This window comes from Polynucleobacter sp. MWH-Berg-3C6 (genome assembly GCF_018881855.1).
GTDB lineage: Bacteria > Pseudomonadota > Gammaproteobacteria > Burkholderiales > Burkholderiaceae > Polynucleobacter.
In genome coordinates, this window is record NZ_JACVPN010000004.1 from 1 (window position 1) to 57,671 (window position 57,671).

Annotated in this window: 53 protein-coding genes, 1 tRNA gene and 1 pseudogene (1 of these 55 running past the window's edge); 32 read left to right on the forward strand and 23 right to left on the reverse strand. The window is 44.7% G+C overall.

Features of this window, described 5'->3' with window-relative positions:
* Positions 1–552: 552 nt before the first annotated feature.
* Positions 553–1,917, forward strand: coding sequence for a carbohydrate porin (locus ICN13_RS07480; protein ID WP_251374763.1), 1,365 nt, complete (start codon positions 553–555; stop codon positions 1,915–1,917).
* 83 nt (positions 1,918–2,000) lie between these two features.
* Positions 2,001–2,696 carry a hypothetical protein gene (locus ICN13_RS07485; RefSeq protein WP_215331708.1) on the forward strand — a complete coding sequence of 232 codons (696 nt, stop codon included), beginning with the start codon at positions 2,001–2,003 and terminating at the stop codon, positions 2,694–2,696.
* 326 nt (positions 2,697–3,022) lie between these two features.
* Here ICN13_RS07485 and ICN13_RS07490 read toward each other — a convergent pair whose 3' ends face one another.
* Together ICN13_RS07490 and ICN13_RS07495 are read right to left on the reverse strand one after the other, a co-directional pair.
* Entirely contained in the window at positions 3,023–4,360 is a 1,338-nt protein-coding gene (locus tag ICN13_RS07490) for a hypothetical protein (RefSeq protein WP_216139785.1), read from the reverse strand.
* 2 nt (positions 4,361–4,362) lie between these two features.
* Entirely contained in the window at positions 4,363–6,021 is a 1,659-nt protein-coding gene (locus ICN13_RS07495; protein WP_216139786.1) for a hypothetical protein, read from the reverse strand.
* A gap of 124 nt (positions 6,022–6,145) precedes the next feature.
* Between ICN13_RS07495 and ICN13_RS07500 the strand changes: the two genes are divergently transcribed.
* Positions 6,146–7,258 carry a hypothetical protein gene (locus tag ICN13_RS07500; RefSeq protein ID WP_216139787.1) on the forward strand — a complete coding sequence of 371 codons (1,113 nt, stop codon included), beginning with the start codon at positions 6,146–6,148 and terminating at the stop codon, positions 7,256–7,258.
* On the opposite strand, the gene ICN13_RS07505 is transcribed toward ICN13_RS07500, so the two are convergent.
* From ICN13_RS07505 to ICN13_RS07515, 3 genes are all read right to left on the reverse strand, one after another.
* Positions 7,259–8,506, reverse strand: a complete 1,248-nt coding sequence (locus ICN13_RS07505) for a DNA cytosine methyltransferase (RefSeq protein WP_216139788.1) — start codon at positions 8,504–8,506, stop codon at positions 7,259–7,261.
* A 36-nt stretch (positions 8,507–8,542) separates the two neighbouring features.
* Positions 8,543–9,124, reverse strand: coding sequence for a site-specific integrase (locus ICN13_RS07510; protein WP_216139879.1), 582 nt, complete (start codon positions 9,122–9,124; stop codon positions 8,543–8,545).
* A gap of 541 nt (positions 9,125–9,665) precedes the next feature.
* Complete coding sequence (locus ICN13_RS07515; protein WP_216139789.1) at positions 9,666–10,157, reverse strand: hypothetical protein; 492 nt, start codon at positions 10,155–10,157, stop codon at positions 9,666–9,668.
* Positions 10,158–10,326: 169 nt separating this feature from the next.
* Here ICN13_RS07515 and ICN13_RS07520 point away from each other — a divergent pair, with 169 nt between their 5' ends.
* Entirely contained in the window at positions 10,327–10,773 is a 447-nt protein-coding gene (locus ICN13_RS07520) for a DUF6641 family protein (RefSeq protein WP_216139790.1), read from the forward strand.
* Between the two features lie 124 nt (positions 10,774–10,897).
* On the forward strand, positions 10,898–11,167 hold the full coding sequence (locus ICN13_RS07525; protein WP_255534089.1) for a hypothetical protein: 270 nt from the start codon (positions 10,898–10,900) through the stop codon (positions 11,165–11,167).
* Here the strand turns inward: ICN13_RS07525 and ICN13_RS07530 are convergent.
* The 11 genes from ICN13_RS07530 to def form a co-directional block, all read right to left on the reverse strand.
* A complete protein-coding gene (locus tag ICN13_RS07530) occupies positions 11,152–11,604 on the reverse strand; it encodes a hypothetical protein (protein ID WP_216139791.1) in 453 nt (150 codons plus the stop codon). The genes ICN13_RS07525 and ICN13_RS07530 overlap by 16 nt on opposite strands.
* A 21-nt stretch (positions 11,605–11,625) precedes the next feature.
* Positions 11,626–12,903: a tyrosine-type recombinase/integrase gene (locus ICN13_RS07535; RefSeq protein ID WP_216139792.1), complete on the reverse strand. Its 1,278-nt coding sequence runs from the start codon at positions 12,901–12,903 to the stop codon at positions 11,626–11,628.
* A 123-nt stretch (positions 12,904–13,026) separates the two neighbouring features.
* Positions 13,027–13,102 (reverse strand) — tRNA-Phe (locus tag ICN13_RS07540).
* Between the two features lie 57 nt (positions 13,103–13,159).
* On the reverse strand, positions 13,160–15,364 hold the full coding sequence (locus tag ICN13_RS07545) for an OsmC domain/YcaO domain-containing protein (RefSeq protein WP_216139793.1): 2,205 nt from the start codon (positions 15,362–15,364) through the stop codon (positions 13,160–13,162).
* A 93-nt stretch (positions 15,365–15,457) separates the two neighbouring features.
* Entirely contained in the window at positions 15,458–16,141 is a 684-nt protein-coding gene (locus ICN13_RS07550; RefSeq protein ID WP_216139794.1) for a response regulator, read from the reverse strand.
* A 2-nt stretch (positions 16,142–16,143) separates the two neighbouring features.
* The gene (locus ICN13_RS07555; protein WP_216139795.1) at positions 16,144–18,456 is read right to left on the reverse strand and encodes an ATP-binding protein; all 2,313 of its coding nucleotides are present in this window, start codon (positions 18,454–18,456) and stop codon (positions 16,144–16,146) included.
* On the reverse strand, positions 18,453–19,034 hold the full coding sequence (locus ICN13_RS07560; protein WP_216139796.1) for a DUF4390 domain-containing protein: 582 nt from the start codon (positions 19,032–19,034) through the stop codon (positions 18,453–18,455). Before ICN13_RS07560 ends, ICN13_RS07555 begins: the two co-directional genes overlap by 4 nt.
* Positions 19,031–20,347, reverse strand: a complete 1,317-nt coding sequence (gene rsmB / locus ICN13_RS07565) for a 16S rRNA (cytosine(967)-C(5))-methyltransferase RsmB (RefSeq protein ID WP_216139797.1) — start codon at positions 20,345–20,347, stop codon at positions 19,031–19,033. The genes ICN13_RS07560 and rsmB overlap by 4 nt, the downstream gene beginning before the upstream one ends.
* Positions 20,340–21,215, reverse strand: a complete 876-nt coding sequence (gene htpX / locus ICN13_RS07570) for a zinc metalloprotease HtpX (protein WP_216139798.1) — start codon at positions 21,213–21,215, stop codon at positions 20,340–20,342. The genes rsmB and htpX overlap by 8 nt, the downstream gene beginning before the upstream one ends.
* Positions 21,216–21,217: 2 nt before the next feature.
* Positions 21,218–22,216 carry a methionyl-tRNA formyltransferase gene (gene fmt / locus ICN13_RS07575; protein WP_216139799.1) on the reverse strand — a complete coding sequence of 333 codons (999 nt, stop codon included), beginning with the start codon at positions 22,214–22,216 and terminating at the stop codon, positions 21,218–21,220.
* A gap of 9 nt (positions 22,217–22,225) precedes the next feature.
* Positions 22,226–22,741 (reverse strand): peptide deformylase, encoded by a 516-nt coding sequence (gene def, locus ICN13_RS07580; RefSeq protein WP_216139800.1) that lies wholly within the window; start codon positions 22,739–22,741, stop codon positions 22,226–22,228.
* A gap of 71 nt (positions 22,742–22,812) precedes the next feature.
* Between def and dprA the strand changes: the two genes are divergently transcribed.
* Both dprA and ICN13_RS07590 read left to right on the forward strand, forming a co-directional pair.
* Complete coding sequence (gene dprA, locus ICN13_RS07585) at positions 22,813–23,487, forward strand: DNA-processing protein DprA (protein WP_216139801.1); 675 nt, start codon at positions 22,813–22,815, stop codon at positions 23,485–23,487.
* Between the two features lie 221 nt (positions 23,488–23,708).
* A complete protein-coding gene (locus ICN13_RS07590; RefSeq protein WP_370622972.1) occupies positions 23,709–26,372 on the forward strand; it encodes a DNA topoisomerase III in 2,664 nt (887 codons plus the stop codon).
* Between the two features lie 59 nt (positions 26,373–26,431).
* Here ICN13_RS07590 and mnmC read toward each other — a convergent pair.
* From mnmC to rpmH, 7 genes and pseudogenes are all read right to left on the reverse strand, one after another.
* A pseudogene (gene mnmC, locus ICN13_RS10155) lies at positions 26,432–27,430 on the reverse strand (FAD-dependent 5-carboxymethylaminomethyl-2-thiouridine(34) oxidoreductase MnmC); the annotation flags it as partial.
* A 38-nt stretch (positions 27,431–27,468) separates the two neighbouring features.
* A complete protein-coding gene (locus ICN13_RS07595) occupies positions 27,469–29,334 on the reverse strand; it encodes a phosphoenolpyruvate carboxykinase (GTP) (protein WP_216139802.1) in 1,866 nt (621 codons plus the stop codon).
* 89 nt (positions 29,335–29,423) lie between these two features.
* Entirely contained in the window at positions 29,424–30,779 is a 1,356-nt protein-coding gene (gene mnmE / locus ICN13_RS07600; protein ID WP_216139882.1) for a tRNA uridine-5-carboxymethylaminomethyl(34) synthesis GTPase MnmE, read from the reverse strand.
* A gap of 42 nt (positions 30,780–30,821) precedes the next feature.
* Positions 30,822–32,534 (reverse strand): membrane protein insertase YidC, encoded by a 1,713-nt coding sequence (gene yidC / locus ICN13_RS07605; protein ID WP_216139803.1) that lies wholly within the window; start codon positions 32,532–32,534, stop codon positions 30,822–30,824.
* 15 nt (positions 32,535–32,549) lie between these two features.
* Positions 32,550–32,783 carry a membrane protein insertion efficiency factor YidD gene (yidD, locus tag ICN13_RS07610; protein WP_216139804.1) on the reverse strand — a complete coding sequence of 78 codons (234 nt, stop codon included), beginning with the start codon at positions 32,781–32,783 and terminating at the stop codon, positions 32,550–32,552.
* Between the two features lies 1 nt (position 32,784).
* A complete protein-coding gene (gene rnpA, locus ICN13_RS07615) occupies positions 32,785–33,051 on the reverse strand; it encodes a ribonuclease P protein component (RefSeq protein WP_216139805.1) in 267 nt (88 codons plus the stop codon).
* A 59-nt stretch (positions 33,052–33,110) separates the two neighbouring features.
* Entirely contained in the window at positions 33,111–33,245 is a 135-nt protein-coding gene (rpmH, locus tag ICN13_RS07620; protein WP_011903922.1) for a 50S ribosomal protein L34, read from the reverse strand.
* Positions 33,246–33,467: 222 nt separating this feature from the next.
* Here rpmH and dnaA point away from each other — a divergent pair, with 222 nt between their 5' ends.
* The 25 genes from dnaA to hemE form a co-directional block, all read left to right on the forward strand.
* Positions 33,468–34,895, forward strand: a complete 1,428-nt coding sequence (gene dnaA, locus ICN13_RS07625; protein WP_255534091.1) for a chromosomal replication initiator protein DnaA — start codon at positions 33,468–33,470, stop codon at positions 34,893–34,895.
* 263 nt (positions 34,896–35,158) lie between these two features.
* On the forward strand, positions 35,159–36,274 hold the full coding sequence (gene dnaN / locus ICN13_RS07630; protein ID WP_216139806.1) for a DNA polymerase III subunit beta: 1,116 nt from the start codon (positions 35,159–35,161) through the stop codon (positions 36,272–36,274).
* Positions 36,275–36,285: 11 nt separating this feature from the next.
* Positions 36,286–38,784 (forward strand): DNA topoisomerase (ATP-hydrolyzing) subunit B, encoded by a 2,499-nt coding sequence (gene gyrB, locus ICN13_RS07635; protein ID WP_216139807.1) that lies wholly within the window; start codon positions 36,286–36,288, stop codon positions 38,782–38,784.
* Positions 38,785–38,786: 2 nt separating this feature from the next.
* Positions 38,787–39,281, forward strand: a complete 495-nt coding sequence (locus ICN13_RS07640; protein WP_216139808.1) for an SET domain-containing protein — start codon at positions 38,787–38,789, stop codon at positions 39,279–39,281.
* A gap of 14 nt (positions 39,282–39,295) precedes the next feature.
* Positions 39,296–39,520 (forward strand): DUF3717 domain-containing protein, encoded by a 225-nt coding sequence (locus ICN13_RS07645; protein ID WP_216139809.1) that lies wholly within the window; start codon positions 39,296–39,298, stop codon positions 39,518–39,520.
* A 95-nt stretch (positions 39,521–39,615) separates the two neighbouring features.
* The gene (locus ICN13_RS07650) at positions 39,616–40,383 is read left to right on the forward strand and encodes an ABC transporter ATP-binding protein (protein WP_216139810.1); all 768 of its coding nucleotides are present in this window, start codon (positions 39,616–39,618) and stop codon (positions 40,381–40,383) included.
* Positions 40,380–41,084, forward strand: coding sequence for an ABC transporter ATP-binding protein (locus ICN13_RS07655; protein ID WP_216139811.1), 705 nt, complete (start codon positions 40,380–40,382; stop codon positions 41,082–41,084). Before ICN13_RS07650 ends, ICN13_RS07655 begins: the two co-directional genes overlap by 4 nt.
* 22 nt (positions 41,085–41,106) lie before the next feature.
* The gene (locus ICN13_RS07660; protein WP_087908770.1) at positions 41,107–42,333 is read left to right on the forward strand and encodes an ABC transporter substrate-binding protein; all 1,227 of its coding nucleotides are present in this window, start codon (positions 41,107–41,109) and stop codon (positions 42,331–42,333) included.
* Positions 42,334–42,347: 14 nt separating this feature from the next.
* Positions 42,348–43,268, forward strand: a complete 921-nt coding sequence (locus ICN13_RS07665) for a branched-chain amino acid ABC transporter permease (RefSeq protein ID WP_216139812.1) — start codon at positions 42,348–42,350, stop codon at positions 43,266–43,268.
* Between the two features lie 2 nt (positions 43,269–43,270).
* Positions 43,271–44,200 carry a branched-chain amino acid ABC transporter permease gene (locus ICN13_RS07670; protein ID WP_216139813.1) on the forward strand — a complete coding sequence of 310 codons (930 nt, stop codon included), beginning with the start codon at positions 43,271–43,273 and terminating at the stop codon, positions 44,198–44,200.
* Positions 44,201–44,314: 114 nt separating this feature from the next.
* Entirely contained in the window at positions 44,315–45,052 is a 738-nt protein-coding gene (locus tag ICN13_RS07675) for a TSUP family transporter (RefSeq protein ID WP_216139814.1), read from the forward strand.
* A 106-nt stretch (positions 45,053–45,158) separates the two neighbouring features.
* A complete protein-coding gene (mnmG, locus tag ICN13_RS07680; protein WP_216139815.1) occupies positions 45,159–47,078 on the forward strand; it encodes a tRNA uridine-5-carboxymethylaminomethyl(34) synthesis enzyme MnmG in 1,920 nt (639 codons plus the stop codon).
* Positions 47,075–47,743 carry a 16S rRNA (guanine(527)-N(7))-methyltransferase RsmG gene (rsmG, locus tag ICN13_RS07685; protein ID WP_216139816.1) on the forward strand — a complete coding sequence of 223 codons (669 nt, stop codon included), beginning with the start codon at positions 47,075–47,077 and terminating at the stop codon, positions 47,741–47,743. Before mnmG ends, rsmG begins: the two co-directional genes overlap by 4 nt.
* A 19-nt stretch (positions 47,744–47,762) precedes the next feature.
* The gene (locus tag ICN13_RS07690) at positions 47,763–48,533 is read left to right on the forward strand and encodes a ParA family protein (RefSeq protein WP_216139817.1); all 771 of its coding nucleotides are present in this window, start codon (positions 47,763–47,765) and stop codon (positions 48,531–48,533) included.
* Positions 48,534–48,555: 22 nt separating this feature from the next.
* Positions 48,556–49,449, forward strand: coding sequence for a ParB/RepB/Spo0J family partition protein (locus tag ICN13_RS07695; RefSeq protein ID WP_216139818.1), 894 nt, complete (start codon positions 48,556–48,558; stop codon positions 49,447–49,449).
* A gap of 22 nt (positions 49,450–49,471) precedes the next feature.
* A complete protein-coding gene (locus tag ICN13_RS07700; RefSeq protein ID WP_370622973.1) occupies positions 49,472–49,960 on the forward strand; it encodes an ATP synthase subunit I in 489 nt (162 codons plus the stop codon).
* A 31-nt stretch (positions 49,961–49,991) separates the two neighbouring features.
* A complete protein-coding gene (gene atpB, locus ICN13_RS07705) occupies positions 49,992–50,882 on the forward strand; it encodes a F0F1 ATP synthase subunit A (RefSeq protein WP_216139819.1) in 891 nt (296 codons plus the stop codon).
* A gap of 42 nt (positions 50,883–50,924) precedes the next feature.
* Positions 50,925–51,191, forward strand: coding sequence for a F0F1 ATP synthase subunit C (atpE, locus tag ICN13_RS07710; RefSeq protein ID WP_028818346.1), 267 nt, complete (start codon positions 50,925–50,927; stop codon positions 51,189–51,191).
* Between the two features lie 63 nt (positions 51,192–51,254).
* A complete protein-coding gene (locus ICN13_RS07715) occupies positions 51,255–51,725 on the forward strand; it encodes a F0F1 ATP synthase subunit B (RefSeq protein ID WP_068947668.1) in 471 nt (156 codons plus the stop codon).
* A 1-nt stretch (position 51,726) separates the two neighbouring features.
* The gene (locus tag ICN13_RS07720; protein ID WP_216139820.1) at positions 51,727–52,263 is read left to right on the forward strand and encodes a F0F1 ATP synthase subunit delta; all 537 of its coding nucleotides are present in this window, start codon (positions 51,727–51,729) and stop codon (positions 52,261–52,263) included.
* Between the two features lie 45 nt (positions 52,264–52,308).
* Entirely contained in the window at positions 52,309–53,850 is a 1,542-nt protein-coding gene (atpA, locus tag ICN13_RS07725) for a F0F1 ATP synthase subunit alpha (protein ID WP_216139821.1), read from the forward strand.
* A 17-nt stretch (positions 53,851–53,867) separates the two neighbouring features.
* Positions 53,868–54,737, forward strand: a complete 870-nt coding sequence (gene atpG / locus ICN13_RS07730; protein WP_087908780.1) for a F0F1 ATP synthase subunit gamma — start codon at positions 53,868–53,870, stop codon at positions 54,735–54,737.
* A 55-nt stretch (positions 54,738–54,792) separates the two neighbouring features.
* The gene (gene atpD / locus ICN13_RS07735; protein WP_087908781.1) at positions 54,793–56,193 is read left to right on the forward strand and encodes a F0F1 ATP synthase subunit beta; all 1,401 of its coding nucleotides are present in this window, start codon (positions 54,793–54,795) and stop codon (positions 56,191–56,193) included.
* A 21-nt stretch (positions 56,194–56,214) separates the two neighbouring features.
* Positions 56,215–56,631, forward strand: coding sequence for a F0F1 ATP synthase subunit epsilon (locus ICN13_RS07740; protein WP_216139822.1), 417 nt, complete (start codon positions 56,215–56,217; stop codon positions 56,629–56,631).
* 15 nt (positions 56,632–56,646) lie between these two features.
* On the forward strand, positions 56,647–57,671 hold the 5' portion of the coding sequence (hemE, locus tag ICN13_RS07745; RefSeq protein WP_216139823.1) for a uroporphyrinogen decarboxylase. 85 nt of this gene lie beyond the right edge of the window; 1,025 of the gene's 1,110 nt are visible here — the first part of the coding sequence; it begins with the start codon at positions 56,647–56,649; its stop codon lies off the right edge, out of view.

The following is a 57,671-nucleotide window of genomic DNA, read 5'->3' on the forward strand; positions in this document are numbered from 1 at the left end:
GATATGGAGTCTTCAAGGGTACAAGCCCTAGAAAACCCATTTGGTCCCAAAGTATTGGGGATGTGATTGGTAAATGTGTAAACCATGTGGTCGGTACCGGACGTAAAGCATGTGTCCGGTACGTACCGGTGTTTCTTGGTGGCCCGGGGCGGAATCGAACCACCGACACAAGGATTTTCAAATATCCTCTGATAGACCGCTTTCGCTTTTATTTCAAGGGCTTGAGTCACCAGTCTGGACTTGTCTAAAAATTGTGCGTCCTTGTGCTGGTCAAATTTGGCAATGAAATCAGAATCTTGCGAAGGGCAATTTTTCTGTGTGTATAGTTTGTGTTGCCATCACTGCACCAGTCAATCACCATAGTGTCTACTAATGTCGTTTTAAACGACATAGAATCCCAATCTCTCCAATTGAGATTCATTCTCAATTATATGCTAAGATGAGAACGATTCTCATTAAGCATATTTGGCATTTAAGATGTTTTTCTCATTTAGCACCAACCACACAGCCTTTTTCAGCCTAGTTAGCTCCCTTTGCTTGGTTGGGCTATCTTTGCCTGTCTATGCCGAGTCCCCCGTAAGCGATACCCCAATCGTTTTAGCTGAGTCACCCGTCAGTAGCGCTCCCACCATCGACAGTCCAGTCGCTCTCGAAAGTGCATCAGAGCAATGGAGTGTTCATGGGCAAGCAACCTACATCAATCAATTTAAAAATAACTTTAATTCTCCCTATTACGGATCTAAGAGTCTTTTAAATAAATCTGATGGCGATATCTCTAAAAGCTATACCTTCTCGGCCACAGCATTTTTAGGAACGAGGCTATGGGAGGGTGCTGAAGCCTATATCAACCCTGAGATGTTTGAAGGCATCCCCTTTTCCGGTCTCAGCGGATTGGGTGGTTTTAGTAATGGTGAGCTACAAAAAGGAACGGCAATTCCACCAATCTATTACATGGCAAGAATGTTTTTACGCCAGACCTTTGGCTTTGGTGGCGGACAAGAGCATATCGAAGGTGTTGCTAATCAGTTAGCAGGTAATGTAGATAAACGTCGCCTTGTAGTGACATACGGAACATTCTCGGCATTAGATTTCTTTGATGCCAATGCCTATAGCCATGATCCTCGCACACAGTTTTTAAACTGGTCGCTCATGGCCAGCGGTGCTTATGACTATGCCGCCAACTCTCGTGGCTACACCTATGGCTTTGTAGGCGAGTATTACCATGATGAAGAATGGGTGATGCGCCTAGCTCGATTGGCTATGCCCAAGTCACCAAATTCATTAGCCCTAGACTATGACCTCACACAGCAGTACGGCAATACAGCCGAGATAACTCACCTTCATACGATTAATGGACAAGCTGGTAAGGCTCGAGTTCTAGTCTTTCAAAATCGCGGAATCATGTCTACCTATAACAATGCGATGAATTTTGGCCAACAGAGCAATACCACTCCAGACATCTTAAGCACACGATATGGGTATCAAACTAAATGGGGCTACGCATTAAATGGCGAGCAAGCAATTACAGAAAATATTGGCGCCTTTGGAAGGTGGAGTTGGAATAATGGCCAAACTGAAACGCAAGCATTTACAGATATCAGCAATTCATTATCTGGCGGCCTATCCATTAAAGGTGCTGGTTGGGGAAGACCACAAGACACTATTGGAATTGGTGCGGCACTCAATGGAATCTCATCACAACAAATTAGCTACCTACAAAAAGGTGGTGTAACGATGTTCATTGGCGATGGCAGACTCAACTATAAGAAAGAACAAATCTTTGAAACTTTCTACAGCTGGAATGTTTATAAGAGTCTGTCGCTATCTGCCGACTATCAGCGTATCGCAAATCCTGGATACAACACAGATCGTGGGCCAGTCAATTTCTATGGATTAAGAGCCCACATTGAAATGTAATCGCATTGATCCTTTATAGTGCCGACATGTCTCTTTTGCGATATTCACTTAAGCCCCTCAAGTCAGCGCCTTATTTGCTTTGCTTGAGTAGCATTGTATTTGCGGCACCTTTTGAGATTAAGGTTCACGACGAACTCATTGCAGAATATCAAGAATCTGCTTTTGAAGTAGAAACAAACTTATTTCAAGCTCCGGCGTCCCAAGGCCTAAAGTCAAATGTCTTTCAAACTAGGCTTGAGTATAGCTATGGTATTACTGAAAAAAGTGAGATTGGTGCCAACATCTACTTGAGCAACTACAACGGCGTGAGCTATGTTAACGGTGGCAAGATAAGTCATATGTATATTCCAACTCATGATGAGGAGGGCTTATGGCACTACGGGGTGAAGAATGAGATTAATTACATCAAAGATGTAGGCGGCACAGAAACTACCTTTTATGAATTAACTCCTATCTTGGCACTTCAACTTCAAGACTGGAGATTTACCATCAACCCAAGCGTTGATGTGACATTAAATAAAAATAGCTCAGCTACATTTTCGCCGTCAGCTAAAGTGGCTTATGAGCTAACGCATGCCGTTGATGTTGGTATGGAGTACTACGGAGATAACTTGCCTAATAAAAGTTTATACAACATCTCTCAACAGCCCCATACTGCCTATCTGGTCATGGATGCCAAACATGGCAAGTCATCGTTTAACTTTGGTATTGGTAAAGGTGTCACGGCTAATAGTGACAATTGGGTGATTAAACTCATAGCCTCACTGAGCTTTAATTAGTGATGTCGTTTAAACGACATCACCGATACAGGGATGAAAATTTGATTTGTCCTTTTAAAGGACGCTTCTTGATGGGGATATCCTAATCTATGGCACTCAACCCTGCCAAGCCAAAAGAAAATAGCCCAACAAATGGGCTATCGTGGTTCTTGGTGGCCCGGGGCGGAATCGAACCACCGACACAAGGATTTTCAAGACATTTGTTAGCGTAAGACGTATATTCTATATGCTTTAAATGTCTTTTTTGTGCTATGTGTTATAGACTGTGTTAAGCATACATCCTATATAATATAAGGATTTGCTGTCTGTTGGTTAAGTGTATCACGTCACTTAACAATAATCACCTCATCCTTACTCATCTTATCCACAGCATCAAATAATCTCTTATTACTGGTAATTCGTGCTTTCCAGTTCTTTGTACACATTAGCTCTTCTATTAAATGTAGGCAAGCTAATAGGTTTTTGGGCACAAATTGCTCTGCGTCTGCTTTGTCCAAAAATGCTAACTCATTAGCTTCTAACATTGCCCTTACATAAACCCACGTGTTGTGATGCGTTAAAAATGCTTGTGTCACATCATCAAAATTTACGCTACTGTATTTGTCGTATTTCACGTTTAAGTGTGACAGCTTTAACTTATCACCCAATGCTGATGGGAACGGGAAAGCAAACTCATCGCCACTATTTACATATATTTCGCCTTTTGGACAACGCACGGCACTTATTGCCCAGCTTTCCTCTTTGTTTGTAAATTTTGGGTAAACAGCAAGTTGCTCAAATTTGCCAGCAAGTATGTTTGGACTGGCACTATCAAAACTTACACGCAAGTTTGGATTAGTAGATTTACGCAACCCACGCTGTATAGCACTTAGGATTACAGCCCACTTTGTTTGTGAAACACCCAATACGTGTAGCCAATCCATTCCTTTATCAAAAGCACCTTCGTCACGCATCATTAACACTTGCGTCACTACAGCCATACTGCCACCACGCCATCCCGTATCGCCAGCTAATGCCCAACCACCAAATCTATAACCTTTTACAGCATCCCACCACTGCTTCATATCTTTGCTGTTAGTGCCTTGTATAACGTTTAGCCACTTAGTGTTGCCACGTTTGTTTCTTTTAATAAATTCTAAGTTTTCAACCGTTAAATCAATTAACTGTTGGGTGCTACATTTGTGAAAAGGTGTTTTTTTGTTTTGTGGCAACTGTGCCCATAAAGGCATATCCAGCGTCATTGCGTAGTCGCTGTGTGTCTCTAACCAATTCACAATCCATTTTTTTAGCTGTGTTGCGTTTCTCCACGCTTCGCACACTTCGTCTGCTGTCTTTAGCTTATTGAGTGCTGTAAATCCAGCCAACGTGCCTTTGCCAATTTGAAAACCACCACTATCTCCCAAAATGACTGTTTGCTTTTCATCACGTGTAGTCACCATATCACTTTGTGTTTCACCAATCTTAAATTGACCAGCACTATACAAGGCGTATTTGTAATGCCATAGCTTGTTTTTTGGGTTTATAAAATTAAGCGAACGCATAGTCACGTCTTTTGGCATTGTGCGTGTCTTATCGTCTGCCTTAATTGCTACCTTTGCGTAACTCTTTTGGATAGATGGCAAATAAACAGCAAAGTTATCCCAACGCTTATTAAAGTCGTCCATTCTTATGCTCCGTATGCTTGGAAGTGCTCTTCGTTACGTATACCCTTGCTGTTTGTTGTAGGCACAGCAACGATATAGTCTGCGGACTTTGTTTTGTATTTGAAGATAACAGCGTTGTCATCTGTTTCTACTGTCACTCCACCCACTAAGTCGCTATTCACAAATGAATTAAGCACTGGTATTACGTCTTTAGCCAACACTTCCACAGTAATTGCCTTTGTATTGCTTGCGTGTGTATATCTAATAAATTCTTCTCTCGTATACCTATTGGCACGTTGGCAAAACTTAAACGTAATGCCAGTTTTGCCAAATGCCAAAGCAATCACAGCATATTCTTTACGTTTAATGTTTTTACCCAAGCCATTTACCCACCTACTTAAAAACTCACCATTTAGTTCAGCCAACCACTTTGCGTCTAATTTGGCTGTATGAACAGCTTTGAATTTCATTCCACGTTTAAGTATTGCTTGCTGTCTACTTGCTTCTGTTTTAGGGACAGTGAGTGGGTAAAAGCGAATATAGCGATACTTTTTAGTGAGTGTGTTTTCTAACTCCAGCTTATATGTTGCTATCTCACCCTTAATTGCTTTTACTTTCGTAGGTGCGTCTGTCGTATAAAAGTTCACGTCACCACTATGTATTAAGTTGTCTTCTATGTATGTTCTATCGTTTATTGCCAAAAACACATCTTTATTACCATCAATAATTTGCTTTTTTGGTATTGCGATAGTGACTGGACTACACGTGCTACGGCTGGCACTTAAAACAAACACACGCTTCTCTGCCATATACAACAAACGCTTAAGCATCATCATTGCTGTGCCATCATCTGCTTTGAATTTGCTTTTATCTGCCAAAGAACGCGATAGGCTTTCTAATGGTTTGGGCACAGTTTGCGTACTAATAATTTCAGTTATTAAACGTACTGTGTAAGGTACGCTATCAGTGCTACGTGCGTATGAACTTATTAATGCTTGCTCAATTAGCTCTTTATCGTCAATTGCCTTTAATAGCTCATACCCATTCTTTGTCTTTCTAAACAACCCTAAACCAATTGAGCTATCTGCTGTAGGCAATGAATGTGTGCTTTGAAACTTAGAAATAGGTGTGGCACTTTTTGCGTAATAAGCGAACCCTTTAGCCAAATGCTCTTCGTGTCGCTTTTTCTCTACGTTTAAGTCTACTTTTGCTTTTTTCTGTTTTGGCTCTTTAGCTACGTCTACTTGGGTACTGTCATAAGCTGCCAATCCCCTTATGCCACCTTTAGTGTCTATATACGTAATGATTTTTTGAACTGTGTTTTGCTTGTAAAACGCTTTGTCTGCGTTTACGGCACCATTCACTTTGTTTAATGCTCTATTCCACAAGTCAATCGTGTTGCTATTAACTGTGCCATCCATACCCCACAAGTAACGCAATAAGGGAGAGTAATTTTCATCAGCTTTAATCTCTTTTTTGTACTGTATGCCATTGTCTTTGTAGAGCTTCTCCAGCAAACCCTTTTCCTTATTGGCTTCTTGCCACCACAAATAGACTTTAGCCAATCCCTCATAAAGCATATTGCGTGAACTTACGTACATATGCGACTGTTTGTCAGCAAGCTCTTTTAACTGTGCCAGTTCTTTTTGTAGCTTGCTCTTTAAGGTTTGTTTTGTAGCCATTAGCAATCCCTCATTGATAAATTAATTACTGCTTGAGAGAGATTATCATTTTTATAGGCACTTTTAGCACTTCGTTGTTGGTTTTGGAATAAGATGCTCTTAATCACAAGCCAAAAATAACAATATGTCCTTAATTGATTTAGCAAAAGCAAATCAAATTCTCACTTTAGCTGTTTCAAAAGGGAATGAGATATTACAAACAAACAACGCACCAACTTATGGTGACTCCACTGTTTGCGAAGATTTTTTAGTGTCACTACTAAAGGATGCGTGTATTTCGCTTGGGGTTGACGCAAACCTTATTACACATCATCGCGGACACTCATTTCCAGACGTAACTATTAGCAACACTCCTTTTGGTATTGAAATAAAAGGGGCTAAAGCACATAGGTCATTTAACGGCAATAGCGTAATAGCAAGCACAATGAAAACTGGATTAAAAAAGGTTTTCTTAATGTATTGGATTGGCGATGACAAGGAGGTTGGGTTTCGCGACTATTTTGAATGTGTTGCTACACCTGTAGTTACTCATTCGCCACGCTTTCAATTGGATATTGATTTAGATTCAAGTAAATCAATGTTTGGTACTGGCGAAGGCAAAGTAGGGCTGGTGGATGACATTATTTTTGGTGGCAAAAGCGTTAACTCAGAAAAAATAATTCAATGGATGGCAAACAAAGCAAAAGCAAAAGGTGAAACGCCGTGGTGGATATCAACAGATGAATCATTGCCTATTGGCTCAACGGGCTTAAGCAAGTTTACAAACCTCTCTATTGAAGACAGAAATAGTTTCTTAAAAGAGGCTCTTTTAGCTTTTCCCAAAATATTTGATAAGACATCCAATACAAAATACAACGGGATTTTTGAATGGGCAATTCAAAAGAAATCTATATACACAAAACGAGATGACTACTCTGCTGGTGGCAAAGTGGAAATTAAAATTCCCACTTTTTCGCAAGATGCTTTATTGGTTCCACAAGTAATACAAGTAGCAACAAATGTATTCAAAAGTAATAGCAAGGTTTTTATTAATGAATTGGAAAATTCAACCCCCAACCAATTCCAAACAGCACAAGCCTTTTTGGATGCTTATAAGCTGGCACTAAGCAAAAACCTTTTACATATATATAAGGATGTAAAAGACAAAGATGAGAACAATGTTGGCAAGGACGAGTTTGCTTCTATGCTTGCCACCTACCTAATCTCTAAAATTAACGTAACCACGTTAATTGTTTAACTATCTCTTCTTAAACAACTCATCCCAAATTTCATCCACTCTTTGTGCCAATCTATAGGCTAATAGAGGTGGGACAGCGTTGCCAATTAGCCTATAACCATCAGACGCAGAAAGTTTATTTGGGATTACAAACTCATAGTCGTTTGGAAATGTTTGTATCCTCGCACACTCCCTTACAGTCAATCTTCTTTGCTGTAATCCTTTTGCTAATTCCTCTAAATTCTTTCCACCATTTGCTTTGTTCAATCTTCTAAATTCAATGTTGCCGTGATGTTCAGCACGAATGGTTGGACCAGCACCCAATAAGTTTACTTCTGCTTGTCCTTGTAATTTTTTACCAATATATTTTGCTTTTGAATATGCTTGTTGCGACAAATCCTTGCTCAACTCTGGCTCTTTAAGCCCAGCGAATGCTGCCTTTGTAGTGCTTATAGGCAATATCTTTCTACCATCGCTTGTTTGATTTCCGTGCGTTTGTAAAGGATATGGATTAAGCGTATCTGGCAATGTGCCGTGTTTATCTACATATCGCAATACATCAGCCTTCAATTTTTGCTTATTGATTCCTATGAAAATAACTCGTTCGCGTGTTTGTGGAATTCCATAGTGCGTAGCATTCAAAACTTTAACTGGAACAACTATGTATGAGCTTCCATCAATTGACGCAAAGTCTTTTTCAATTACTGCTTTGGCATCACCAAGTGATACCAAGCCTTTAACATTTTCAGCATAAAATATTTTTGGTTTTACTTGTGCGACATACTCACGCATCCAGTAATAAAGCATTCCGCGATTTTCTGCTGTTGGGTCTTCATTGTCTTGTAACAACTTTCTATTGCCCAAATGGCTTTTATCAGAATTGAAGCCAAGTCTTTTTCCAGCAACACTAAAGTCATTACAAGGAAATCCACCCGTTACAACGTCTATATCTTTTAAGTTTTTGCGTTTGCCAGCTTTAATATCTTTAACAATATCAACAATGCTTTCCGCTTCGTAAACGCCAGTTACGTCTCTCTTTTTACTAAAGTAAGAGTTCCACGCTTCTTTTGCTTTGTGGTTTACATCGCAAGCAAACACAGTTTCAAACCCTAAACTGTCTAACTTTACAAACCCACTTTTATCAGCTTTCTTTACTAAATGTTGTTCTGTTGAATTTAGGCAAGACTTATGAACTTCGAAGTCACCTTCAAAGCCAATATCCATTCCACCACAACCAGAAAATAAAGAAGCTACCTTGCGTTTATTCATTGTTTTATATATTAATTTTTATTGATTATATGATGCTTAAGCTAACTCCACAGCCTTACGTTTCATATCATCATTAACGTCTATGTAAGATTGGGTTGTACTAATATTTTTGTGTCCAGCCAAACTTGCCAATACACGTACACCCACCCCTTGCGTAGCTAAGTTAGTAATAAACGTTCTACGTCCACTATGGCTACTTGCTCCATCTATTCCACTGCGTTTGTATAGATAGTGAAAAAACTGCGTTAATGTGTTCGCTGTAAAGCCACCACCAGCACTATGACGCTTTTGACTATAGAAAAACTTAGTCTCTCTATTTGCTGGTTTGTACACAACAATGTATTTCTCAAATTCTTTACGTAGTTTGTCATTTACAAATACAGTTCTTGCTTCATTAGTTTTGGTGTTTTCAGCAATTAAGCGTATTTCGTTCTTAACTGTGCCATCTTCATTTACTACGTCGCAATAACGTAGCGACGCTACCTCTCCAACTCTCATACCACTTAAAAAGGTGGTGTACAGCAAACAACGATTGCGTAAGCTGTGTTTGCGTGTAGCCGTGTAATCTAAAACTTTGCGTAATTCGTTTTGGTTTAGTGTTTTTGCTTGCTTTGCCATAGTTTTTTTTCCCAAATAAAGGTTTGCTATAGCTATATGTTGTTTTCTTTGTTTATTTTTTCCTACCTCTTTTTGCCAAAAAGTTGTCATTTGTAAAACCTCCATTTTTATATGCTTAAAGTGCGAAATTCGCTGTTTTTGAACCAAAACCAAAGCTCTTAACTAAAACCTTTGGTTTCTTATTTAGCTGTTTTTGTCGTCTAAATCCCACTTAAAAGCACAGACTTGTTAAAAGCGTCTACGTGCTTTTACCCCTACCCCCCGTATGTTTGCTATTACTTGGTGGCTTTTAAGTGCTTACAGCGTTGATTTGACGTGTTTACTATGCGTAGCGACGAGAGGAGAAGGTTTTGAAGCAATCAGCACCCCTCAATCCAAAATGAAATGATTTGTCCTTTATTTCATTTCCCACTTAATTTCTATTAATCAGAGATTCTTTATTTTTAGCTGTTTTTATCTTTCTGCTCTTTAGTTAAATTTAACCAAAGCAATATAACTACCCATTGCGTCCAATAGGTAGCCATAAAAACTAAACACAACTTCAGTCAATGTTTAGTGCGTTGTAGGGGATTTGAGTGTTCTCAAAATCCCAACAACTTAAGTTTCCAAATTGCGTTTCTTTAGTGCCGTACTGTAATAAGTGTGATTGAGTGTTAGCTAACGGTTCTGTAATGTATATGTCGTCTTTTTGATGTGCTTTTTCTACCCAACAGTAAGTCCATAGTATTTTTATGTCGTTCGTAGTTAGTACTGTTGGTATGTTGCCTAAATAGATGTTGTAGTGAAGTGTGTGTTTTGGACTTGTTGTCTGTTTGGTGCCTTCTAAAGTTGGTATTAGTAGTGGTTGATATGTAAGTGGTTTGCGTTTAGCTCCATTCCCAAAAAGCTCTTTATTAAAGCAATTACGTGCGTGCCGTAAATCCTTAATTAAGGTGGTTCTCATACGCTCAATTTCCCAATCCTCTTTTTGGTACGTATGAAAATGACTTTGGGCAACTACATAGTGGGTAATATGCTTTTGCTGTTTGTCCAAAAAGTCTCTTATTGTGTTTGCTGTAATTCGCATACTTTTATTTATGCGAACCAAAGGAAATCAATTAATTTTCTTGTCAAATCATTTGGTTTGACTGGCAAATATAGGTTGCCCAATCCGTTTTTCTGGTACTAAATTAAGTGTGCCCATTAACTTATAGGAGAACGATATGAGCACACTTAGCACTTTGAAATTGGTTACAAGCAAGAAACATCAAACTGTCGCACCCATTGTTTTACGTCGAAATAAGCTCTGTGCCAAATTGGATGAACAGCTTGCTTTATGCGAGGCACAAAAGGCTGGCAATACTTACGCACCCAAACGCTTAAAGACTTTTGTAAACAAGCAAACTGGTGAACGTATGACAGCTGAAGTAGCAAAGCGTATAAAAGAATGGTTTTGGGTAAGCCACACAACTGGAAAAATCAATTTAGCTGTTAAGTATGGCGCTAAAACACTACCCCTTAATAAAAAGGGTGCTAACGCAATTGAACTTAGCAATGGTGATGAACTAATCAGCACACTTAAGTCACTAAAGATGATGGTGGCTAATGGTGAATTAGATGATGCTATGAATGAAGTAAGCACAGCAACACGCGAAGCGTTTAATAAGTGATTTTATTTACGTGCCCCATCTAATATGTATTTGGGGCACGTAAATGTAATAAACAATAAATACTGTATGAAACGATACAAAGCTACAGTAAATGCGAGTGGAATGTGGATAGAAACTATCTTGTATGCCCAAAATCAAGCACAGGCATATAAATTATTTCAAACAATATTTGGAAGTGGCAATGTGCCTCATCAGCCCACACAACTTGGATGATATGAAGATACTTGAAATAACAACAATAAAGCCTTTAACTCCACAGCAAGCACGTATAGATGGACTTAAGCGACAAAAGGAAGCTAGTACGAAAGCACTACAAGCTGAGCGTGATAGGCAAAAGGTTGCTAAAGCACAGCAAACGATTGCCAATACCAAAAACAATCAATCAACTTTGTAGCCAATCCCAATCTCTTTTCTTTGTGCCGTTCGTAAAGCATTTAATTCTTTTGCCAAATTTAATGCTCTATCTGCCATTTCTTTGTCAAACTCATCTAACCTCCACATAGCACCGTGTAGCAAACTATTCCTTGCTTTAATTTCAGCCTCTATTTTCTTTGCCGTAGCTAACGGAATGGTTTTCTTTTTTTCCAAATAATTTATATATTTCATCATTACGTCACGTGGGTTCTTTGTAATTGCTATCTCACCCGTTTCCACTCTTTTAGCAACTACGTACATTGAAAATACTCTGTCTTCAATAATGCTAAAAGCCGTAACGTAAGCCGCTATATAAATTTCATCGTTTATTGACTTGTTAATAAGGCTAAATGCTTTACGCAAATTAATATGAACTTGTTTTCGTGCTTCTGCCGTATCGCCTATAGGACGTGCCATTGCTACCCCTATTTTAGATAATTACTGTTTATCAGAGATTATGGGTTTTACAGGTTTATGCTTGCCCATTCGTTTGCCTGCTAATTGGTTAGCTACGTGTGCGGGTGTTACGTGTCCATAATATTGTTCAATCATCTTAACGCTTGTGCCCATTTGTTTGGATAGCTTAAATATGTCTATTCCTTCTTCCAGTATTGCCAAATGTGCGTATGTATGTCGCAAGCTATACAGCGTCTTTTGCTTGCTGCCTTTCTTATTCAAACCACTATCACGCATTAAGTGTCTAAACGTAGCACCTAAGTTTTCTGTTGTTGTGCCATCACGCAACCTAAATACAAATTCATCCACACCCTTTTTAATTAAGTTATCAAAACTTAGCTTACTAATAGCTGGGTCACGCAACTGTATGCGTTCCAAATAATCTTGTGTGTTGTGCCTTGCTATTAACGTGCGTTCACCCCTTTTGCCATTAACTGTGAACTGTAAATAACGCTTTCCATCTGTTGTAATCCAACGTATGTCTTTCCATTTAAGCCCCAATGCCTCTGTGCCGTGTCGCATTCCCGTATTCGCAAGCACTAATACGTAATCACGCAACAATTCACGCATATCTTTAGTTCTTTGTGTATGCCCTTGCTTACTCCACTTCGTCATATAACTGGTAAGACTCTTATATTCACTTTTGCTAAATGCGGGACGTGGGACGCTTTTAGCTCCATCATTGCGTAGGTTGGGCAAATGAACTTTGCTCATATACCCCATATCTATTGCGTATTCCAATACACGATTTATTGTTGAGTTGTGATTGGTAATGGTTGAAGCACGTGGCTTTTTACCCATTTCTTTTTCACGCCATTCGTCAAATTTTGTAAGTGCTTCGTAATCTATGCCATTTACGTTATATTTTTCAAAAAATGGGATGAGATATTTGTTAATAACAGCAATGTAGGTTTGGTAAACAACTTTGCCACCACCACCATTCAATTCGTCTTGTAATTGCTTTGCCACTACTTTTGCTACAGCACCAAATTTCTTACTTGTAATAACAATGTCTTCGTCTGCCAAAAACCTTGCTCTATCAAATGCTTCGCAAGCTACTTTGCCAGCCCAATCTACGTTACGCTCTTTTGTGCTTACTCTATGCCACTTATTAAATAGCTTGTAACGTGCTTGCCATTTGTCGCTGTTCTCTCTTTTGTAGAGCACAACGTCACCATCACGCAAATGAACAAGCGTGTCGCTGATGGCAACAGATTTAACTTTTGATTGTTTGTGTGGGACAGCGTTTTTGGTTGGCATACGGACAGCAAAGCCTTGTAAACATTGAATGTAATGTTTTACAGCGTATACCCAAATTAAAACTGTGTAAAGAGTGTGTTATAGAATTTTGTAACACATTATCGGGCTGAGAGCCTTTATTCTTGGTGGCCCGGGGCGGAATCGAACCACCGACACAAGGATTTTCAATCCTCTGCTCTACCGACTGAGCTACCAGGCCAAGACTGAGAATTATAAATGAAACTGCCTCCCAGGCCGGAAATCGGTTTTGTGCTAGCTAACTACCTGTGGCTGTGGCTCTGGAGCGCGCCACGTGCAACTTTCTATAGCTATCGATCATACGGTGATGCCTATCAAGGCCCTCCAGCTTTATGCTGGTTGGGGTGAGGCCATAGAAGCGCACGCCGCCATCAACTGAGCTGATTACAGCATCCATTCTGCTCTCACCAAACATCCGGCGTAGGTTAGTTATGTAGTCGTCAATCACCAAGTCATCATCTAAGTAAATCTCCAGCACAGCATTTAGGGCCTGATAAAACAATTTGCGCTCAACTGTGTTGTCGTTATATTGAAGGAATGCGCCAACTAGTTCATAGGCCTCATCAAGTTGCTTTAGCGCCAGATGAATAAGAAGCTTCAACTCCAAAACTGTGAGCTGGCCCCAAGTTGTATTCTCGTCAAACTCCACCCCAATCAATGTAGCAATATCACCATACTCATCGAGTTCATTATTTTCAAGACGCTCAAGGAGTGCACCTAGACTTGCATCATCGAGTGAATGAAGATTCAAAATATCTTCGCGGAACAGCAACGCCTTATTGGTGTTATCCCAAACTAAATCTTCTATTGGATAAACCTCTGAATAAGCAGGAACGATAATTCGGCACGCGGTTGCTCCGAGCTCGTCATATACCGTCACATAAGATTCTTTACCGATATCTTTGAGAATGCCAAATAGAGTGGCTGCCTCTTCACTATTTGAGTTTTCACCTTGACTCGAAAAATCCCACTCAACAAAATCGTAATTTGATTTTGCACTGAAGAATCGCCACGACACAATCCCGCTTGAATCGATAAAGTGTTCAACAAAGTTATTGGGCTCAGTGACTGCTTCGCTTGCAAAAGTAGGGGGAGGAAGATCGTTCAAACCCTCCAAGCTTCGACCTTGCAGCAATTCTGTAAGGCTTCGCTCCAGCGCGACCTCCAGGCTTGGGTGTGCACCAAAAGATGCAAACACTCCGCCAGTCCTTGGATTCATTAAAGTAACGCACATCACTGGATAAATTCCGCCCAGCGATGCATCCTTTACCAAAACTGGAAAGCCCTGCTCCTCAAGCGCGCGAATGCCAGCAAGAATGCCAGGATATTTTGCAAGCACTTCCTGCGGCACATCAGGCAGAGCAATTTCACCTTCTAAAATTTCGCGCTTGATTGCTCGTTCAAAAATTTCAGATAAGCATTGCACCTGCGCCTCAGCTAGCGTATTGCCTGCACTCATGCCATTACTTACGTAAAGATTTTCAATCAGGTTAGAAGGAAAATAAACAGTCTGGCCATCTGACTGGCGTACATACGGCAACGAGCAGATGCCGCGCTGGGCATTGCCAGAGTTTGTATCAATCAAATGTGAGCCGCGTAATTCGCCATCGGGATTAAAAATATTCAGACAATACTCATCCAAAATTTCTGTTGGGAGAGAATCATCTTTGCCCGGCTTAAACCAACGCTCGCTTGGATAATGTACAAATGCTCTATTGGCAATATCCTCACCCCAGTAGGTGCCAGCATAAAAATGGTTATTGCTCAATCGCTCGATGTACTCACCTAAAGCTGAAGCGAGTGCGCTTTCTTTTGTAGACCCCTTTCCATTGGTAAAGCACATTGGGGAATGTGCATCGCGAATATGCAAAGACCAAACATTCGGAATAATGTTGCGCCACGAAGCAATCTCAATCTTGATTCCCAAGTTTGCCAATACGCCAGACATATTGGCAATCGTTTGCTCTAGAGGCAAATCTTTGCCTGCAATATAGGTGCTAGCGTCAGCGCCTGGCTTTAAGGTCAATAAAGTCTGCGCATCCTCATCCAAATTCTTGACTTCTTCAATCACAAACTCTGGACCAGCTTGTACTGCTTTTTTAACCGTACAGCGGTCAATTGAGCGCAAAATTCCCTGGCGGTCATTGGCAGAAATATCCTCTGGCAATTCAACCTGAATCTTGAAAACCTGTCGATATCGGTTCTCGGGGTCAACAATATTATTTTGTGAAAGACGAATATTTTCAGTAGAAATATTGCGAGTGTCACAGTACAGCTTTACAAAATAAGCCGCGCATAAAGCCGATGAAGCTAAAAAATAATCAAAAGGGCCTGGGGCTGAACCATCACCCTTATATCGTATAGGCTGGTCAGCAATTACAGTGAAGTCATCAAACTTGGCTTCAAGGCGCAGCTTGTCGAGAAAATTGACCTTAATTTCCATGCAAAAAATTCCGGGTATGGTGGGCAAACGATGTAGGCGCCATCGTCAACAATAAAACTGACGCGCCTAGCAAACGCCAATTTACAAAATAATTTATTGCTCGCCCTTGTTGCGAGAAGTATCAATGCCCAGAGCCTTAAGCTTGCGATATAAATGCGTTCTCTCTAGGCCAGTGTACTCAGAAATCTTGGTCATACTACCGCCCATAATTTGCATTTGATGCTCAAAGTAGGCTTTTTCAAAAAGATCTCTGGCCTCTCTTAATGGCAAATCAAAATAGGTTTTTGCAATACCGCTGATGAACTCGCCCTCAAGTGACGCTGGGGCTGGCTCACTCACAGCAGGCTTTGGAGCCACGGCCTGATTGGGGCTGGGCTGAACCGCCCTCTCTACCTCAGGCTCAACATATTTTGGTGAACTCTCGAGCGCCTTACTTACCGTCTTTAGAAGCTTTTGAAGTGCAATGGGCTTTTCTAGGAAATTTAATGCGCCAATGCGCGTAGCTTCAACTGCTGTATCAATGGTAGCGTGCCCTGACATCATCACTACAGGCATCGTGAGTTGACCTGTTTTGGACCACTCTTTCAGTAGAGTGATGCCGTCAGTATCTGGCATCCAAATATCTAGCAACACAAGATCCGGGCGCATTTGTTCGCGAATAGTTCGAGCCTGAATAGCGCTCTCTGCTGCATACACGGTATGGCCTTCATCCGTCAGAATCTCATTGAGAAGCTCACGAATTCCCATCTCGTCATCAACAACCAAAATACTAGCCATACTTAGGCCGCCTCTTTTGCTAGATTCATAAACAATATTGATACCTGCGCACCAACCACTTCTGTTCCTTGCATGCGATTTCGTATTTCAATTTTGGCAGAGTGATCATCAATAATTTTTTTAACGACCGCCAAGCCCAATCCCGTGCCTTTACTCTTAGTAGTGACATAAGGCTCAAATGCCCTTGCCAATATCTTAGCTGGAAATCCTACTCCCGAATCACTTATTGTTAAGCGTACTGCTTTTTGCTCAGTGTCATTGTGCTCTCCATAGGGCACTAACTCCGTTTTTACTTCAACTGCCTCGCCAGGGTGGGGCCCCTCTAGCGTAGCATCTTGAGCGTTTTGTAATAGATTATGAATAACCTGTCTGAGCTGGGTTGGGTCACCCATAATTTCTGGGCAGCGTGGATCAAGCTGTGTACGCAAAGGGCTGCCTTCATATAGTCCCAAAATTTCTGATGTAAGCGTATTGATAGAAACTGCCTTTAGCTGAGGCGTCGGTGTTTTAGCAAAATCTCTAAAGTCGTTGACCATTTCCTTCATCGCCTGCACCTGGCTAATAATAGTTTCGGTACTGCGATTAATCATTTCCTCTTGCTCAGGACTGAGCTTGCCAGAAAGCTTGTGCTGCAAGCGCTCCGCAGATAGCTGAATTGGAGTAAGTGGATTCTTGATTTCATGAGCTAAGCGCCTAGCAACTTCACTCCAGGCAATTGATCTTTGTGCACTAACCACATCGGTGATGTCATCAAAGACCACCATGCGTAAATCTGCCGTTAATTCTGTGCCTCGCACAAACAAAGTAATGCCTAATTCATTTTCAAACTCATTGGTCGTGTGAAGCTGAACTTGCTTTTGCCAAACGGGAGTATTTTGATGGCTGATTTGTGCCGCAGGGTTATCTTGTGCGCCAGTAACGGCAAGCTTCATTGTGGAGAAGCCCTCTTTAATGGCGCCCTCAAACTCTAATAACGCTGGGTTACTGCTCAAAGGCTTGCCGTCGAGATAGGTAAGGTCTTGACCAAAAATGCGATCAGCCCCCGCGTTGCTCGAGACTACGTTGAAACGCTTATCAAAAATACAAACGCCAGCCGTCAAGCTTCCTAAAACCCGCTCTAAAAAGGCCTTGGATTCTTGCAAGGAAGTCCGCGTATCAGCAAGCTGCCGAGTCATGACATTAAATTGGCGGGTAAGCATGCCCAGTTCATCACCAGTATCTAGCTCCGGTTTTGGTGATAAATCACCCTGCGCTACTGCTTGCGTACCCTTGAGCAACATTAATAATGGACGCGCCAATTGACGGCCCAACAACAAAGCTAATGTGATAGCAACAAATAAGGCAAAAAATAAGGTGAGCGTTAATGTGCCAACGAACATCTTGCGAAGGCCGGCGCGCCCTAGGGACTTCTCTTGATATTCAGTATAAGCAGATTCAACTGCAAAAATATTCTTAGTCAGCGGGGTCGGCATGAAGCGTACTAATTGCAAAAAATATTTATCGTCTGCGTCTTTATTGGAATCTGCTTTTCCTAGAATGGGCTTTTTCCGAATAATAGGAACAATCGCTCTAACTTGGTAGCCACGCTGTCCATCTTGCATTTCGATCTGATCTAAAAAAGTAATGCCCTTCTTTTTAAATGCTTCAGCCACCACCTCTGCGCTGGGGGCGGGTAAGTATTTTTTGGGCCTTAGCTCGCTGGTTAAGATCAAGCTGCGCTGCATATTAAAAAGGCTTACCTCTTGTATGCCAAATTGATTCCGGATCTTCATAATCATGGCGCCAACCTGATCAGAGGTCGAGCCCGCAGGAACTTGTACAACTTGATCGGCAATGAAATTACCTTCAGCCAAAATTTCTTCTTGCGCAATTCGCAAAGTAACGCGCCCTAACTCCAAACCAGAGTTAAGCGCAGATTCAACCTTCACATCAAACCAGGTTTCAATACTGCGAGATACGAACTGGAGTGAAACCCCATACAAAATTAGGCCTGGAACAATTCCCACTAACGCAAAAATCATCGCCAACTTGGCAATCAAGCGAGTGCCGAAGTGACCGCGATACCAGCGCACACCGATCACAATCACCAGAGTCAAAATCACCAGAGTTAAGCAAACTCCGATGACAACATTGGCTGCGTAAAGCCAAATAAAGTAGTTATCAAAAAACTCTGTATTAGATGAAGCAATCGATAGCAGGATCAGAAGCAGCAAAGCAAATACGCCGATTACGCCAATAGCGATTGGGATTATCTTTTTTCTCCAGACCTTTGATATAAAAAAGGCGCTCTTGAGTGGGGTTGAGGATGCGCTCATCGCTTAATCAGGTTGGTTCCGGCTGGGGAAAAGGGGAAACGCAGCCAATCGCTGGAAACATTCCAATCCCGATTATTCAGGGCATTCACCTGGAATGGCTTAGGCAGCTTGCTTAAATCTAAAGTCATTCGCAAAGAAGCTGTATAGGATTTGCTGCTATCTAATTGATTGCCATCAATCACACGCCAGCCACCGATACTGCCAACCGCTTGCAATGCCTCTGCAATTGTCCTCGCCGAAAATGTAAAGCCCTCAGAAGCAATTCGGTATTGCTGAGTAAGGGGCTGGTAGGACAGTCGGGTTTGTCTCTGAGCAATCGCCGGTCTCTCATCAAACCAATACCAACGCGAACGTGTTACATCGAATTCTGTTTGAAAGTACAAGACCACGCCTTTTTGAACTGCATCCTCAAGACCGTTAGAGAGCTCAATCTGAAAGGTGGCATTTAAAAGCCAGTCGTTATCAACCTTTTCCAATTCAAAGGATTTGATCTTGATTCCTTCTGCGCTTGCGCTTGTTGAAAATACACTCAACACCATCAAGCATAAGAAGATGAGTTGTTTAATTCTTTGGCTCATGGCCCATTTTTCTTAAACAAAGCATAGTAAAAGCCGTCGCTTACATCAGTAGGCAGAATCTGTCCTGGAGCGTCTAATCGTACCGCATTGCCATGCTCCCCAGCAAACCAACTTGCTTGCGCCTCGCCCTCTTCAGGAAATACCGAACAGGTAACGTAGAGCATGAGGCCCTCTGGCTTTAGCATTTTCCAGGCCTGCTCCAAAATACCGCGCTGCTTTTGCTGCAGGGACTTGATATCAGCCTCGCGTCTTAAAAAGGGGATATCTGGATGTCTAGCCACAATGCCCGAAGCCGAACATGGAGCATCGAGCAAGATTTTGTCGAAAAGGCGGCCATCCCACCAAGAAGCTTTTGAAGCATCGCCACGCAGGACCTGCACCTGATCAGAATGTAAACGTAGACGGTCCAAGTTGCCGCCAATCTTGCCAAGACGCTCACCATCAAGCTCTAAAGCCACCATCTCACAGTCTGCTAACTCCAGCATATGGGCCGTCTTGCCGCCGGGCGCGGCGCAGGCATCTAAAACTCTCTCGCCAGTACTGGGGTTCAAGAGAGTTGCAGCCAGCTGCGCCCCGGCATCTTGAACTGATGCCGCACCACTATAAAAACCTGGCAACTCTGAGACCGGAACAGGGTTAGACAAAAGCAAGGCGGATGCTAATTTCACTCCAGCAACTTCGTCAATTGGAGAAGAGGTAATTCCAGCCTCGCTTAATAAGCCTTGATATTGCTCTCGTGAATATTGTTTTTGATTAACGCGCAAAATTAATGGCGCACGTTTTGCCTGCGCAAACAAAATGGATTGCCAGGCCTTGGAGTAATTGCGTTTTAAGTTTGCACGCCACCAAGGTGGGACAAACATTGGAATAGGATCTGGAGGAAAGCGGGTTTCGCCCTCAGGCGGCTGAACAATCAGGCTTACCTTGCGCAATACTGCATTCACCAAGCCCTTGGCATACATGGTTTTATCGTAGTTAGTACAAGCGCTGACGGCTTGATCAACTATTGTGTGTGCTGCATAACCTTTGCCATCAGCGTTTTCATTTAAGAACAACGCAATGGCGACGCTTAATAAATGATCTACTTCGGGTGGCGGACTCTTTGGAACAAATTGCTTGATTAACTCATGCGATCGGACCCATTTACGCAAAGCATCAAAGCTTAAGCTCTGCACTATAGGGCGCTCATGAGGCTCCAACTGATCAAGCACCTCTGTCAGAGACCTGCCACTCATTACCTCGCTAATCGCTTGTGCAGCAATACTGATTGCTTCAGAAAGTGGAAGGCTATGTGGCGTTTTTTTATCAGTCAAATGAATTTACTCTGGGGTATGTCCCATTTTTTGCCATGTCCATGAGGCGCGCTACCCGCTCTTCGGTTGGCGGGTGGGTTGAAAACAATTGCGCAAGGCCACCGGCACTTAAAGGGTTCAGAATCATCATCTGTGCAGTTTCTGGATGTTGCTCTACCGCCTGAAATGGAATGCCCTGCGCATAGTTGTGAATTTTCTCTAGTGCATGTGCAAGGGCCTCTGGATCGGCGCTAATTTCTGCCCCGCCACGATCTGCTTCATATTCCCTGGCGCGTGAAATACTCATCTGAATCAAACTTGCAGCAATGGGCGCCAAAATGGCCACTAATAAACTGGCGATTGGATTGTTAGGCCTGCCTTCAGAATCGCGGCCACCAAAAAACATTGCAAAGTTGGCTAATGCAGAAATTGCCCCGGCCATCGTTGCCGCAACTGTAGAAATCAAAATATCGCGGTGCTGAACATGCGCCAACTCATGGGCCATGACCCCGCGGAGTTCGCGGTTAGACAAAATTTTCAGAATGCCAGTGGTGGCTGCTACAGAGGCATTCTCTGGATTGCGCCCGGTTGCAAATGCATTAGGCGCATCTTCATCAATTAAAAATACTTTGGGCATTGGTAAGCCAGCCTTATCTGCAAGCTCTTTTACCAAGGCGTAAAACTGTGGCGCAGATCGTTCGTCAACCTGTTGTGCATTGGTCATCTTCAACACCATCGTGTCGGAAAACCAATAGCTAAAAAAGTTCATGCCGATCGCCAACAGTAATGCCATCAGCATCCCCTGCTCGCCGCCCAACATACCCCCAACCACAATAAACAACGCAGTAATGGCCGCCATCAAAACAGCAGTTTTTGCGAAATTAAACATTCCTACTCCTTTGTATGAAAACGTAATGCTTGTTTATTGGAATCCAAAGACTGCAAACAAAGACTGGCTGACATTTTCTTGCCGCCTGGTTTTTGCATTTCTAAAACCTCGATAACGCCATCGCCACACTGAATATAAGCGCCATCCTCACTAAAACCTAATAATTCGCCGGGCAAGCCAGTTTTGTTGCAAGCGCCTACCTTTGGAATACGTGAGCTCCAAAATTTCATCGTCAGTTCTTGCGCATTACTGGTTGCACCAGGAAAGGGGTTAAAAGCTCGAATGCGACGATCGATTTCTGGGGCGCTCAAGCTCCAGTCAATTTCTGCTTCGCTCTTTAATATTTTTTCTGCGTAAGTAATGTCATTGATTTCTTGTGGAGCACGAAGCAAGTCTTTGCCTAGTTGTAAATGGTTCAGCACATTCACAATAGAGTGCGCGCCTAATTCTGCTAATCGATTATGTAAAGTCTCGCTTGTTTCTTCAGGAATAATTTCAAGCTCGCTGATGAGGACGGTATCGCCTGTGTCAAGACCGGCATCCATTTGCATGATGCAAATACCTGTTTTTAAATCTCCCGCCTCAATCGCGCGCTGTATTGGGGCTGCGCCCCGCCAACGCGGCAATAAAGAGGCATGAATATTAAAGCTACCGTGTCTTCCTGGCCGTTGAGAAATATCCAATACATCCTGCGGCAGGATAAGCCCATAAGCAACTACCACCATGGCATCAAAATCGATTTCGGACAATTGCCGATACGCCTCTTGAGCCTGAACTTGTTTTTCAGGATCGACACTATTGCGCTTCAGCGTTTCTGGTTGAATTACAGGAATATTTTTTTCTAATGCAAATTCTTTAACCGGGCTAGCCTGGAGATGCATGCCTCTACCGGCCCGGCGATCAGGCTGGGTTAGCGCCAGGACAATTTCATGGCCAGCGTCATATATTGCGCGCATTGCTTGCGCGGCAAACTCAGGAGTTCCAGCAAATACAATTTTCATCAGCGGCGCTTAGCGCTCACCCGCTAACTCTTTGGCGCGCTTTTTTAGTTTTTGTGAAATACGAGTTCGCTTCAGTATCGACAAATACTCAACAAACACTTTGCCCTGCAAATGATCGAGCTCGTGCTGCAAACAAACTGCTAATAAACCATCTGCATCAAGCTCGAACTCTTTGCCTTCAACATCTAAAGCCTTCACCCGAACTTGCGCAGACCTTTCAACTTCATCAAAGAAATCCGGAACCGAAAGACAGCCTTCACGCCAAGATTTTTTTTCTGGGCTTGACCAAACAATTTCTGGATTGATAAAAACCATCAACTCGTTTTGCTCTTCAGATACGTCGATGACAACAATCCGCTCGTGAATATCTACTTGTGTTGCAGCCAAACCAACGCCTGGAGCTTCGTACATGGTGTCGGCCATATCGGCAACGATTTTTTTAATGCGTGCATCTACCTGCTCAACGGGTTTAGCAACCTTATGCAAGCGCGGGTCTGGATAGCAAAGGACGTTTAATAAAGCCATATAGGAATTATCCAACAGAGCAATCGGTCTGTCCTGATTGCTGTAATTCCCCCAAAGATCAAAATCTTTTAATGCCTATATTCCCAAAATCAAATTGCACCGCTTGTATTGCTAGGGGTGATAAAAATTACCCAAACCGCTTAAACGATTTATATGATCCGCCAAGCAGTCTCTATATAGATGGAGATCTTGGTTTACTAAAAACACCCATGATCGCAATCGTAGGTTCGCGCAAGGCCAGCGCTGAGGGCCTTAAAAACGCATCTGCTTTTGCCCAAGAGCTCTCGCGGGCGGGTTTACTTATCGTCTCTGGGCTTGCAAGAGGCATTGATGGGGCCGCCCATCAAGCAACCCTTAACCTTGGGCCCAAGCACTTCACTATGGCGGTCTGTGGGGCCGGCTTGGATGTGATTTACCCCAAAGAACATCTGGATTTAGCCAGAAATATCCAGAATCAGGGGCTTTTAGTCTCTGAATACCCCCTGGGGACAGCACCAAAATCGAGCAACTTCCCCAGGCGCAACCGAATCATTGCTGCGTTTTCGATTGGCGTTCTAGTCATTGAGGCGGCCGAAAGATCCGGCTCTCTCATTACTGCCAGACTGGCTTTGGAGATGGGGAGGGAGGTTTTTGCGGTGCCAGGCTCTATTCGGCAGCCCCTTTCTAGGGGGTGTAACCTTTTGATTCAGCAGGGTGCAAAGCTAGCCCAAAACCCGGAGGATGTACTAGAAGAGTTGGTTTTTTGAGAAAAACCCTATTTAAAGTGGTTTAAATGCGGTTTTTTAGTCATTAATTGCCTGGGAAGTTAAGCGTTCATCGTCAAAAAACTACGCTTTTTGGACTTTTCTTAATTTATCGGTTAATAATAAAAAAGGGGTAAACAGCTGACCAAGTCCTGATTTGGTTTAAATTGTTCATCCTTTTTCCTATAAAAAACATCATTTCAGGCTCATATTTAGGCAAACGCGTGGCTAAAGCATCTACCAAAAGCAGCTCCAAGACCCCTTCCGTGGATCACCCCAGGGCCCTCATCATTGCCGAGAAGCCATCGGTTGCCAATGACATTGCCAAAGCCCTAGGCGGCTTTACTAAATATGAGGACTATTTTGAAAGCGACGACTTTGTTATCTCGTCTGCTGTTGGTCACCTCTTAGAAATAGCGGCCCCAGAAGAATATGACGTTAAGCGTGGCAAATGGTCTTTTGCCAACCTGCCTGTAGTACCTCCTTATTTTGACTTGCGGCCAATTGTCAAAACCGAATCGCGCCTGAAAGTTTTACAAAAACTTATTAAGCGCAAAGACATTACTTCCCTGATTAACGCATGTGACGCGGGGCGTGAGGGTGAGCTGATTTTTCGCTTAATTGCACAGCACGCAAAAGCATCGCAGGGCATTAAGCGTTTATGGTTGCAGTCCATGACTCCAGCAGCAATTCGCGATGGCTTTGCAAGCTTGCGCACCGACGAGGATATGCAACCACTGGCGGATGCGGCGCGTTGCCGCTCAGAAGCAGACTGGTTGGTGGGCATTAATGGTACGCGCGCCATGACCGCCTTTAATAGCAAGAGTGGCGGCTTCTTTTTAACTACTGTTGGTCGTGTTCAAACGCCCACCCTATCAATTGTGGTGGAGCGCGAAGAATTAATCCGCAAGTTTGTTTCTAAAGATTATTGGGAAGTAAAAGCCGAATTTATTGCTGCTGCCGGAGTCTATGAGGGCCGCTGGTTTGATCCGAAATTTAAGAAAGATGTTGCGGAACCAGATGCTCGCGAGAACCGCCTATGGAGCGAAGCTGCAGCACAAAGCATTGTTGCTGCTTGTCGTGGCAAAAAGGCGAGCGTTACTGAAGAAGCTAAGCCAGCAACTCAACTAGCACCACAACTGTTTGACTTAACCAGCTTGCAACGGGAAGCGAATGCCCGTTTTGGTTTTTCTGCAAAAAATACGCTGGGCCTTGCTCAAGCGCTATATGAGCGTCACAAGGTTTTAACCTATCCACGTACCGATGCTAAGGCGCTACCAGAAGACTATCTAGATACTGTCAAACAAACCATGGAAATTCTTGCTGAAAACTCGCAAGACTATCGTGCGTTTGCAAAACAAATTCTGAAGGGTGATCCGAAAGATCCAAAAGCAAAGGCTGGTTATGGTTGGATTAAGCCTAACAAGCGCATCTTTGATAACTCCAAAATTTCTGATCACTTTGCGATTATTCCGACTCTCGAAACTCCCAAGAATTTAAGTGAGCCCGAGGCAAAGTTATATGACTTAGTAGTTCGCCGTTTCTTAGCAGTCTTTTATCCTGCCGCTGAATTCAAGGTCACCACCAGAATTACTGAGGTTTCAGGGCACCATTTCAAAACCGAAGGTCGCGTCCTAGTGAACCCTGGCTTCCTCACAGTCTATGGCAAATCGAATCAAGCCGACGATGAGCTTGTAGCCGTCCAAGAAGGCGAAGCCGTTCAGAGCGAATCCATTGCTGCAGTTCCATTGAAAACAAAGCCGCCAGCACGCTACTCAGAAGCAACGCTGCTCTCGGCAATGGAAAGCGCCGGCAAGTGGGTTGATGACGATGACATGCGCGAAGCAATGGCAGAAAAGGGTTTGGGTACTCCTGCAACCCGCGCAGCAATTATCGAGGGACTGCTCGCCGAAAAATACATTGTGCGCGAAGCACGCGAACTCATTCCTACAGCAAAAGCTTTTCAATTGATGACTTTATTGCGTGGCCTGGATGTTGAGGAGCTCACGCGCCCTGACTTGACTGGTAGCTGGGAGAACAAGCTCTCTCTAATTGAGCAGGGCAAGATGAATCGCGATACCTTCATGCAAGAAATTGCGCAGATGACTCAGCGCATCGTCAAACGCGCCAAGGAATATGACAGCGATACAATTCCAGGCGACTACGCAACAATGACCACACCATGCCCGCACTGTAAGGGGCCGGTAAAGGAGAACTACCGACGGTTTGCCTGTGAAAAGTGTGGCTTTACGATCAGCAAAACTCCGGGCGGTCGCGCATTTGAATATCCCGAAGTGGAAGAGCTGCTGCGTGAGAAAACGATCGGGCCACTCCAGGGCTTTCGCAGCAAAATGGGCCGTCCATTTGCTGCCATCATTAAGTTAAGCGAAATTCCGGAAGATGACAGCGACTATCCAAACGCAGGCTTCAAACTTGAGTTTGACTTTGGCAATGCGCAGGATGAAGAAACTGAGGCTGTAGATTTCACGGGTCGCCAAGCATTGGGTGTTTGTCCAAAATGTTCTGGTGCAATTTATGAAGACGGCATGCGTTACGTTTGTGAACACAATACTGGGCCAAGTAAGACCTGTGATTTCAAAACCGGCAAAGTGGTTCTACAACAAGAAATTTCTGCTGAGCAAGTACAAAAACTACTCAAAGAAGGCAAGACCGATCTCTTGACGAACTTCAAGTCAAACCGTACTGGGCGTGGCTTTAAGGCCTACTTGGCCTTAGGGGCTGATGGCAAAATTGGTTTTGAGTTTGAGGCCAAAGCCGCTGGTGCAGCCAAAGCACCGGCAAAGAAACGTTCAGGTGCTAGTGCAGCAAGCAAGTCTGTTGCAAAGCCCAAGCGCGCCAGTAAAGCAAAGTCATCCTCTAGCACCTGAGCTGTAATCAGCTTGGCTGCTAGCGCTGACCACAAAATACCTCGTGAACCTAAAGCAGTGGCTAAAAAGATTCCAGGTCTTTGAGTGAGCGCACCAATGATTGGTAAACGATCGCCTGCAACACATCGCACACCAACAAAATCTCCAGCCTTAATTAACGCTCCCGGATCTCCCTCGGGGTATGCAAGCAAACCTTGCGCTTGCTCTCGATTGAATTCATCGCTGCTGTCTCTTGAACCAAGATCATCCTCACCCTCATCAAAACTTGAGCCCACCATCCAACGGTAGCTGCCATCTTCAAGCCGATCGGCTGGGAGACAATAACCATCGCCGGATATACCAACTCTAGGTAATTTTTTTATCCAAGCATCTTCTTGAATTGAAAAAATACTGAGCTGACCGCGCACCGGCTTAAGAGGGAGGCGAATTCCAATACTACTCATGAGCGCCTTGGAATCCATTGCGGTAGCCACTATCACCTTATCCGCAGAAATGATTACTTCATTATTCTGATTGAATAAAAGCCAACACTCATCATCTCTCTCAAGTTTTGCGACGCGCGCATTCCATAAGCAAGTTAAGTGGTTCTGATCTTGCAATAGTGCATTGCTTGTCTCAAATAGATTGAGAGATGCGCCACGCGGCAACCACACTCCACTCTGTTTGATGCCGCAAATTTTTTCTGCTTCTTGAGCATCTAAAGCCAATGCCATATCCTGATCAAGATCTAAAGACTGCAAATGTTTGCTTACTTCTGCTCGATCAAAATACTTATCTTTTTTGGTAGGCTGAAAAATACCGTGCTTGTTCCAAGCCTTGCCCCACCTAGCCTCAGCCAATAAAAAGGCAATGCGCGTTAAGCGCAATAAACGCGGCGATCCCTTCCCGATATGGGGATGAGCAATAGCGTAGGCGTGACTTGAGCAAGCGGTGGCAGGTGAAGATGCGGCGTCAATAATACAAACAGATTTGCCGCGCAGGAGCAACTCATTTGCAATGGTTGCGCCACAAATGCCTGCCCCAATCACCACTATTTCATGGTGTTGGGGTTTGGTCATTTAACTAATGTGAATAAAACGTCTTGTACTGCTGATGCTTAAACGCTGAGGCGCTGTTCAATCTTGGCGCGAGTCTCTTTCAACTCTTTTGGCAAGCGATCACCAAGGTGATCAAACAATTCCGTATGCAGCTTCAACTCATTCTGCCAGTCATCCACTGCAACATGAATGGCTTTAGCAAATTTCTCAGCAGAATAGTCGAGGCCATTCCAATGGATATCGCCGTGTTCTGGGCAAATACCAAATGGCGTTTCTTTGCCTTTTGCCTTACCTTCAGCGCGCTCCAAAATCCATGAAAGCACGCGCATGTTTTCGCCAAAGCCTGGCCAAACAAACTTGCCATTCTCATCCTTGCGGAACCAGTTAACGCAATAGATCTTGGGCAATACAGCGCCTTCGGCCTCTAACTTTTTACCGATATTGAGCCAATGCTGGAAATAGTCGCTCATGTTGTAACCGGCAAACGCAATCATCGCGAATGGATCGCGACGCACAACACCGATTTGGCCGGTGATCGCAGCAGTGGTTTCTGAACCAAGCGTTGCAGCCATGTAAACACCCTCAACCCAATCACGTGCCTCGCTAACCAAAGGCACAGTGTTTGAGCGGCGGCCGCCAAACAAGAATGCGTCAATTGGAACGCCCTCTGGATCATCCCACTTAGGATCAACCGCCGGGTTGTTAGTTGCAGCAACTGTAAAGCGTGAGTTTGGATGCGCAGCTTTGCGACCTGCTGCGCCATCTGCTGGAGTCCAGTCTTTGCCTTGCCAATCAATCAAATGCGCTGGTGGTGTTTCTGTCAAGCCTTCCCACCAAACATCACCATCATCAGTCAAGCCAACGTTTGTAAAGATCACATCTTGATTTAAAGAATCAATACAGTTTTGATTGGTTTGGCGGTTAGTGCCAGGCGCCACACCAAAGTAACCAGACTCTGGGTTAATCGCAAACAATCGAGTTTTGCCGGTAACTGGGTCTTTGCGCGGCTTGATCCATGCAATGTCGTCACCAATAGTAGTTACCTTCCAGCCATCAAATCCTTTTGGAGGAATCATCATAGAGAAGTTGGTTTTGCCACAGGCAGATGGGAATGCGGCAGCGATATGGTATTTCTTGCCCTCGGGTGAAGTTACGCCCAAGATCAACATATGTTCTGCCAACCAACCTTGCTCGCGGCCCATATTAGATGCAATACGCAGAGCGAAACATTTCTTACCCAACAATGCATTGCCGCCGTAGCCAGAACCAAATGACCAAATCTCACGGGTTTCTGGGTAATGAACAATGTACTTATTCTTGTTGTTTGGCCATGCAACATCTTTTTCGCCAGCAGCCAAAGGCTTGCCAACAGTGTGAATACAAGGAACAAACTCGCCGTCAGCACCTAATTGATCAATAACAGCCTTGCCCATGCGAGTCATGAGACGCATATTAATTGCAACGTATGGGCTGTCAGATAGCTCAACGCCAATGTGGGCAATGGGGGAGCCAATTGGGCCCATGGAGAATGGCACCACGTACATTGTTCTGCCACGCATACAACCATCAAACAGCGGATTTAGTGTTGCGCGCATTTCGCTTGGCTCTACCCAGTTATTGGTGGGGCCGGCATCTTCTTTTTTTGCTGAACAGATAAAAGTGCGGTCTTCAACGCGCGCCACATCCTCAGGGTCCGAGAGCGCTAAAAATGAATTTTTACGCTTGGCTGGGTTGAGGCGCTTGAAAACGCCTGCGCTAACCAATAGCTCGCAGAGCTCGTCATATTCGGCCTGAGAGCCATCACACCAACGAATTGCATCCGGCTTAGTCAGGGCTGCAATCTCTCCAACCCACTTAATTAATTGCTTGTTTTTTACGTAAGCTGGCGCATTTACATTAATTTGGTCCGCAGTTTCTGTGGTCATATGTTTTCCTATGAAGATTTAATTTTTAATCCAATGATTTTAACATTTTGGTCATATTTGAAGCCCTGACACGGCAGAGAGGAGGCTCTTTACTTGCCAATACAGAATTGGCTAAAAATTTTGCCCAAAAGGTCGTCTGGAAGCAACTTTCCAGTAATTTGCCCAAGGTGATTTTGGGCTAAAAATAGCTCTTCTGCGAATAATTCCAGCGAATTGTTGCCATTTGCTGCGAACTGCTCTGATCTTGCAATGTGCTCCGATGCCCGCTCTAAGCAGTCTAAATGGCGCCTTCTAGCCACAATCGCCCCTTCTTGGGGGCCGTTCCAGCCGACTGTTTCCAGTATTTTTTGCTTAAGGCCCTCAACTCCATCACCATTTTTAGCGGAAATCAAAATAGCCTGTTTTGGGGCCGGGGAAGGGGCCGAAGACAACAAATCTGACTTGTTAACAACCTCTAAAACCGGGCATTTTGGAGGCAGCTCTCTCAAAATTTGTTCTTTTAGGCCATCTTCTGTTGAATTGGGGTCGGTTAAAAAAATGACCAGATCTGCCAACCGAATGGCATCCCAAGACCTTTCAATTCCTTTTGCCTCAACTAGATCATTGGTTTCGCGCAGTCCGGCCGTATCAATGATGTGCATTGGTACGCCTTCAATGGTGATGCTTTCCTTCACGCGATCGCGAGTGGTGCCTGCAACAGGGGTAACAATGGCGATGTCTTCGCCAGCGAGTCTATTGAGCAAAGAGCTTTTGCCAACGTTTGGCGCGCCAGCAAGAACAAGCTGTATGCCATCGCGCAAAATCTTTCCTTGTTTAGCGCCAGCACGCAAAGACTCTAGTTTTTCTTTAACAGCAAATAGACGAGCACGGGCTTGCGCATTCTCCAAAAACTCAATTTCTTCCTCTGGAAAATCTAAAGTTGATTCCACCAAAATACGCAGCTGTGTAATCTCTTCGATCAAATCGTTAATGTTCTCTGAAAAAACGCCTTGTAAAGATCTTGCTGCGCCACGAACCGCAGCCTCACTTTGTGCATCTATTAAATCTGCAATCGCTTCAGCTTGGGCTAGGTCTATTTTGTTATTAAGATAAGCTCGCAAAGTAAATTCGCCAGGCTCTGCAATTACCAATCCATCGCTCTTGCCTAGCTCAAGGCAGCGCTTCATTACTAACTCCAGAAGCTGAGGGCCTCCATGGCACTGAAGCTCTAAAACATCCTCACCAGTAAATGAGGCGGGGGCGACAAAATAAATGGCGATGAGCTGATCAATAGTTTGCCCATCGGCAGCACGCAAAGTGATTAGGTTTGCCTGGCGAGGCGAGAGCTCTTTCTGAAAAAGTGCTTTTGTAATGGCCTTGAGGTTTTGGCCGCTAATGCGTACAACCCCAACGCCCGCCTTGCCCGGAGCAGTTGCTATAGCAATGATGGGCAGCTTTCTGGTCATCATTGCTATGTGTTTTCCATTAAAGACTAAGCCATTAAAAAATTACTTGGCTTCTTTCTTTGCAAACATTTGATTGATTTGCCATTGTTGGGCAATCGACAATAAGTTATTCACCACCCAGTACAACACCAAGCCGGCCGGGAAGAAGAAGAACATCACCGAGAACACGATTGGCATATACATCATCACCTTTGCCTGGATAGGATCTGGTGGGGTTGGATTCAACTTGGTTTGAACAAACATTGAAACAGCCATGATGATTGGCAAGATTCCAATTGGGAACATTTGTGTAATTCCCAACACATCACTAATCGATGTATCCGGGAGCGATAGATCGTGTACCCACAAAATCCATGGGGCACCGCGCAGCTCTACAGATGACAACAACACCCAATACAAAGCAATAAAGACAGGGATCTGAATCACCACTGGCAAACATCCGCCTAGTGGATTAATTTTTTCTTTGCGATACATCTCCATCATTGCTTGATTTAGCTTTTGTGGCTCACCCTTGTATTGCTCTTTCATGGCCATCAAACGAGGCTGCACCTCTTTCATGCGAGCCATTGACTTATAGCTTGCAGCGGAAAGCGGAAAGAACGCCAACTTAATCAAAACAGTAAGAAGCACAATAGACCAACCCCAGTTACCAACATAACCATGGATTTTTTCCAAGAGCCAAAAAATAGGTTTTGCCAAAATCGTTAAGTAACCATAATCTTTTAACAGCTCAAAACCTGGGGCAATGGTTTCTAAAACACTCTCTTCTTGGGGGCCAACAAAGAGACGAGATTTTTCAACAATCGTCGCTCCTTGAACAACCACGCCGAGCGGTGTTTGCATACCAATACGATAGAGGCCGTTATCAATTCTTCCAGCATAGATATCGCGCGCAAATTTGTCGCCTGGGATCCATGCGCTAGCAAAATAGTGCTGAACCATTGCAACCCACGCCGGGTCACCAGCAGGAACCTGAGTTGGAATGGTAATTTTATTTTTATCGATTGCTGTGAATTCAAGCTTATTGAATTTTTCTTTGTCTGTGTATGTTGCTGGGCCGGTAAAGGTGCTTGCCGAAAAAGCGCCGTCGAATGGACCAATTTTTTGCTCCTGGCTGCCGTCACGCACTAGCTCGGTGTAAAGAACTAATGGCGTAGCGTTCGCGCTTGACTGAGTCACGCGATGCCCAACATCCACCACATAACTTCCTGGGTTAAGGATGAACGTTTTTTCTAATTTAACGCCATTGCGCTCGCTTGCGAGCGTGAGGAAGGGTCGGCCCGAGCCATCTTTACCAGACTGAACAAGTTTGAAGGTACTGGTGTGATTTGGTAAATCATTATTGTTTAAAGAAATCAAACCTGAGCGCGCAAAATATTTATGGTTTGCGGTGTATTGAAAAAGTTCGACCGGCTTGTTTTCAGCGGTCAATGACTTTAATAGTTTTGCATCCACTACGTTAGCGCCATTAGCGCTAATTTCTAATACCAGCACATCATTTTTCAATGTAAATTTTTCAGCGCTATCAATTGCACCCAAATTCACAGCAGGGGTTGCGGCAATGACCGGCTGACCCGATATTTGAGTTGGTACGTCTAGCTTATTGCTTGCAGCGGCCTTATCGGCAGCGGCTGGAGCGCTTGCGGGTGCGCCCCCAAATAAGGATGGCTTACCCTCGTGGACCTGCCAATTGTTGTAGAGCATGAGACCCGACATCGAGAATACTGCCCAAAGAATTGTTTTTTTAAAGTCCATTTGCATTCACTTAAATTAATGAGAGGTTTGTTTTACTGCAGGATCATAACCACCTCGTGACAATGGATTGCAGCGCAAAATTCGCCATGCAACCAAGCCGAAGCTTTTGATAAATCCGTAATGATTGAAGCAATCGCACGCATATTGTGAGCAGCTTGGTGCGTACTTGCAGTGCATGCCAAGGTAAGGGCTCAGGAGTAATTGATAAACCTTTACCAACTTAATTGCGGCTTTATTGAAAACGCGCACCTTAAATTAATCCCGACATCTGAGAGCGCAGAAGCTCTTTTTCTTTTTTTCTAAGCCTGCCACGAGTCTCGCGACCAATCGGTTTTTTAAGCTTAACCACCACATCTTTCTTCAGTGTGCTGGCTTGAGCCGTCCAAACTAATTCGCGAATCATTCTCTTTAGGCGATTGCGATCAACCGCTCTTTTAGCCAACTTCTTGGCTACTGCAACACCTAAATCTGGCTTACTGCCCGCCAGGGCGGGCGCAGCATAAAAACCCCAATACATACTTGTCTTGGGGTTTATTTTCAATAATTCAGAAATCCTAGCGCTGTTCAATGGCTAAATTAAACAGCCAAACGCTTGCGACCTTTTGCGCGACGTGCATTTAATACTGCGCGTCCGCTCTTAGTTTTCATGCGAATACGAAAACCGTGTGTGCGCTTACGACGGGTTACTGATGGTTGGTATGTTCTTTTCATGATAGATCCCTGCAAAACCAAGTATTTTCCTTGTTGCAGGGCAAAAGGTCAATCAATCTCGATGAATATATAGGTGTTTTTCTCTATTTTTGTGTGGTTTTCTAATAACCTATTAATTTATATAGATTTTTTGCTTTTATACACAAGTTATCCACAGCTTTTCCACGTTTTTGTAGCTTGTGGATAACTTTGCAGGATGGCTACAATGGATCCTCTAAAAATATGAGCAGCCTACAAAATCCCTCCGCCTTGAATTCAATCAACCCCTTGGGTTTTTGGGACGGTGCGCTTAGCACCCTTTCCCGCGAGCTGTCGCCCCAACAGTTTAAAACATGGATTCAGCCCTTAACTCTCGTATCTTTTGATGAGAGTGATCACTCACTAACTGTTGGCGCCCCAAACCGATTCAAGCTGGATTGGATTAAGAAAACATTTGCCGACCGCTTCCAAGAGTTGGCCTCCCAGTATTTTGGCTCGTCTATTAATATTAATTTTGTCCTCGATGTCGAGGTCGGCGCGGCGCCAGTTGCGGCGCCAGCAATTATCGAAAGCGCCCCTCCAGAGCAGCAAACGAACAATACATCCGAAGAGGCCACATCTCTGGAAGAGGGGGCCTTTGAGATTGAGGATCACTCCAAACTCAACCCTAACCTTACTTTTGAAACTTTTGTTACCGGCAAAGCAAACCAACTTGCCAGGGCGGCCTCTATTCAGGTTGCGCACAACCCAGGTAGCTCATATAACCCAATGTTTTTATACGGTGGTGTTGGTCTGGGCAAAACACACCTAATTCATGCGATTGGTAATCACCTTTTAAAAGAAAAACCCAATGCGCGCATACGCTATATCCACGCCGAGCAATATGTATCGGATGTTGTGCGAGCTTACCAACAAAAAGCTTTTGATCGCTTTAAGCGGTACTACCACTCCCTTGATTTATTGTTAATTGACGATATCCAATTCTTTAGCGGTAAATCAAGAACTCAGGAAGAGTTTTTTTATGCTTTTGAGGCGCTTTTAAGCAACAAAGCCCAAGTCATCATCACCAGCGATACCTACCCAAAAGAGATGGCAGGCATTGATGATCGACTAATTTCACGTTTTGATTCTGGTTTAACAGTTGCCATTGAGCCGCCCGAGCTCGAAATGCGGGTCGCTATCTTGATGAAGAAGGCGATTAGTGAGGGCATCCCAATGAGTGAAGATGTGGCCTTCTTTGTAGCAAAGCACTTACGCTCCAATGTCCGAGAGCTTGAGGGGGCGCTGAGAAAGATATTGGCCTTTGTACGCTTTCATGGCCGTGAGGTCACCATCGAGGTCGCTAGAACCGCACTGAAAGATCTTCTATCAATACAAAACCGACAAATCTCGGTCGAAAATATTCAAAAAGCTGTGGCTGATTTTTACAGTATTAAGGTCGCTGATATGTACTCAAAGAAGCGACCAGCCAACATTGCTCGCCCACGGCAAATTGCGATGTTTATGGCGAAAGAATTAACCCAAAAGAGCCTGCCTGAGATTGGTGAACTCTTTGGGGGTAGGGACCACACAACGGTTTTGCATGCGGTTCGGAAAATTGCGGATGAGCGCGCGCATGATGGGCAGTTAAATCACGAAATCCACGTCATTGAACAAACTTTGAAGGCTTGATTTTTGCTTGTGGATAAAGGTGTGGACAACCCTAGGGATAAGTTTGGGGATTGTGTGTGGATAAATTGTGGAAAGACTCAGCTTCATGCAAAAATAGGGTATTGAAAAAAGGTTATCCACTTTTTATGCAGTGCTTATACAAAGGTTTTCCACAGGTTTTTTGTCTTCTAATGCTTTGATTTATATAGGTTTTTTAAGTTATCCACGGAAATAAGAAGCCTTATTACTATTACTACTAAGATATATACAAGGATTTAAAAGCAATGCAACTCGTTAACACTTCTCGCGATAACTTACTAAAACCACTTCAGGTTGTTAGTGGGATTGTTGAACGTAGACACACACTTCCAATCCTGGCAAATCTTCTGTTTAAAAAGAGCGGTGAAAAAGTGTCTTTCGTCTCTACTGATATTGAAATCCAAATTACCACTAATGCAAATTTTGGTGTTGGTACGGAAGATGTGACTACAACAGTTGCTGCCAGAAAGTTGTTGGATATTTTGCGCGCACTTCCTGAGGGCCCTGTTTCCTTAAATTTAAAAGACAACCGTATGGTTGTGCAAAGTGGAAAAAGCCGCTTCTCATTACAAACTTTATCTGCGGCAGAATTTCCAGTAATGCAAAGTGTTGGTGAGGTAACTGCTGCTTGGAAGATGTCACAGAAAAGTTTTCGCCAGCTAATTAGCCAAGTTCATTTTTCAATGGCGCAACAAGATATTCGTTATTACCTTAATGGAATGCTTTTGGTTATTGAGGGTAAAGAAGTTGTAGCGGTAGCAACGGATGGCCATCGCCTAGCCTACTCTCAAGTTGAGTTGGCTGAAGCGCCCTCTGGTTCCGGCCAAAGGCAGGAAATCATTATTCCTCGTAAAACAATCTTAGAGTGCCAACATCTTTTAGAGGATTCTGATGAGTTGTTAGAAATTAGCCTTACTGCAAATCAAGTGAAGTTTGCTTTTGGTGATATTGAATTAATTTCTAAATTGGTAGAAGGTAAATTCCCAGACTTCCAAAGAGTAATTCCAAAAGGGCATAAAAATACTTTAGTTGTTGGTCGAGACGTTTTGCAGTCAGCGCTACAACGTGCTGCTATTTTGACTACAGATAAATTTAAAGGTGTTCGCTTCTCTTTATCCCCCAATCGAATTACCGTTCAATCTACTAATGCTGAACAAGAAGAGGCGCAAGAAGAGATTGAAACTGAATACAGTGGGGATACTGTGGAGATTGGGTTTAACGTAAGCTACCTTTTGGATGTTTTATCTAACCTCAAGAATGAAAAAATTCAAATTAGTTTGGGTGATGCAAATAGTAGTGCTGTGATTACTCTGCCTGGCTCAGAGAGCTTCAAGTATGTTGTGATGCCAATGCGTATTTAACTTAGAAAAAAATGACTGAAGAAAAAAAAGTAGTAGAGCAGTACGGCGCGGCATCGATTCAAATCTTAGAGGGCCTTGAGGCTGTTCGTAAACGTCCTGGAATGTACATCGGAGATACCTCTGATGGAACGGGCTTACACCACTTAGTTTTTGAAGTTTTAGATAACTCGATTGATGAGGCATTAGCCGGTTATTGCTCTGAAATAACGGTTGTTATACAAACCGATAACTCAATCTCGATCGTTGACAACGGACGCGGCGTTCCAACAGGCATTAAATACGACGACAAGCATGAGCCAAAGCGTAGTGCTGCTGAAATTGTAATGACCGAGCTGCATGCTGGTGGCAAGTTTGACCAAAACAGCTATAAAGTTTCTGGTGGACTGCATGGTGTAGGTGTAAGTTGTGTAAACGCTTTATCAAAATGGCTCAAACTCACCATTCGACGTGATGGCAAAACCCACTACATGGAGTTTGAGCGCGGCGTTATTAAGAATCGCAATATTCAAGAAGAAAATGGCGTTGCTATTTCTCCAATTACCGTTACCGGCGACACAGAGTTGTCAGGAACAGAAGTTCACTTTCTTGCGGATGAAACCATTTTTGGAAACGTAGAGTTTCATTATGAAATTCTCGTCAAACGTATTCGCGAACTTTCTTTCTTAAATAATGGCGTACACATCAAATTAATTGATCAGCGTACGGGTCAAGAAGAAGACTTTGCATTCTCAGGCGGTGTAAAAGGTTTCGTTGAATACATCAACCAAACTAAAAACGTTTTGCACCCAAATATTTTTTATGCTGAAGGTGTTCGCCCTTCCGATTTAGGTGGGCAGATTACGGCTGAAGTTTCCATGCAGTGGAATGACAGTTTTAGTGAGCAAGTGCTTTGTTTTACCAACAACATCCCTCAACGAGATGGCGGCACCCACTTAACCGGACTACGTGCAGCCATGACACGCGTCATCAATAAATATATTGATGAGAATGAGGTTGCAAAAAAAGCCAAGGTAGAAATTTCTGGCGACGATATGCGCGAGGGCTTAGCCTGCGTCTTATCGGTAAAAGTTCCAGAACCCAAATTTTCTAGTCAAACCAAAGATAAGTTGGTGTCTAGTGAGGTGCGCGGCCCAGTAGAAGAGATTGTTGCAGAGGCGTTGAGCGCCTATCTCCAGGAGCGCCCAGCAGACGCAAAAATACTTTGCGGCAAAATTGTTGATGCTGCCCGAGCTCGTGAGGCAGCACGTAAAGCCCGCGATATGACTAGACGCAAGGGTGCGCTAGACGGCCTTGGTCTTCCTGGAAAGCTGGCTGACTGCCAAGAAAAAGATCCCGCTAAGTCCGAATTGTTTATTGTTGAGGGAGACTCAGCCGGAGGCTCTGCCAAACAGGGGCGCGACCGCCGCTTTCAAGCGATTCTTCCTTTAAAAGGAAAAATTCTGAACGTAGAAAAAGCGCGCTTTGACAAAATGCTAGCCAGCCAAGAGGTGGTCACCTTGATTACTGTTCTTGGCACCGGCATTGGCATTGAGGAATACAAGGCTGACAAGCTACGCTATCACCGCATCATCATCATGACCGACGCGGACGTGGACGGCAGCCACATTCGTACCCTATTATTAACTTTCTTCTATAGGCAGATGCCGGAGTTGATTGAGCGCGGCCATATTTATATTGCGCAACCACCACTTTATAAAGTGAAGTTTGGTAAGAGCGAGCAATACATCAAAGATGACGCAGAGCTCAACCAACTGTTACTGAAGATCGCGCTAGAGACAGCCTCTTTGCAAACCCCAACCGGTGAGATTATCGAGGGTGTAGCCCTAAATGAATTGGCTAAACACTATCAAGTAATTCAATCGATTGTTGACCGCTTATCACGCACAATCGACGAAGATGCTTTGAGGGCAATTGCCTCGGGCACCCAATTGAATTTGGATACCGAAAAATCTGCAAACGAATCTGCTGAGCAACTAAGAAAAGCCCTTGCAGACTCTTTAAATCCCCTGGCTTTGCCGCCAGAAATTATTGTGCAAAAGGAAGATCGTACTGAGCGCTTTAGATTGTTGCTATCGCGCCGCATTCACGGCAACCTCAAGCTATCTTCAATTAACTCCGACTTTGTGCATGGGGATGATTATCAAAGTTTAGCCAATGCGGCAGCAGTTTTATCTGGCAAAGTTTTGCCTGGGTCAAAAGTGCGCCGCGGCGATCCAGACAAAAATCAGAAGGAACAAACTATTGGTGACTTTAGAGCAGCCTTCTCTTGGTTGTTGTCTGAGGCCGAGCGCGTTTTGAGTCGCCAACGCTACAAAGGTTTGGGTGAGATGAATCCATCGCAATTATGGGAAACCACCATGGATGCTAGCTCGCGCACTTTGTTACAAGTAAAGATTGAGGATGCTATTGCTGCGGACCAGGTCTTTACAACATTAATGGGTGATGAGGTTGAGCCGCGTCGCGCATTTATTGAGAAGAACGCGCTTATTGCTCGCAACCTAGACGTTTAAATATGAAATCAAAAAAAATAACACCCCCCAAGGTGGATCGGTCTTCTATTGTTGTTAAATCCTCGCCCATTCATGGCAAGGGCGTTTTTGTAGCAAAGCCAATTAAAAAAGGCCAAGCAATCATTGAATACAAAGGGGAGCGCATTAGCTGGAAGCTGGCTATCAAGCGTCATCCGCATGATAAGAAAGACCCCAACCATACCTTTTATTTTTCTTTAGATGATGGCCGAGTGATTGATGCAAAGTATGGTGGCAACGCTGCCCGTTGGATCAACCACTCTTGCAAGCCAAGCTGTGAGACCAAAGAGGGTATATATGATGGTGAGCCACGAGTTTTTATTTACGCCAAGCGCGCACTAAAGATTGGCGAAGAGCTTTTTTATGACTACTCTCTTGATGTTGATGGCCGCGTTACCAAGCAGATGAAAAAAGACTACGAGTGCCGTTGTGGCGCCAAAAAATGTCGCGGCACAATGCTTGCCATTGAAGAAAAGTAAGACACCGATAACCCATGTTGTATGTAAGTATTCAGGAGCTTGAGGCCGCCATTAATTATTGGCGCAGCCAATCCCCAGCAGAAGGTGAGGAGCTTCGTTTGTGTCCCGAAGCTGCTGCCCTTGCAAAACCTTACGCACTAATGATTGTTCAGGGCGCACAACGCGTTCCATTGGATGTTTTGGATGAGCTTGCGCGCACCGCAATTCAAAAATTTATAAAAATCAACCAAAACTCATAGGGCCCAAGTATTAATGGGTTTAGGGTTATTGCTATATAAAGCAGGTCTATCTTGGGTTATCCTCAAACTCTTGCCTCAAATGAGGGGTAGGGGGCATGAGATTGCAAGAAACAATATTAAAAACAATTGGGCTTGGCAAATCCTTTAAGGGGTTTTCCGCTGTTAGTGATGTAAACCTGGATGTAAGCAGGGGGACCATTCACGCCTTAATTGGCCCAAATGGGGCTGGCAAAACCACCTGTTTTAATTTGTTAACCAAATTTCTTGAGCCCAGTAGCGGGCAAATTTTATTTAATGGACTCGACATTACAAACGAGGCTCCGGCGCAGATAGCACGAAGGGGCGTTATCCGTTCTTTTCAGATTTCTGCTGTTTTTCCACATTTGACTGTGCTCGAAAATGTTCGTGTTGCACTGCAGCGAGGATTGGGCACAGAGTTTAATTTTTGGAAATCAGGCGATTCATTGCGGGTGCTTAATGAGCGTGCTCTTGAGCTCTTGCACGAGGTTGGCCTAGAGGGTTTTGCCAATGAAGAAACTCTCAATTTAGCCTATGGTCGCAAAAGAGCTCTCGAGATTGCCACAACTTTAGCTATGGAGCCAGAGTTGATGCTGCTTGATGAGCCTACCCAGGGAATGGGTCACGAAGATGTGGAGCGCGTAACAGAGCTAATTGATCGGGTGGCCAAGGGCCGCACGATATTGATGGTAGAGCACAATATGAAGGTGGTTTCTTCTATTGCGGATCGCATCACTGTATTGCAGCGAGGCTCAGTTTTGGCTGAAGGCTCTTATCACGAGGTATCAAACAACCCACTGGTGGTTGAGGCCTACATGGGCAGCCACGGGGGCGACAAGCTATGAGCGCTATGGCCCTAGAGGTTAAAAATTTAGAGTCTTGGTATGGGGAGTCTCATATTCTGCATGGCGTGAATTTCGCTGTGCGCGATGGAGAGGTTGTCACCCTATTGGGCAGAAATGGTGCTGGCCGAAGCACGATCCTTAAAACCATTTTGGGCCTTACAAGCAAGAGAACGGGTTCTGTGGGGGTTTATGGCACCGAAACAATCTCCATGCCGACTTACAAAATTGCTCGTTTAGGTGTTGGTTATTGCCCTGAAGAGCGGGGTATTTTTGGAAGTCTAAGCGCCGAAGAAAATCTTTTGCTGTTACCAGAAATTGCGCCAGGCGGGATGGGTTTGGATGAGATTTATGAAATGTTTCCAAACTTATATGAAAGACGGAACAGTCCAGGAACGAGATTGTCTGGTGGTGAGCAGCAAATGTTGGCTATGGCGCGCATTTTAAGGACGGGCGCCAAATTATTGCTGCTCGATGAAATTACAGAAGGCTTGGCCCCTGTGATTGTGCAAAAACTAGGTGAAGTTGTAACCAGCTTGCGCAATAAAGGGTTCACGATTGTTCTGGTTGAGCAAAATTTCCGCTTTGCTGCACCCTTGGCTGATTGCCATTATGTGGTTGAGCATGGAAATGTGGTTGAGGTGGTGCAACAGAGTGAGCTTGCTGCAAAAGCATCCTTATTAAATGAGTATCTTGGTGTTTAGTTCTGATCTATAGGAGATAGAAATGAAGTTAAAGCAAATAACCGCGTGTCTGGTTGCAGCAACCATGTTTGGTGGCAATCCAGCCTTCGCACAAAGCGGTGCAAAAGTGAGCGGGGATGTAGTTAAGATCGGCGTATTAACCGATCTTTCCTCTACCTATTCTGATTTGGCTGGGCCTGGAGCTGTAATCGCGGCAAAAATGGCAATTGCCGATTTTTCTAAAGACGGCACTGTTATTGGTAAAAAGATTGAGCTTTTAAGCGCAGATCATCAAAACAAGGCTGATATTGCTGCAAACAAGGCTCGTGAGTGGTACGACAAAGATGGTGTTGACGTGATTGTTGAGTTGGTTTCAACCAACGTTGCGCTTGCTGTAATGGAAGTGGCTGAGCAAAAGAACAAAATTACCCTGGTATCTGGTGCAGCATCTTTGCCGATTACCAATGAAAAATGCACTGCCAACAACGTTCACTGGACGTATGACACGTATGCGCTTTCAAACGGTACAGCGAAGGCGGTTGTAAAGCAGGGTAAAAAGAATTGGTATTTCTTAACTGCTGATTACGCATTCGGTGCCGCCTTAGAAAGAGATTCAACCAACGTTCTTACGGCCAACGGCGGTAAGGTATTGGGAACCAGCAAGCACCCGTTTCCTAACAGCGACTTCTCTTCATACCTCTTAAAGGCTCAGGCTAGTGGCGCAGACGTTGTTGCACTTGCGAATGCTGGTCAAGACACCATTAATAGTGTGAAACAGGCCTCAGAGTTTGGTATCAACAAAAAACAAACCGTTGTTCCTTTGTTGATGTTTATTACCGATGTTCACTCTTTAGGTTTAAATGCCGCACAAGGCATGTACCTAACCGAGGGCTTCTATTGGGATAAGGACGACAAGACCCGCGCTTTCGCAAAACGCTTCATCTTGCAACATAAGCGTATGCCATCCAGCGTTCAGGCTGGCGTTTACTCTTCAGTTCTTGCCTACTTAAATGCAGTACAAAAGGCCGGCACGGATGATACTCAGGCTGTAATGAAGGCTCTTAAGTCCACCAACATTGATGACGGTCTTTTCAAAGGCAAGATTCGTGCTGATGGTAAGTTTGAGCATGATATGTATCTGCTTGAAGTGAAGAAGCCTTCTGAGTCAACAAGCCCATGGGATTATTACAACGTTCGTGCAGTGATTCCTGCTGCTGAAGCGACACAACCACTTTCATTGTCACGATGCAAGTTGGTTACTAATAAGTAATTCATCCCTTAAGCATGTTTGAACTTCTCGGAATTACCCCTCAAGGGCTGGTAGCCCAGCTCTTGGTGGGGCTTATCAATGGCTCGTTTTATGCCATATTGAGTTTGGGGCTGGCCATTATTTTTGGCCTTCTCAACATCATTAATTTTGCACACGGCGCCCAGTACACCATGGGTGCTTTTATTGCCTGGATTGGCCTAACTCAAATTAGCCAATGGCTGGGCTTTCCTGATTTATCGATTAATTATTGGTTTGCATTAATTATTGTTCCGCTTGTGTTGGCGGGGTTTGGTTTGATTCTTGAGCGCACGATGTTGCGTCGCTTGTATCACCTTGATCATTTGTATGGCCTCTTACTGACTTTTGGTCTGGCTTTAATTATTGAGGGCATGTTCCGTCATTGGTACGGAATTTCTGGCGAGAGCTATCCGGCCCCAGAACTTTTACAGGGCGCCATTCCACTGGAATCGATTGGCATCATTTTGCCGAAATATCGTATGTGGGTGGTTGCTATTTCTTTGGTGGTTTGTTTCTCCACTTGGTATGTAATCGAGAGAACAAAGTTGGGCGCCTACTTGCGCGCCGGAACTGAAAACCCAAAACTACTCCAAGCTTTTGGTATCAATGTTCCTTTGATGATTTCTTTGGCTTACGCTTATGGCGTTGGCCTCGCTGGCTTTGCCGGTGTTTTGGCTGCCCCAATCTTTCAAGTTAACCCATTGATGGGTTCGAACCTGATTATTGTGGTGTTCGCAGTGGTAGTCATCGGTGGAATGGGCTCAATCATGGGCGCCATTTTGACTGGCCTGGGTTTGGGCCTGATTGAGGGGCTCACAAAAGTGTTCTACCCAGAGGCTTCTGGCGTAGTGATCTTTGTGATCATGGCAATTGTTTTGTTGATTCGTCCTGCTGGACTGTTTGGGCGGGAAAAATAATCATGAATCAAAAAACAAAACTGCTTTACGGCATTCTAGTTTTAATTGCTTTGTTATTGCCGTTTCAGGACTTCATCTATTTGGTTTTTGCAATGAAGGTTTTGTGTTTTGCCCTATTTGCTTGTGCTTTCAATTTGCTGCTTGGCTTCACCGGACTTTTATCCTTTGGTCACGCAGCATTTTTTGGAACTTCCGCTTACATTACTGCCTACCTTTGCAAAGAGGCGGGCTTTGCCCCGGAGCTGGGAATTGTCTTGGGTGTGCTTGGTTCGGGCGCGCTTGGATTCATCATTGGCTCTTTGGCAATTCGTCGCCAAGGCATTTATTTTGCAATGGTTACCTTGGCTCTCTCGCAAATGATTTACTTTTTGGCGGTCCAGATGCCATTTACGGGCGGTGAAGATGGCATTCAAGGTGTACCGCGCGGAATGCTATTTGGTCTTATAGATCTAAAAAATGATGTCGCCATGTACTACTTTGTTCTTGCAGTTTTCTTGTTTGGTTTTGCGCTCATCATGCGCGCTGTTAACTCGCCATTTGGTCAGGTCTTAAAAGCAATTCGAGAAAATGAGCCGCGCGCTATTTCTTTGGGTTATGACGTTGATCGCTTCAAGCTAATGTCTTTTGTAATTTCAGCCGCCCTCTCTGGTTTGGCTGGGTCGATGAAGTCTTTGGTATTCCAATTAGCAACATTGACCGATGTTCATTGGCACATGTCTGGCGAAGTGGTGTTGATGACCTTGCTTGGTGGCATGGGAACTATTCTTGGCCCAGTGGTTGGTGCTGGCATCGTGGTGGGTTTGCAAAATTACTTAGCAAACATTGGTTCCTGGAGCACGATTGCAACAGGCTTTATTTTTGTGATTTGTGTCTTGGCATTCCGTCGCGGTGTAGTAGGCGAAATTGTTGCGCACTACAAAAACAAAAACTGAGTTTTTGTTTTTCCTTTTATTATTTGGTTTTAGTGCGGCGCACTCGCCGCACTCATTTAAATAAAAGAGACTCTCATCGAATTTTCAATTTACATTTGGCCCCTGCTTCTAGCCATGGCCTTTTTTGCTGGCTTAGTTGATGCAGTGGCTGGCGGCGGCGGCTTGATTCAGGTCCCGGCTTTGTTTGCGGCCTACCCAGAGGCCCCGCCAGCAACACTTCTTTCTACTAATAAAGTTTCTGCTATTGGCGGGACTCTCAATGCTGCGCGAAGATATTTGCGCCACGTTTCATTGCCATGGGCAATTGTTTTACCTGCGATCGTGGCTGGTTTTGTCGGTTCTCTTTTGGGCGCCAACGCCGTTAGCAATTTTCCGGCAGAGCCATTGCGAAAAGCTTTGCCGTTTTTACTGCTCTTTCTTTTGTTCTACACCTGGTTTCAGCCTTCATTGGGAGAGCAGCATGCGCCAAAGGAAAAGAGCCGCTTTCAGCAATTCAAAGCCGTTCTTCTGGGATTAATAATCGGTTTTTATGATGGCTTTTTCGGCCCCGGCACCGGCAGCTTTTTGCTGTTTGGCTTTGTGAGATTTTTTGCCTTTGATTTTTTGCATGCCTCTGCCGCAACTAAGCTCGTGAACGTTGCAACAAACTTGGCAGCAATTCTGATGCTGGCTAGCCTTGGTCAAATTAATTGGCCTCTTGGCATTGCCATGATGATTGCCAATATTGCAGGTAGCCAATTTGGCAGTCGACTTGCAATTAAGCATGGGAGCGCCTTTGTCAGGAAGGCTTTCCTCTTAATTGTGAGTGTGCTGATCCTCAAGTCTGCGTGGAATGCCTATTTCTTGAATTAAATCAAAGACTTAAAAAACGCCGCTTATCTTTCTAGGTTTTTTCACCACTTTTGTTTCACGTGAAACAAACAAAATGCTATGATCATCGCCCTATCTGAGGCAAATCATGCGTTATTCCAAAAGTTTCGATGTCATCGTAGTTGGCGGCGGCCACGCCGGGACTGAGGCCGCCCTCGCATCGGCACGCATGGGATGCGACACCCTATTAATTACCCATAGCATTGAGAGCTTGGGGGCAATGAGTTGCAACCCTTCTATTGGAGGGATTGGCAAAGGCCACCTGGTTAAAGAAATTGATGCCATGGGCGGCGCTATGGCTGCAGCAACCGATGAGGCCGGCATCCAATTTCGTATTCTAAATTCCAGTAAAGGCCCGGCCGTCCGAGCGACCCGCGCCCAAGGTGATCGCATCTTATATAAAGCAGCAATTCGCCGCCGTTTAGAAAATCAGCCGAATCTGACCCTTTTTCAGGCTGCGGTAGATGATCTTTTGGTAAAGGGCGACGAGGTTCAGGGCGTCGTAACCCAAATGGGCCTAGAGTTTATGGCCAAAAAGGTGGTTTTGACTGCCGGAACCTTTTTGGATGGAAAAATCCATGTTGGCTTAAATAATTATGCTGGTGGCCGCGCTGGTGATCCTGCGGCAGCTTCATTGTCTGCGCGCTTAAAAGAGTTAAAGCTTCCTCAGGGAAGATTAAAGACTGGTACCCCGCCCCGAATTGACGGCCGAACCATCGACTTTTCAGTCATGCTTGAGCAGCCTGGAGATCTCGATCCAGTCCCAGTTTTCTCTTATTTAGGGCGCCCAGAACAACATCCAAAGCAAGTGCCTTGCTGGATTTCTCACACAAATGAAAAGACTCATGACATTATTCGGGGCGGCTTAGACCGCTCCCCAATGTATACCGGGGTAATTGAGGGGGTTGGCCCACGCTACTGCCCTTCTATTGAGGACAAAATTCATCGTTTTGCCTCTAGAAATAGCCACCAGATCTTTTTGGAGCCAGAAGGCTTAACTACCAATGAGTTTTATCCCAATGGAATCTCTACAAGTCTGCCTTTTGATATTCAATGGGATTTGGTCCGCAGCATTCGAGGTCTAGAGTCAGCTGTCATTGTTCGCCCTGGCTACGCCATTGAATATGATTTCTTTGATCCGCGCCAATTGCGCCATAGCTTAGAAACCAGGGCTATTGGTGGGCTTTACTTTGCTGGGCAGATCAATGGCACCACGGGTTATGAAGAGGCTGCAGCCCAAGGAATGCTGGCGGGAATTAATGCTGGTTTGGCCTCTAAAGGTAAAGAGCCTTGGCTGCCCAAGCGCAGCGAGTCTTATATTGGCGTTTTGGTGGACGATTTGATTACTCGTGGCGTTCAAGAGCCCTATCGGATGTTTACTAGCCGAGCGGAATACCGCCTTAGCTTGCGGGAAGATAACGCAGATATGCGTTTAACAGCAATTGGACGAGACCTCGGTTTGGTAGACGACTATCGCTGGGAAGTATTTTGTAGAAAACAAGAAGCTGTTTCACGTGAAACATCTCGTCTTCAGGATATTTGGGTGGGCCCAAAGCATGAGGCGGCCGCCCTGGTTTCCGATCTTTTAGGCCAAGACTTGTCCCACGAGTGCAATTTAACCGAGCTATTACGTCGTCCGGGCGTAACTTATGAGGCAATTACAAGCTTGGGCGATGGATTATGGTCGCCCGGGGTTTTGGACGATGACATTGGGCTTGCAGCTCAAATTAGTGATCAAGTGGAAATTTCGGTCAAATATCAAGGCTATATTGATCGCCAGGCGGTTGAAATTGCTCGCCAAGAACATAACGAAACATTCCCCCTGCCCGAATCTTTGGATTATTCAAATGTATTGGGTCTATCCAAAGAGGTTCAGCAAAAGCTGAACCTACATAAGCCAGAAACATTGGGACAGGCAGGCAGGATATCCGGAGTAACTCCGGCCGCACTCTCTTTGCTTTTGGTTCACCTTAAAAAGGGTTTGGGCCGCGCCCAAGAAACCACATGAGCGAGAGCTTGCTTGCTCTGGGAATTGCCGAGCTCGGTTTAAATTTAAATGACGCAAATATTGCTAATTTAGAGCTTTTTTTGCAAGAGATGGGACGCTGGAATCAGGTGCATAACCTAACCGCGATTGAGGGCGAAAAGGATTCAATCAGCCTTCATCTTATTGATTCTATTGCAGTTTTACCGGTTTTGAGGCAGTTTTTAAAAAGTCAAAATCCCAGCATTGCAGATTTAGGTTCTGGCGGCGGCCTTCCCGCAATTCCGATTGCTATTGTGGAGCCCGAGTGGCGCTTGACCCTAATCGAGGCGGTCAGAAAGAAGACTGCTTTCTTGCAGCATGTGCGGGGAAAGTTGAAGCTAAAAAATATCGAAGTGTTGAGCGAGCGCGTTGAAGATGTTGCAGTGCAACAACCAGCCCAGTTTGATGCCGTTATTTCTCGAGCATTTACGAATCTTGCGCGCTTTTTAGACTTGTCATTGCCTTTTTTAAAGCCCGATGGTCTGGTGTTTGCAATGAAAGGCAAGCGCGCAGATGAAGAGATGCAGGCGGTTTGTATGAATGACTGGCGCTTATTGGCAGATGAACCCTTGCATATACCCAATTTATCGGTGGAAAGACGCCTTTTGGTCTTAACCCCCATGAGAAAATCACCCCTCACCTCTTAAGCAAAGTCACAAAGTAGCTATGGCAAAAATATTCTGTATCGCGAATCAAAAAGGTGGTGTTGGCAAGACTACCACCGCTGTAAATTTGGCCGCCGGCCTGGCCGGCCTGAAGCAGCGAGTGTTGTTGGTAGATTTGGATCCACAGGGCAATGCCACCATGGGCTCTGGGGTTGAGAAGGCAGATTTAAATAACAGCGTTTACCAAGTTTTAATTGGTTTGGCTTCAGTAAAAGATTGTGCTCAACGTTGTGAGAGCTCTGGATATGACGTGTTGCCCGCAAATCGTGATTTAGCTGGTGCAGAAATTGAATTAGTAGATATTGATGCGCGCGAATCTCGCTTGAAAGATGCGTTAGCTGCAGTGGCAAATGATTACGATTTTATTTTGATCGATTGTCCGCCTGCATTGTCATTGTTAACGCTCAATGGACTGTGTGCAGCAAATGGCGTCATCGTGCCAATGCAGTGTGAATATTTTGCACTTGAAGGATTGTCAGATTTAGTAAACACCATCAAGCAAGTGCATGCAAATTTAAATCCCGATTTAGTGATTATTGGTTTATTGCGCGTGATGTTTGATGCGCGCATGACGCTACAACAACAAGTTTCTGATCAACTGCTAGAGCACTTCGGCGACAAAGTATTTAAGACGATTATTCCGCGCAATGTACGCCTTGCTGAGGCCCCATCTTATGGGCTTCCTGGCGTTGCGTTTGATAAGTCATCACGCGGTGCAAAAGCCTATTTAGAGTTTGGCGCTGAGATGGTTGAGCGCATCAAACACATGTAATTTTTTAAGAAGATAAAACACCATGGTTGCAATTAAGAAAAAAGGTTTGGGCAGAGGATTAGAGGCGCTGCTCGGCGAGAAAACCTCTCAAGTAAATTCAACAGCAGAAATTAATCGTCTGCCATTAACTGCGTTGCAGGCCGGTAAATATCAGCCGCGTCAAAAAATGGAATCTGGCGCGTTGCAAGAACTGGCAGAGAGCATTCGTGAACAAGGTGTAATGCAACCACTATTGGTCAGACTTGTGGCTCCAGGCAAATATGAAATCATTGCCGGCGAACGACGCTTTCGTGCGGCCACAATTGCTGGGCTAAAAGAAGTCCCCGTTTTGGTTTCTAGTGCAGATGACCAAGCTGCAGCAGCAATGGCTTTGGTTGAAAACATGCAAAGGGAAGATTTAAATCCCCTTGAAGAGTCGCAAGGCCTGGCAAGGCTGATTGAAGAGTTTGGCTTTACCCATGAACAGGCTGCAAAAGCAGTTGGCAAGTCTCGCAGCGCCATTACCAACCTGTTGCGCCTAGCCCAGCTCGCAAAGCCTGTGCAGGCAATGCTTTTGGCTGGTGATATCGATATGGGCCATGCCCGCGCCCTATTGCCCCTCCCGGGAGCTAGCCAGGTTGCTTTGGCTCAAAGAATTGCCGCCCAAGGCCTATCTGTGCGTGAGGCGGAAAAAATGTCAGCAGCTTTGGCAATCGCTGGAGGCCAGATTGGCGACAAGAAGCCCAAAAGCAAGGCGGGGGCCAGTTCCCCCAGTCGCGATCCTGACATGCGTCGCCTTTCCCAAGAAATCGCTGATTTAATAGGCCTAAACGTCGAATTTAAGCTCAAAGGCAAGGGCGGCGAGCTCCGCATTGGCTTTAGCCAGTTTGATGAGCTTGATTCCTTATTAAAAAAGTTGGGTATTGCAGCTGATTAATGACCTTTGAGAAATCAATTTAGTGAATAAAAATCAGCCAGCTACTAAGCGCCAATGGGACGAAATCGAGGAAGACTCCTTTAAAACTCTTAGCAAAGAGGAAATGGATGCATTGCGCAAAGCAAAACCGCGCAATTTTGCTTCAATCAACTCATGGTGGGTTGTTCTGAGTCAGGTTGTTATCACCCTAGTAATTGCTGGTACCTGCTATGTTTTTTCAAGTCTGGCTGACAAAAACGTTTATACTTATTCGGCTTTAGTAGGCGGTTTGATTGGATTTTTGCCTTCCGCGTTGTTTTTAATGCGCATAGAGGCGGCAAAAAAGAGCATCAAATCTAGCCCCGGCGGCTTTTTGGCGGCAGTGGTTTCTGGTGAATTTATCAAAATCCTAGCAACTATCGTTTTGTTCATAGGCTTTGCCCTAAAGCAGCCTGATTTGAAATGGATCCCGTTGCTTGTTACTTATTTGGCTACCCTCAAGTGTTACTTGTTGGCGTGGTTTTGGAAGTAACAAGAAGCAAATAAACAAGGACAAGTAATAGATGTCTAGCGAAGTTAACGCAGCAGCAGAAGTTGGCCACCACGCGGCCACAGAAGCGCTTACACCTACAGCCTACATTGCAGAACATCTGCAAAACCTTAACAATATTGGTGGGCCACAGCAGTCCATTATTGATTTCAGCGTTATTCATTTAGACACCATGTTCTGGACCACCCTGATGGGGTTGATCGCAGTCCTTTTGCTGGTGATTGCAGCGCGCAGAGCCTCCCCTGGCGTACCAGGCCGCTTTCAATGTTTAGTTGAAATGCTGGTTGAGATGGTCGAGACCCAGTCAAAGGGAATTGTTCATGGCGACAGATCCTACATTGCACCTCTAGCACTATTCGTTTTTTGCTGGATTATTTTGTTAAACACTCTTGATTTGGTTCCAGTGGATTGGGTTGTTGGCGTAAATCACTTTATTGAAGGTTTTGGCGTGCACGTGCCACACCATAAGATTGTTCCAACCACCGACTTGAATGCCACTCTTGGCATGTCTTTCTCAGTATTGCTATTAGTCTTCTTCTATAGCTTTAAGGTAAAAGGCCTTGGCGGCTTTATGCATGAGCTTGTCTCAGCCCCATTCGGCGCAAAGTGGTACTTAGCCCCATTCAATTTAATCCTCAACATCATTGAGTATGTTGCTAAAGGCGTTTCTTTGGGAATGCGACTTTTTGGAAATATGTATGCGGGCGAATTGATCTTTTTGTTGATCGCCCTCTTAGGAAGTATGTGGACCTTTAATTTTGATTTGTACATGCTTGGCTTTGTGGGCAACGTGCTCGCTGGCTCTGCTTGGGCAATCTTCCACATCTTGGTCATTTTGTTGCAAGCATTTATTTTCATGATGTTGACTTTGGTTTACATAGGCCAAGCTCATAGTCACCATTAACTTTTTTATTTTTAACCTCACTTTCAATACTTAGGAGTAAACATGCAAGCATTCTTAGCCAACATTCAAGGACTAACCGCTATCGGTATTGGCCTCATCATCGGCCTCGGCGCTTTAGGAGCCTGTTTGGGCATTGGCCTCATGGGTGGTAAGTTCATTGAGGGCGCTGCCCGTCAACCAGAACTCATCAACGAATTGCAAACCAAAATGTTCCTGTTGGCTGGTTTGATCGACGCTGCGTTTTTGATCGGCGTTGGTGTTGCAATGTTGTTTGCTTTCGCAAACCCACTGCTCGCAGTTATTAAGTAATTGTTTTGGCGTGGATGACCACAGGGTCATCCAACCGTTCTCAACAATACTGAAAGGAATATCGTGAATCTGAACGCGACCCTATTCGCGCAAATGATCGTCTTCTTCGTCTTATGGTGGGTTGTTGCACGCTTCGTGTGGCCACCGCTGGTTAAGGCGCTAGATGAGCGTTCAACCAAAATTGCTGATGGTTTGGCTGCTGCCGAGCGCGGAAAAGAAGAATTAGCACTTGCTAATAATGCTGCTGAATTAGAGCTCTCAAAAGCGCGCCAAGAAGGTGTGCTGCGTGTAGCTGAAGCAGAAAAGCGCGCACAAATGTCAGCCGATGAAATCCGTGCTAACGCACAAGCTGAAGCAACCCGCATTATTTCTCAAGCAAAAGAAGATGCAGACCAACAAGTAACACGTGCTCGCGAAGTTTTGCGTGCTGAGGTTGCTGTATTGGCTGTAAAAGGTGCTGAGCAAATTTTGCGTCGGGAAGTAGACGCTAAGGCCCACGGCGCATTGCTAGACCAACTTAAGGCAGAGCTTTGATATGGCTGAGTTAGCCACGATTGCTCGCCCTTATGCTGAAGCACTTTTTCAAAGTGCTAAGCCTGCTGAGCTTGCTTCAATCTTGGAGCAGCTTAACGAGTTGGCCCAGCTTGCTGCGCAACCTGAAGTTGCTGGCTTATCCAACAACCCAAAAGTTTCTGCAGATGATTTAACCAAGCTCCTATCTGGCATGGTGAAGACGAAGTTAGATGGAAAAGTAGCAAGCTTTTTAAGTCTTGTGAATCAAAGTCATCGCTTGGCAGCCATCCCTGAAATTGCAAGTCAATTTGAGGCGATGAAAAACAAGAGCGAAGGTGCAGCAGAAGTAATGATTACCAGCGCATTCCCTATCGAAGGAAGTGCACTAAATGATTTGTTGTCAAGTTTGAAGAAGCGCTTTGGGGGTAAAGATTTGCGCCCTACTATTCAGATTGATCCAACTTTGATTGGCGGTGTCCGCGTTCAAGTTGGTGACGAAGTAATGGATAGTTCCGTAAAGGCACGGTTAGCTCAAATGCAAGCAAGTCTTGGCGCATAAGTTATCCCTATTAAGAACATACGAAATAAGACCCAGGAGTAAGTAATGCAACTCAACCCTTCCGAGATCAGCGAGCTGATCAAAAGCCGAATTAGCGAAATGGGTGTTGATACCCAGTCTCGCAACGAAGGCACTGTAATTTCAGTGACCGACGGTATTTGCCGTGTACACGGTTTGTCTGGTGTGATGCAGGGCGAAATGTTGGAGTTTCCGAACAACACAATCGGCCTTGCTTTGAACCTTGAGCGCGATTCTGTTGGTGCTGTGGTGTTGGGTGAGTACACCCACATTAAAGAAGGCGACTCAGTTAAATGTACTGGCCGCATTTTGGAAGTTCCAGTTGGCCCAGAGTTGCTCGGTCGCGTTGTAAACGCGCTTGGTCAGCCGATTGATGGCAAAGGCCCAATCAATACCAAGTTAACTGACTTTATTGAAAAAGTTGCTCCTGGCGTTATCGCACGTCAATCTGTTAGCCAGCCAGTTCAAACTGGTTTGAAGGCGATTGATGCGATGGTTCCAATTGGTCGTGGTCAGCGCGAGTTGATCATTGGCGACCGCCAAACAGGTAAGACAGCTGTTGCGGTTGACGCAATCATTAACCAAAAAGGCAAAGGCGTTTATTGCGTTTATGTTGCTATTGGTCAAAAAGCTTCAACCATTGCTAACGTTGTTCGCAAGCTCACTGAATTGGGCGCGATGGAGTACACCGTAGTTGTTGCAGCGAGTGCTTCTGAGTCTGCAGCGATGCAGTACCTCTCTGCATACGCAGGTTGCACCATGGGTGAATACTTCCGTGATCGCGGCGAAGACGCTTTGATTGTTTATGATGACTTGACCAAACAAGCCGTTGCTTATCGTCAAATTTCCTTATTGCTCCGCCGCCCACCAGGCCGCGAAGCTTATCCTGGTGACGTGTTCTACCTCCACTCACGTTTGCTCGAGCGCGCTGCTCGTGTAAATGCTGAGTACGTTGAGAAGTTCACCAACGGTGCAGTTAAAGGTAAAACCGGTTCTTTGACAGCATTGCCAATCATTGAAACTCAAGCTGGTGACGTTTCTGCATTCGTTCCGACCAACGTGATTTCGATTACAGACGGTCAGATCTTCTTGGAAACTGACTTGTTCAATGCTGGTGTGCGTCCTGCGATTAACGCTGGTATTTCTGTTTCCCGCGTTGGTGGTGCAGCTCAAACTAAAGTCATTAAGAAATTGTCTGGCGGTATTCGTACCGACTTGGCGCAGTATCGTGAATTAGCAGCGTTTGCTCAGTTTGCTTCCGATCTTGACGAAGCAACTCGCAAGCAGCTCGAGCGTGGTCGTCGCGTTACAGAATTGTGTAAACAAGCCCAGTACAGGCCACTCCAAGTTTGGGAAATGGCTGCCTCACTCTATGCTGTTAACAATGGCTTCTTTGATGATCTCGAAGTGAAGAACGTGTTGGCATTCGAAAAAGGCTTGCAAGATCACTTGAAATCTAAATACGCTGACTTAGTGGCACGTATTGAAGAAACCAAAGATCTCAGCAAAGATGACGAAGCTGCTTTGCGTGCTGCAATTGAGGATTACAAGCGTTCAGCCTCTTTCTAAGAGGGCTCGCATAAATCATGGCAAGCACAAAAGAGATACGATCAAAGATCAAGAGCGTGCAAAACACGCGCAAGATCACGAAGGCAATGGAAATGGTCGCCGCATCCAAGATGCGTCGCGCCCAGGAGCGCATGCGTAATGCGCGTCCTTATGCTGAAAAAATTCGTGAAATTGTTGCCAATCTTTCTAAAGCTAATCCTGAGTTCCGCCCTGCTTATATGGCCACTCGCGAAGTTAAGAAGGCCGGCACTATTTTGGTTACAACAGATAAAGGCTTGTGCGGTGGTTTAAATACCAACGTCTTGCGTTTGATTGCAAACCAAGTGCGCGATTTGCAGGAAAAAAATATTGAGATTGCGTATACCGCAATTGGTTCGAAAGGCCTGCAATTTTTGAATCGCTCAAAAGCAAAACTGATTTCTCAAACCATTCAAATTGGTGATACACCGCATTTGGATGTTTTGATTGGCGCAATTACTGCCCAGTTAGAAGCGTTTGAGCGCGGCGAGATAGATGCTGTTTATTTGGCATACACCCGCTTTGTAAATGCAATGAAACAAGAGCCTGTTTTGGAAAAGCTGTTGCCTTTGGAGCCAGCCGATCTGACTCCTGAGGACAAAGCAGGACCATCTTGGGATTACATCTACGAACCTGACGCAGAGTCCATTTTGAATGGCCTATTAAAGCGTTATGTTGAGGCAATGATTTATCAGGCTGTTGCTGAAAATATGGCTTCTGAGCAATCTGCTCGCATGGTCTCAATGAAGGCCGCTTCAGATAACGCAAAGAACGTGATCGGCGAATTGCAATTGGATTACAACAAAACACGACAAGCTGCTATTACCAAAGAGTTGTCTGAAATTGTTGGCGGAGCGGCTGCTGTTTAAGCGGTCAGCATTTAGGAATACGAAAGAATTTAGGAATTAAAAGCGGAGAAATGCGATGAGTAACGGAAATATCGTCCAATGTATCGGTCCAGTGGTGGACATTCAGTTCCCACGCGACAAAATGCCAAGCATCTATGATGCCTTGACATTAGTTGATAGTGGTGAAAAATCATTTGCTGAAAAAGGTTTGACCTTTGAAGTTCAGCAACAAATCGGTGATGGCGTAGTCCGCGCAATTGCCATGGGCGCAAGCGATGGCTTGCGTCGTGGCATGGAAGTGAAATCTACTGGAAAGCCAATTTCTGTTCCTGTAGGCCCTGCAACATTGGGTCGCATCATGGACGTCTTGGGACGCCCTATTGATGATGCAGGTCCGATTGCTACTGAAGAGCGTCGCGCTATTCACCAGCCAGCACCAAAGTTTGATGAGCTCTCCCCTTCAATTGACTTGCTCGAAACCGGTATTAAGGTTATTGACCTAGTTTGCCCGTTCGCTAAAGGCGGTAAGGTTGGCTTGTTTGGTGGCGCGGGTGTTGGTAAGACCGTGAACATGATGGAATTGATTAACAACATCGCTAAGCAACACTCAGGTTTGTCCGTGTTTGCTGGTGTTGGTGAGCGTACTCGTGAAGGTAATGACTTCTACCACGAGATGAAAGAATCGAACGTTATCGACAAAGTAGCGATGGTATTTGGTCAGATGAACGAGCCTCCTGGTAACCGTTTGCGCGTTGCGTTGACTGGTTTGACCATGGCTGAAGCATTCCGCGACGAAGGCCGTGACATTTTGTTCTTCGTTGACAATATTTATCGTTATACATTGGCTGGTACTGAAGTTTCTGCGTTGCTCGGTCGTATGCCTTCTGCTGTGGGTTATCAGCCTACATTGGCTGAAGAGATGGGTAAATTGCAAGAGCGTATTACCTCCACTAAGACTGGTTCCGTTACTTCTATTCAGGCCGTTTACGTTCCTGCGGATGACTTGACCGATCCGTCACCAGCGACAACCTTCTTACACTTAGACTCCACCGTTGTGTTGTCACGTGACATTGCAGCTTTGGGTATCTACCCAGCAGTTGATCCATTGGATTCGACCAGCCGTCAGCTTGACCCACAAGTGGTTGGTCAAGAGCACTACGAAGTAGCTCGCGATGTTCAAATGACATTGCAACGCTACAAAGAATTGCGCGACATTATTGCGATTTTGGGTATGGACGAATTGTCACCAGAAGACAAATTGGCTGTATCACGCGCTCGTAAGATTCAGCGTTTCTTGTCCCAGCCTTTCCACGTTGCTGAAGTATTTACTGGTTCACCAGGCAAATACGTTCCATTGAAAGAGACCATCCGTGGTTTCAAAATGATCTGCAGCGGCGAATTGGATCACTTGCCTGAGCAAGCGTTCTACATGGTGGGTTCAATTGATGAAGCCATCGAGAAAGCTAAGAAGCTTTAATCGCTTTCATCTAGGGAAATTATGTCAAACATACATGTCGACGTAGTTAGTGCCGAGCAGTCTATTTTCAGTGGAGAGGCTAAGTTTGTAGCCCTTCCAGGCGAAGGTGGTGAGCTCGGTATCTTGCATGGCCACACCCCATTAATTACACGCATTCGTCCAGGTTCTGTTCGTATTGAAAAGGCAAACGGCGATGAAGAATTTGTGTTTGTTGCTGGTGGTTACTTAGAAGTTCAGCCAGATCGCGTCACCGTATTAGCGGATACCGCTATTCGTGGTCATGATCTTGACGAAGCAAAAGCAATCGAAGCTAAGAAGCGTGCAGAAGAAGCAATGCAAAACCGTGGCACTGACTTTGATTTGGCTTTGGCCCAATCCGAGTTCGCTATGGCTGCTGCACAGCTGGCTGCTATTGCCCGCTTCCGTCGTAAGAAGTAATTACCGGTCACCGCTTTGCTGCTAAATGATCGTTTCTTAAAGGCCTGCTTGGGCGAAGCGGTTGATCAAACTCCGCTTTGGCTCATGCGTCAGGCTGGCCGCTATCTCCCTGAATACAATGCGACCCGTGCTAAAGCAGGAAGCTTTCTTGGGCTCGCAAAAAATCCTGCATACGCTACCGAAGTAACCCTTCAGCCATTGGATCGTTATCCACTGGATGCAGCCATTTTGTTTTCTGATATTTTGACCATTCCAGATGCAATGGGATTGGGTCTCAAATTTACTGGTGGTGAAGGCCCAAGCTTTGATCACCCACTTCGCACGGAAGAGGCAGTTAAAAAACTACGCGTCGCCGATATGGGCGAATTGAAGTATGTATTTGATGCTGTTTCTGAAATTCGTAAAGCACTTATTCAAGATGGTAAGCAGCGCGTGCCTTTGATTGGCTTCTCTGGAAGCCCATGGACATTGGCCTGCTACATGATTGACGGTTCTGGCTCTGATGATTTTCGTCATGCCAAAACCATGATGTTTAGCCGCCCTGATTTGTTGCAGCACATCCTAGATATCAACGCTCAATCAGTTGCTGCCTATTTAACTGAACAAGCAAAAGCCGGCGCACAAGCGTTGATGATTTTTGATACTTGGGGCGGAATGTTGCCGGATGGTTGGTATCAAAAGATGTCATTGGCATCAATGCAAAAAGTGATTTCCTTATTGCCGCGTGAACATGAAGGTAGAAAAATTCCGATCATCATGTTTACTAAGGGCGGCGCAATTTGGTTAAACGATATGGCACATGCCGGTGCCGATGTCATTGCAATTGATTGGACGATCTCACTGAGTCGTGCCCGCAAGCAACTGCTCGCATTAAATAAGCCTTTGGCATTACAAGGTAACTTAGACCCTCTAATTCTGTTCTCTGAGCCAAAACAGATTGCAGAGCAGGCCAACCTACTCTTAGAGGATTTGGCGGGTGCCCCAGCGCTTAAACCAGGCCTACATCCTTTAGATGGGCACATCTTCAACCTGGGTCACGG

Bases quoted from the DNA above. Each gene is read 5' to 3' on its own strand.
- ICN13_RS07655 (WP_216139811.1), top strand. From the start codon at position 40,380: ATGAGCGCTATGGCCCTAGAGGTTAAAAATTTAGAGTCTTGGTATGGG.
- ICN13_RS07720 (WP_216139820.1), top strand. From the start codon at position 51,727: ATGGCTGAGTTAGCCACGATTGCTCGCCCTTATGCTGAAGCACTTTTT.
- ICN13_RS07530 (WP_216139791.1), bottom strand. From the start codon at position 11,604: ATGGCACGTCCTATAGGCGATACGGCAGAAGCACGAAAACAAGTTCAT.
- ICN13_RS07505 (WP_216139788.1), bottom strand. From the start codon at position 8,506: ATGAATAAACGCAAGGTAGCTTCTTTATTTTCTGGTTGTGGTGGAATG.
- mnmG (WP_216139815.1), top strand. From the start codon at position 45,159: ATGCGTTATTCCAAAAGTTTCGATGTCATCGTAGTTGGCGGCGGCCAC.
- ICN13_RS07555 (WP_216139795.1), bottom strand. From the start codon at position 18,456: ATGAGCGCATCCTCAACCCCACTCAAGAGCGCCTTTTTTATATCAAAG.
- rsmG (WP_216139816.1), top strand. From the start codon at position 47,075: ATGAGCGAGAGCTTGCTTGCTCTGGGAATTGCCGAGCTCGGTTTAAAT.
- htpX (WP_216139798.1), bottom strand. From the start codon at position 21,215: ATGTTTAATTTCGCAAAAACTGCTGTTTTGATGGCGGCCATTACTGCG.
- def (WP_216139800.1), bottom strand. From the start codon at position 22,741: ATGGCTTTATTAAACGTCCTTTGCTATCCAGACCCGCGCTTGCATAAG.
- ICN13_RS07650 (WP_216139810.1), top strand. From the start codon at position 39,616: ATGAGATTGCAAGAAACAATATTAAAAACAATTGGGCTTGGCAAATCC.
- rpmH (WP_011903922.1), bottom strand. From the start codon at position 33,245: ATGAAAAGAACATACCAACCATCAGTAACCCGTCGTAAGCGCACACAC.
- rnpA (WP_216139805.1), bottom strand. From the start codon at position 33,051: ATGTATTGGGGTTTTTATGCTGCGCCCGCCCTGGCGGGCAGTAAGCCA.
- ICN13_RS07545 (WP_216139793.1), bottom strand. From the start codon at position 15,364: ATGGAAATTAAGGTCAATTTTCTCGACAAGCTGCGCCTTGAAGCCAAG.
- ICN13_RS07645 (WP_216139809.1), top strand. From the start codon at position 39,296: ATGTTGTATGTAAGTATTCAGGAGCTTGAGGCCGCCATTAATTATTGG.
- fmt (WP_216139799.1), bottom strand. From the start codon at position 22,216: ATGAAAATTGTATTTGCTGGAACTCCTGAGTTTGCCGCGCAAGCAATG.
- ICN13_RS07670 (WP_216139813.1), top strand. From the start codon at position 43,271: ATGAATCAAAAAACAAAACTGCTTTACGGCATTCTAGTTTTAATTGCT.
- ICN13_RS07660 (WP_087908770.1), top strand. From the start codon at position 41,107: ATGAAGTTAAAGCAAATAACCGCGTGTCTGGTTGCAGCAACCATGTTT.
- dnaA (WP_255534091.1), top strand. From the start codon at position 33,468: ATGAGCAGCCTACAAAATCCCTCCGCCTTGAATTCAATCAACCCCTTG.
- ICN13_RS07550 (WP_216139794.1), bottom strand. From the start codon at position 16,141: ATGGCTAGTATTTTGGTTGTTGATGACGAGATGGGAATTCGTGAGCTT.
- atpB (WP_216139819.1), top strand. From the start codon at position 49,992: ATGTCTAGCGAAGTTAACGCAGCAGCAGAAGTTGGCCACCACGCGGCC.
- ICN13_RS07500 (WP_216139787.1), top strand. From the start codon at position 6,146: ATGTCCTTAATTGATTTAGCAAAAGCAAATCAAATTCTCACTTTAGCT.
- ICN13_RS07695 (WP_216139818.1), top strand. From the start codon at position 48,556: ATGGTTGCAATTAAGAAAAAAGGTTTGGGCAGAGGATTAGAGGCGCTG.
- yidC (WP_216139803.1), bottom strand. From the start codon at position 32,534: ATGGACTTTAAAAAAACAATTCTTTGGGCAGTATTCTCGATGTCGGGT.
- ICN13_RS07665 (WP_216139812.1), top strand. From the start codon at position 42,348: ATGTTTGAACTTCTCGGAATTACCCCTCAAGGGCTGGTAGCCCAGCTC.
- atpG (WP_087908780.1), top strand. From the start codon at position 53,868: ATGGCAAGCACAAAAGAGATACGATCAAAGATCAAGAGCGTGCAAAAC.
- ICN13_RS07490 (WP_216139785.1), bottom strand. From the start codon at position 4,360: ATGGACGACTTTAATAAGCGTTGGGATAACTTTGCTGTTTATTTGCCA.
- mnmE (WP_216139882.1), bottom strand. From the start codon at position 30,779: ATGACCAGAAAGCTGCCCATCATTGCTATAGCAACTGCTCCGGGCAAG.
- ICN13_RS07535 (WP_216139792.1), bottom strand. From the start codon at position 12,903: ATGCCAACCAAAAACGCTGTCCCACACAAACAATCAAAAGTTAAATCT.
- atpA (WP_216139821.1), top strand. From the start codon at position 52,309: ATGCAACTCAACCCTTCCGAGATCAGCGAGCTGATCAAAAGCCGAATT.
- atpD (WP_087908781.1), top strand. From the start codon at position 54,793: ATGAGTAACGGAAATATCGTCCAATGTATCGGTCCAGTGGTGGACATT.
- ICN13_RS07640 (WP_216139808.1), top strand. From the start codon at position 38,787: ATGAAATCAAAAAAAATAACACCCCCCAAGGTGGATCGGTCTTCTATT.
- ICN13_RS07740 (WP_216139822.1), top strand. From the start codon at position 56,215: ATGTCAAACATACATGTCGACGTAGTTAGTGCCGAGCAGTCTATTTTC.
- ICN13_RS07525 (WP_255534089.1), top strand. From the start codon at position 10,898: ATGCCCAAAATCAAGCACAGGCATATAAATTATTTCAAACAATATTTG.
- ICN13_RS07690 (WP_216139817.1), top strand. From the start codon at position 47,763: ATGGCAAAAATATTCTGTATCGCGAATCAAAAAGGTGGTGTTGGCAAG.
- ICN13_RS07595 (WP_216139802.1), bottom strand. From the start codon at position 29,334: ATGACCACAGAAACTGCGGACCAAATTAATGTAAATGCGCCAGCTTAC.
- dnaN (WP_216139806.1), top strand. From the start codon at position 35,159: ATGCAACTCGTTAACACTTCTCGCGATAACTTACTAAAACCACTTCAG.
- dprA (WP_216139801.1), top strand. From the start codon at position 22,813: ATGCCTATATTCCCAAAATCAAATTGCACCGCTTGTATTGCTAGGGGT.
- ICN13_RS07675 (WP_216139814.1), top strand. From the start codon at position 44,315: ATGGCCTTTTTTGCTGGCTTAGTTGATGCAGTGGCTGGCGGCGGCGGC.
- ICN13_RS07495 (WP_216139786.1), bottom strand. From the start codon at position 6,021: ATGGCTACAAAACAAACCTTAAAGAGCAAGCTACAAAAAGAACTGGCA.
- ICN13_RS07510 (WP_216139879.1), bottom strand. From the start codon at position 9,124: ATGGCAAAGCAAGCAAAAACACTAAACCAAAACGAATTACGCAAAGTT.
- atpE (WP_028818346.1), top strand. From the start codon at position 50,925: ATGCAAGCATTCTTAGCCAACATTCAAGGACTAACCGCTATCGGTATT.
- gyrB (WP_216139807.1), top strand. From the start codon at position 36,286: ATGACTGAAGAAAAAAAAGTAGTAGAGCAGTACGGCGCGGCATCGATT.
- ICN13_RS07520 (WP_216139790.1), top strand. From the start codon at position 10,327: ATGAGCACACTTAGCACTTTGAAATTGGTTACAAGCAAGAAACATCAA.
- ICN13_RS07560 (WP_216139796.1), bottom strand. From the start codon at position 19,034: ATGAGCCAAAGAATTAAACAACTCATCTTCTTATGCTTGATGGTGTTG.